This window comes from Sulfitobacter sp. (genome assembly GCF_039977885.1).
GTDB lineage: Bacteria > Pseudomonadota > Alphaproteobacteria > Rhodobacterales > Rhodobacteraceae > Sulfitobacter.
Window position 1 is genome coordinate 56409 of sequence record NZ_JBDWCI010000016.1, and the last position, 57671, is coordinate 114079.

General features: G+C 58.4%; 55 protein-coding genes (2 of these 55 cut by a window edge). 29 read left to right on the plus strand and 26 right to left on the minus strand.

Annotated elements, in window-relative coordinates:
* From dprA to ABJM03_RS11825, 5 genes are all read left to right on the plus strand, one after another.
* Positions 1 to 295 carry the final stretch of a DNA-processing protein DprA gene (dprA, locus tag ABJM03_RS11805; RefSeq protein ID WP_348417727.1) on the plus strand. 860 nt of this gene lie to the left of the window's left edge, so only the last 295 of its 1155 coding nucleotides appear in the window; its start codon lies beyond the left edge, outside the window; it ends in the stop codon at positions 293 to 295.
* A gap of 168 nt (positions 296 to 463) precedes the next feature.
* Entirely contained in the window at positions 464 to 3280 is a 2817-nt protein-coding gene (gene topA, locus ABJM03_RS11810) for a type I DNA topoisomerase (protein WP_348417729.1), read from the plus strand.
* A 148-nt stretch (positions 3281 to 3428) separates the two neighbouring features.
* Positions 3429 to 3998, plus strand: a complete 570-nt coding sequence (locus tag ABJM03_RS11815; protein ID WP_348417730.1) for a L,D-transpeptidase — start codon at positions 3429 to 3431, stop codon at positions 3996 to 3998.
* A gap of 92 nt (positions 3999 to 4090) precedes the next feature.
* The gene (locus ABJM03_RS11820) at positions 4091 to 4795 is read left to right on the plus strand and encodes a CoA transferase subunit A (RefSeq protein WP_348417732.1); all 705 of its coding nucleotides are present in this window, start codon (positions 4091 to 4093) and stop codon (positions 4793 to 4795) included.
* 1 nt (position 4796) lies between these two features.
* Complete coding sequence (locus tag ABJM03_RS11825; protein WP_348417733.1) at positions 4797 to 5417, plus strand: CoA transferase subunit B; 621 nt, start codon at positions 4797 to 4799, stop codon at positions 5415 to 5417.
* A 49-nt stretch (positions 5418 to 5466) separates the two neighbouring features.
* On the opposite strand, the gene ABJM03_RS11830 is transcribed toward ABJM03_RS11825, so the two are convergent.
* The gene (locus ABJM03_RS11830) at positions 5467 to 6261 is read right to left on the minus strand and encodes a lytic transglycosylase domain-containing protein (RefSeq protein WP_348417838.1); all 795 of its coding nucleotides are present in this window, start codon (positions 6259 to 6261) and stop codon (positions 5467 to 5469) included.
* A gap of 389 nt (positions 6262 to 6650) precedes the next feature.
* Between ABJM03_RS11830 and ABJM03_RS11835 the strand changes: the two genes are divergently transcribed.
* From ABJM03_RS11835 to pdeM, 16 genes are all read left to right on the plus strand, one after another.
* Complete coding sequence (locus ABJM03_RS11835; protein ID WP_348417735.1) at positions 6651 to 6854, plus strand: hypothetical protein; 204 nt, start codon at positions 6651 to 6653, stop codon at positions 6852 to 6854.
* 105 nt (positions 6855 to 6959) lie between these two features.
* Positions 6960 to 7166 carry a hypothetical protein gene (locus tag ABJM03_RS11840; RefSeq protein WP_348417736.1) on the plus strand — a complete coding sequence of 69 codons (207 nt, stop codon included), beginning with the start codon at positions 6960 to 6962 and terminating at the stop codon, positions 7164 to 7166.
* A 105-nt stretch (positions 7167 to 7271) separates the two neighbouring features.
* Positions 7272 to 8123: a Flp pilus assembly protein CpaB gene (gene cpaB / locus ABJM03_RS11845; protein WP_348417738.1), complete on the plus strand. Its 852-nt coding sequence runs from the start codon at positions 7272 to 7274 to the stop codon at positions 8121 to 8123.
* Positions 8124 to 8336: 213 nt separating this feature from the next.
* Positions 8337 to 9779: a type II and III secretion system protein family protein gene (locus ABJM03_RS11850; protein WP_348417739.1), complete on the plus strand. Its 1443-nt coding sequence runs from the start codon at positions 8337 to 8339 to the stop codon at positions 9777 to 9779.
* Between the two features lie 58 nt (positions 9780 to 9837).
* Positions 9838 to 10464, plus strand: coding sequence for an OmpA family protein (locus tag ABJM03_RS11855; RefSeq protein WP_348417840.1), 627 nt, complete (start codon positions 9838 to 9840; stop codon positions 10462 to 10464).
* Positions 10465 to 10714: 250 nt separating this feature from the next.
* Positions 10715 to 11950, plus strand: coding sequence for an AAA family ATPase (locus tag ABJM03_RS11860; protein WP_348417741.1), 1236 nt, complete (start codon positions 10715 to 10717; stop codon positions 11948 to 11950).
* A gap of 25 nt (positions 11951 to 11975) precedes the next feature.
* Entirely contained in the window at positions 11976 to 13403 is a 1428-nt protein-coding gene (locus tag ABJM03_RS11865; RefSeq protein WP_348417742.1) for a CpaF family protein, read from the plus strand.
* Between the two features lie 12 nt (positions 13404 to 13415).
* Positions 13416 to 14378 carry a type II secretion system F family protein gene (locus tag ABJM03_RS11870; RefSeq protein WP_348417744.1) on the plus strand — a complete coding sequence of 321 codons (963 nt, stop codon included), beginning with the start codon at positions 13416 to 13418 and terminating at the stop codon, positions 14376 to 14378.
* Between the two features lie 9 nt (positions 14379 to 14387).
* Positions 14388 to 15368 carry a type II secretion system F family protein gene (locus tag ABJM03_RS11875; protein ID WP_348417746.1) on the plus strand — a complete coding sequence of 327 codons (981 nt, stop codon included), beginning with the start codon at positions 14388 to 14390 and terminating at the stop codon, positions 15366 to 15368.
* A gap of 1 nt (position 15369) precedes the next feature.
* The gene (locus ABJM03_RS11880) at positions 15370 to 15960 is read left to right on the plus strand and encodes a tetratricopeptide repeat protein (RefSeq protein WP_348417748.1); all 591 of its coding nucleotides are present in this window, start codon (positions 15370 to 15372) and stop codon (positions 15958 to 15960) included.
* A gap of 75 nt (positions 15961 to 16035) precedes the next feature.
* The gene (locus ABJM03_RS11885) at positions 16036 to 16884 is read left to right on the plus strand and encodes a tetratricopeptide repeat protein (RefSeq protein WP_348417750.1); all 849 of its coding nucleotides are present in this window, start codon (positions 16036 to 16038) and stop codon (positions 16882 to 16884) included.
* 3 nt (positions 16885 to 16887) lie between these two features.
* Positions 16888 to 17382: a prepilin peptidase gene (locus tag ABJM03_RS11890; protein ID WP_348417752.1), complete on the plus strand. Its 495-nt coding sequence runs from the start codon at positions 16888 to 16890 to the stop codon at positions 17380 to 17382.
* A gap of 61 nt (positions 17383 to 17443) precedes the next feature.
* Entirely contained in the window at positions 17444 to 18751 is a 1308-nt protein-coding gene (locus ABJM03_RS11895) for an ATPase (protein ID WP_348417753.1), read from the plus strand.
* Between the two features lie 49 nt (positions 18752 to 18800).
* Positions 18801 to 19547: an NAD(P)-binding domain-containing protein gene (locus ABJM03_RS11900; protein ID WP_348417755.1), complete on the plus strand. Its 747-nt coding sequence runs from the start codon at positions 18801 to 18803 to the stop codon at positions 19545 to 19547.
* Between the two features lie 92 nt (positions 19548 to 19639).
* Positions 19640 to 22093, plus strand: a complete 2454-nt coding sequence (locus tag ABJM03_RS11905; protein ID WP_348417756.1) for a ligase-associated DNA damage response DEXH box helicase — start codon at positions 19640 to 19642, stop codon at positions 22091 to 22093.
* A gap of 42 nt (positions 22094 to 22135) precedes the next feature.
* Positions 22136 to 22798: a ligase-associated DNA damage response endonuclease PdeM gene (pdeM, locus tag ABJM03_RS11910; RefSeq protein ID WP_348417758.1), complete on the plus strand. Its 663-nt coding sequence runs from the start codon at positions 22136 to 22138 to the stop codon at positions 22796 to 22798.
* Positions 22799 to 22884: 86 nt separating this feature from the next.
* On the opposite strand, the gene folD is transcribed toward pdeM, so the two are convergent.
* The 15 genes from folD to ruvC form a co-directional block, all read right to left on the minus strand.
* Complete coding sequence (folD, locus tag ABJM03_RS11915) at positions 22885 to 23784, minus strand: bifunctional methylenetetrahydrofolate dehydrogenase/methenyltetrahydrofolate cyclohydrolase FolD (protein ID WP_348417760.1); 900 nt, start codon at positions 23782 to 23784, stop codon at positions 22885 to 22887.
* Positions 23785 to 24027: 243 nt separating this feature from the next.
* A complete protein-coding gene (locus tag ABJM03_RS11920) occupies positions 24028 to 24606 on the minus strand; it encodes a sulfurase (RefSeq protein ID WP_348417762.1) in 579 nt (192 codons plus the stop codon).
* A gap of 111 nt (positions 24607 to 24717) precedes the next feature.
* Complete coding sequence (ftsH, locus tag ABJM03_RS11925; RefSeq protein WP_348417764.1) at positions 24718 to 26643, minus strand: ATP-dependent zinc metalloprotease FtsH; 1926 nt, start codon at positions 26641 to 26643, stop codon at positions 24718 to 24720.
* Positions 26644 to 26721: 78 nt separating this feature from the next.
* On the minus strand, positions 26722 to 27990 hold the full coding sequence (tilS, locus tag ABJM03_RS11930) for a tRNA lysidine(34) synthetase TilS (RefSeq protein ID WP_348417766.1): 1269 nt from the start codon (positions 27988 to 27990) through the stop codon (positions 26722 to 26724).
* Positions 27981 to 28802, minus strand: coding sequence for a tetratricopeptide repeat protein (locus tag ABJM03_RS11935; protein ID WP_348417767.1), 822 nt, complete (start codon positions 28800 to 28802; stop codon positions 27981 to 27983). Before ABJM03_RS11935 ends, tilS begins: the two co-directional genes overlap by 10 nt.
* A gap of 15 nt (positions 28803 to 28817) precedes the next feature.
* On the minus strand, positions 28818 to 29342 hold the full coding sequence (pal, locus tag ABJM03_RS11940; protein WP_348417769.1) for a peptidoglycan-associated lipoprotein Pal: 525 nt from the start codon (positions 29340 to 29342) through the stop codon (positions 28818 to 28820).
* 71 nt (positions 29343 to 29413) lie between these two features.
* Positions 29414 to 30724: a Tol-Pal system beta propeller repeat protein TolB gene (gene tolB / locus ABJM03_RS11945; RefSeq protein WP_348417842.1), complete on the minus strand. Its 1311-nt coding sequence runs from the start codon at positions 30722 to 30724 to the stop codon at positions 29414 to 29416.
* 175 nt (positions 30725 to 30899) lie between these two features.
* Entirely contained in the window at positions 30900 to 32054 is a 1155-nt protein-coding gene (locus ABJM03_RS11950) for an energy transducer TonB (RefSeq protein WP_348417770.1), read from the minus strand.
* A 3-nt stretch (positions 32055 to 32057) separates the two neighbouring features.
* On the minus strand, positions 32058 to 32531 hold the full coding sequence (gene tolR, locus ABJM03_RS11955) for a protein TolR (protein WP_348417772.1): 474 nt from the start codon (positions 32529 to 32531) through the stop codon (positions 32058 to 32060).
* 2 nt (positions 32532 to 32533) lie between these two features.
* Positions 32534 to 33229, minus strand: a complete 696-nt coding sequence (gene tolQ / locus ABJM03_RS11960) for a protein TolQ (RefSeq protein WP_348417774.1) — start codon at positions 33227 to 33229, stop codon at positions 32534 to 32536.
* A 109-nt stretch (positions 33230 to 33338) separates the two neighbouring features.
* The gene (gene ybgC, locus ABJM03_RS11965; protein ID WP_348417775.1) at positions 33339 to 33725 is read right to left on the minus strand and encodes a tol-pal system-associated acyl-CoA thioesterase; all 387 of its coding nucleotides are present in this window, start codon (positions 33723 to 33725) and stop codon (positions 33339 to 33341) included.
* Positions 33722 to 34351, minus strand: coding sequence for a hypothetical protein (locus tag ABJM03_RS11970; protein WP_348417777.1), 630 nt, complete (start codon positions 34349 to 34351; stop codon positions 33722 to 33724). Before ABJM03_RS11970 ends, ybgC begins: the two co-directional genes overlap by 4 nt.
* Before the next feature lie 45 nt (positions 34352 to 34396).
* Complete coding sequence (gene ruvB / locus ABJM03_RS11975) at positions 34397 to 35416, minus strand: Holliday junction branch migration DNA helicase RuvB (protein WP_348417778.1); 1020 nt, start codon at positions 35414 to 35416, stop codon at positions 34397 to 34399.
* A 45-nt stretch (positions 35417 to 35461) separates the two neighbouring features.
* Positions 35462 to 36127, minus strand: a complete 666-nt coding sequence (ruvA, locus tag ABJM03_RS11980; protein WP_348417780.1) for a Holliday junction branch migration protein RuvA — start codon at positions 36125 to 36127, stop codon at positions 35462 to 35464.
* Positions 36124 to 36630 (minus strand): crossover junction endodeoxyribonuclease RuvC, encoded by a 507-nt coding sequence (gene ruvC, locus ABJM03_RS11985; protein ID WP_348417844.1) that lies wholly within the window; start codon positions 36628 to 36630, stop codon positions 36124 to 36126. Before ruvC ends, ruvA begins: the two co-directional genes overlap by 4 nt.
* A gap of 342 nt (positions 36631 to 36972) precedes the next feature.
* On the opposite strand from ruvC, the gene ABJM03_RS11990 reads away from it, so the two are divergent.
* Positions 36973 to 37185: a DUF1127 domain-containing protein gene (locus tag ABJM03_RS11990; protein ID WP_348417782.1), complete on the plus strand. Its 213-nt coding sequence runs from the start codon at positions 36973 to 36975 to the stop codon at positions 37183 to 37185.
* Between the two features lie 198 nt (positions 37186 to 37383).
* On the opposite strand, the gene ABJM03_RS11995 is transcribed toward ABJM03_RS11990, so the two are convergent.
* The 4 genes from ABJM03_RS11995 to ABJM03_RS12010 form a co-directional block, all read right to left on the minus strand.
* Positions 37384 to 37731, minus strand: a complete 348-nt coding sequence (locus ABJM03_RS11995; RefSeq protein WP_348417784.1) for a hypothetical protein — start codon at positions 37729 to 37731, stop codon at positions 37384 to 37386.
* A gap of 111 nt (positions 37732 to 37842) precedes the next feature.
* Positions 37843 to 38715, minus strand: a complete 873-nt coding sequence (locus ABJM03_RS12000; protein WP_348417785.1) for a 50S ribosomal protein L11 methyltransferase — start codon at positions 38713 to 38715, stop codon at positions 37843 to 37845.
* A gap of 71 nt (positions 38716 to 38786) precedes the next feature.
* Positions 38787 to 40019 (minus strand): MFS transporter, encoded by a 1233-nt coding sequence (locus ABJM03_RS12005; RefSeq protein ID WP_348417787.1) that lies wholly within the window; start codon positions 40017 to 40019, stop codon positions 38787 to 38789.
* Positions 40020 to 40128: 109 nt separating this feature from the next.
* Positions 40129 to 42312 carry a primosomal protein N' gene (locus ABJM03_RS12010; protein WP_348417846.1) on the minus strand — a complete coding sequence of 728 codons (2184 nt, stop codon included), beginning with the start codon at positions 42310 to 42312 and terminating at the stop codon, positions 40129 to 40131.
* 128 nt (positions 42313 to 42440) lie between these two features.
* On the opposite strand from ABJM03_RS12010, the gene fsa reads away from it, so the two are divergent.
* From fsa to ABJM03_RS12030, 4 genes are all read left to right on the plus strand, one after another.
* Positions 42441 to 43094: a fructose-6-phosphate aldolase gene (gene fsa / locus ABJM03_RS12015; protein ID WP_348417789.1), complete on the plus strand. Its 654-nt coding sequence runs from the start codon at positions 42441 to 42443 to the stop codon at positions 43092 to 43094.
* Between the two features lie 258 nt (positions 43095 to 43352).
* On the plus strand, positions 43353 to 44060 hold the full coding sequence (locus ABJM03_RS12020; RefSeq protein ID WP_348417790.1) for a DUF484 family protein: 708 nt from the start codon (positions 43353 to 43355) through the stop codon (positions 44058 to 44060).
* Positions 44057 to 44989, plus strand: coding sequence for a tyrosine recombinase XerC (locus ABJM03_RS12025; RefSeq protein WP_348417791.1), 933 nt, complete (start codon positions 44057 to 44059; stop codon positions 44987 to 44989). The genes ABJM03_RS12020 and ABJM03_RS12025 overlap by 4 nt, the downstream gene beginning before the upstream one ends.
* A 45-nt stretch (positions 44990 to 45034) precedes the next feature.
* The gene (locus ABJM03_RS12030) at positions 45035 to 45733 is read left to right on the plus strand and encodes a CDP-alcohol phosphatidyltransferase family protein (RefSeq protein WP_348417793.1); all 699 of its coding nucleotides are present in this window, start codon (positions 45035 to 45037) and stop codon (positions 45731 to 45733) included.
* A 2-nt stretch (positions 45734 to 45735) separates the two neighbouring features.
* Here ABJM03_RS12030 and ABJM03_RS12035 read toward each other — a convergent pair whose 3' ends face one another.
* The 6 genes from ABJM03_RS12035 to ABJM03_RS12060 form a co-directional block, all read right to left on the minus strand.
* On the minus strand, positions 45736 to 46191 hold the full coding sequence (locus tag ABJM03_RS12035) for a methylated-DNA--[protein]-cysteine S-methyltransferase (protein ID WP_348417794.1): 456 nt from the start codon (positions 46189 to 46191) through the stop codon (positions 45736 to 45738).
* Positions 46192 to 46282: 91 nt separating this feature from the next.
* Positions 46283 to 49177, minus strand: a complete 2895-nt coding sequence (ileS, locus tag ABJM03_RS12040; RefSeq protein ID WP_348417796.1) for an isoleucine--tRNA ligase — start codon at positions 49175 to 49177, stop codon at positions 46283 to 46285.
* 187 nt (positions 49178 to 49364) lie between these two features.
* Positions 49365 to 52187, minus strand: coding sequence for a DUF2339 domain-containing protein (locus ABJM03_RS12045; RefSeq protein WP_348417797.1), 2823 nt, complete (start codon positions 52185 to 52187; stop codon positions 49365 to 49367).
* 72 nt (positions 52188 to 52259) lie between these two features.
* Positions 52260 to 53276 (minus strand): TIGR01620 family protein, encoded by a 1017-nt coding sequence (locus tag ABJM03_RS12050; RefSeq protein ID WP_348417799.1) that lies wholly within the window; start codon positions 53274 to 53276, stop codon positions 52260 to 52262.
* Complete coding sequence (locus ABJM03_RS12055; RefSeq protein ID WP_348417801.1) at positions 53276 to 53725, minus strand: GNAT family N-acetyltransferase; 450 nt, start codon at positions 53723 to 53725, stop codon at positions 53276 to 53278. Before ABJM03_RS12055 ends, ABJM03_RS12050 begins: the two co-directional genes overlap by 1 nt.
* Positions 53722 to 55137: a YcjX family protein gene (locus ABJM03_RS12060; RefSeq protein ID WP_348417803.1), complete on the minus strand. Its 1416-nt coding sequence runs from the start codon at positions 55135 to 55137 to the stop codon at positions 53722 to 53724. The genes ABJM03_RS12055 and ABJM03_RS12060 overlap by 4 nt, the downstream gene beginning before the upstream one ends.
* Before the next feature lie 86 nt (positions 55138 to 55223).
* On the opposite strand from ABJM03_RS12060, the gene truA reads away from it, so the two are divergent.
* The 3 genes from truA to ABJM03_RS12075 form a co-directional block, all read left to right on the plus strand.
* Positions 55224 to 55991 carry a tRNA pseudouridine(38-40) synthase TruA gene (gene truA / locus ABJM03_RS12065; RefSeq protein ID WP_348417805.1) on the plus strand — a complete coding sequence of 256 codons (768 nt, stop codon included), beginning with the start codon at positions 55224 to 55226 and terminating at the stop codon, positions 55989 to 55991.
* 151 nt (positions 55992 to 56142) lie between these two features.
* On the plus strand, positions 56143 to 57330 hold the full coding sequence (locus tag ABJM03_RS12070) for an FAD-binding oxidoreductase (RefSeq protein WP_348417807.1): 1188 nt from the start codon (positions 56143 to 56145) through the stop codon (positions 57328 to 57330).
* Positions 57331 to 57349: 19 nt separating this feature from the next.
* Positions 57350 to 57671, plus strand: partial view of a GNAT family N-acetyltransferase gene (locus ABJM03_RS12075; RefSeq protein ID WP_348417809.1) — the 5' portion only. 122 nt of this gene lie beyond the right edge of the window; 322 of the gene's 444 nt are visible here — the first part of the coding sequence; it begins with the start codon at positions 57350 to 57352; its stop codon lies beyond the right edge, outside the window.

Here is a 57671-nt window from a genome sequence, read left to right on the forward strand (position 1 = left end):
CCGCAATGCTGCCGACATTATCGAGGCCCTCGACCCGATGGACGGCACCCCAAAGCAGCCTGCCCTTCCCCATACCGCGCCGCCCCAATCCGCAAAGCCGCGCCGCACCCTGCGCGAAACAGCCGGCCTGCATATGACAATTCTCAAGCGCCTTGGCCCCTCTCCCGTGGCCGAAGACCAACTGATCCGCGATCTGGCCGTGCCATCGTCCACGGTCACCCCTGCGCTGGTCGAACTCGAGATGGACGGTAAGGTATTGCGCAGCCCCGGCGGTTTGCTGTCCCGGCCCGTTTAATTCTCTTCCCCAACGTCACCTTGCATTGCGTGCCGGCATTCTTCGGACAGAAATTCCCCCCTGCTTTTGGGCCTCCATCACCGGTGCCGCATTGACAAAGCCCCCTTGCATCCCACATGTCAAAGGCCGTAGACGCCGCAAAAGACCCCTCCGAAGGACCAGAATTATATGCCTGTAGTCGTTGTCGAATCGCCCGCCAAGGCCAAGACGATCAATAAATACCTTGGGGATAATTTTACGGTTCTCGCCTCTTATGGTCACGTTCGGGATTTGCCGCCCAAGAACGGATCGGTTGATACTGACAATGATTTCGAGATGCTTTGGGAGGTCGACAGCGGCTCGAAAAAGCACATGAAGGCGATTGCCGATGCGTTGAAAGAAGACAACGAACTGATCCTCGCGACCGACCCCGACCGCGAAGGCGAAGCGATCAGCTGGCACCTGCAAGAAGCGCTCACTGCGCGCAAATCCATTAAGAAAGACACGCCCGTCAGCCGCGTGGTGTTCAACGCGATCACCAAGACGGCCGTAACCGAAGCGATGCAAAACCCCCGTCAGGTCGATATGCCCTTGGTCGAGGCCTATCTGGCCCGCCGCGCATTGGATTATCTGGTTGGTTTTAACCTTAGCCCCGTATTATGGCGCAAACTGCCCGGTGCAAAATCCGCAGGCCGCGTGCAGTCGGTGACGCTGCGCCTGATTTGCGAACGCGAGATCGAGATCGAAGCCTTCCGCCCCCGTGAATTCTGGAGCGTGAAGGCCATTCTCACGACTCCGTCGGGTCAGGAATTCGAAGCCCGCCTGACCGAACTGGCAGGAAACAAGCTGGATAAATTCGACCTTGGCGATGCGACGAAGGCGGAAATGGCTGTGCAAGCCGTCTCGAGCCGTGATTTGACGGTCTCCAGCGTTGAGGCAAAGCCTGCATCGCGCAATCCTTCTGCACCATTCATGACCTCGACCCTCCAGCAAGAGGCAAGCCGCAAATTCGGCATGGGCGCGCGCCAGACCATGAGCACCGCCCAGCGTCTGTATGAGGCAGGTCACATTACCTATATGCGGACCGACGGCATCGACATGGCCCCCGAGGCGGTCACCATGGCACGCGACGCGATCAGTGACCGTTACGGCGCGAAATACGTGCCGGACAAGCCACGCGTCTATAAAAACAAGGCGAAAAACGCGCAAGAGGCGCACGAATGCGTGCGCCCGACGGATATGACCAAAGACGCCGATGCGCTAAAGCTGATGGATGCGGATCAACGCAAACTTTATGATCTGATCTGGAAACGCACATTGGCCTGCCAGATGGAAACCGCCCGATTTGAGCGGACCACGGTCGAAATCGGCTCTGCCGACGGTCAGGTCGCCCTGCGCGCCAGCGGTCAGGTGATGATCTTTGACGGCTTCCTCAAGGTCTATGAAGAAGGCCGCGATGATGTCGCTGCCGATGATGATGACAAGCGCCTGCCGCAGATCGACAAAGGGGCCAAGCTAGGCAAGGCGTCAGCCGCGAAATATCAGGCTGATTTTGACAAAGCCGAAGGCGTGGTTGACGGTGATGTTCTGGATGACGGCGACAAATCCGGTGCAACCGGCGGCATGAAGCGCAAATCCGGTGCCCTTTTGGCGGACACTGCCGCAGTTCTGGGCAGCCAGCACCACACGCAACCACCTCCCCGCTATACCGAGGCCACATTGGTCAAGCGCATGGAAGAACTCGGCATCGGTCGTCCGTCGACCTATGCCAGTATCGTCACCACCATTCAGGATCGCGGATACGTCCGCCGCGAGGGCCAGCGCCTGATCCCCGAAGACAAAGGCCGTCTGGTGACTGCCTTCCTCGAAAACTACTTTAACCGCTATATCGGCTATGATTTCACGGCCGACCTTGAGGACCAGCTTGATAAAGTTTCTGCTGGGGATGCGGAATACAAGAAGGTGCTCGACCGGTTCTGGCGCGATTTCTCTGCCGCCATTGCCGAGACATCCGAGCTGCGCATTACCGAGGTGCTCGAGAAAATCAACGATGTGCTGGCACCGCACCTGTTCCCACCAACCGAAGACGGCAGCGATCCGCGCCTATGCCCCAACTGCGGCGTTGGTCGCCTCAGCATGCGCACTGCGCGCTCTGGCGGGGCCTTCATCGGTTGCTCGGCCTACCCCGAGTGCCGCTATACCCGTCCCTTCGGCCCACCGAACCCAGAGGCCGAAGCCTCTGCCATTCCACCCGAAGGCAAGCTGTTGGGCGAGGATGCAGGCGATGACATCCGTGTGTTTAAAGGGCGCTTTGGCCCCTATGTACAGCGCGGCGAAGTCACCGAAGAGAATAAAAAGCCGCCACGCCAGTCGATTCCCAAAGAGTGGCCCCCCGAAGAGCTGGATCTGACACGTGCGCTGATGCTGTTGTCTCTGCCACGCGAAATCGGGCCACACCCCGAAGACGGCATTACCGTTTGGTCCAATATCGGGCGCTATGGCCCGTATCTCAAACACGCGCCTTCCACATCGGATCGTGGTGGCACAAACGCCAACCTCGAAGACATTGATGAAGTGTTCACCGTCGGTATGAACCGTGCCGTGCAATTGCTGGCCGAAAAGGTCGCGTCACGCGGCGCGCGTGGCAAGGCTGCGGCACCGCTGCGCGAGCTGGGTGAACACCCCGAAGCCGGCGGCGCAGTCAACATCATGAAAGGGAAATACGGCCCCTACGTGAAATGGGAAAAGATCAACGCCACCATCCCTGATACGATTGAGCCTGATGAAATCACCATGGCTCAGGCTGTTCATCTGATTGACGAACGCGCGGAAAAAGCAGGCAAGAAAAAGCCCGCCGCGAAGAAGAAAGCAGCCCCCAAGAAAAAGCCGGCCGCCAAGAAACCGGCTACGAAAGCCGCTGCGGCGAAAAAACCGGCGGCCAGCAAAAAGGCCCCCGCTAAAAAACCCGCAGCCAAAAAGACTGCGGCAAGTAAGCCTGCCGAATAATCAAATCTGCGCGCAGGGGGCCTTATTTCCCCTGACGCGCAGATGTCGCACTGCTGGACAAAACGCGCGCCAAAACGCCTAAAATTCTAGTAAACGCGCCACCTCTATGTTTGTTTTGACGAAAAACGAGCAGATATTGAGGGCAAACATGACAGATATACGACTCTCTCGCCGGCGACTGCTTGGCGCAACAGGCTTGGCGCTTGCAGCTCCTTCGCTGGTCTTGGCAGAACAAAAACCAGCCCCGATTGTGGTCAACCGCCACAACATCGCAGGGTTTCGGACCCACCGCTGGCAGGACCATTTTGACGACCTGGGCAAAGGCGTGATCGTCGCCGACACCGAAGCACGCGCGCTACATTTCTGGGCCGGTAACGGCAAGGTCGAGCGGATTTTTCCGACTTCGGTCCCCCGTACGGATGAGCTGACCAAGCGCGGTTACACTAAAATTGTCCGCAAGAAAGTCGGCCCCGACTGGACCCCGACACCATCCATGCTCAAGGAAAATCCTGATCTTGAATACATGCCGCCCGGTCCACACAATCCGCTGGGCACCCATGCGATGTATCTCAGCTGGCCAGCCTATCTTATCCACGGCACACATGATCCGCGCAAAATCGGGCGCCAATCCTCAAGCGGTTGTATCGGCCTGTATAACAATATGGTTGAGCAATTGTTTGCAATGGCCCCTGTCGGTACTCAGGTGCATGTCATCTAGTTAAATCCCAATGCTGCACTGCAACATTGACAGGGATTGCGCCGCCCGTCACACAGTTACACAAAGGTGTAACGGCAGGGAGGCCCAATCTGATGAACAAAATATATGCAAGCGCTGCCGAGGCGCTGGACGGTGTGATCGAGGATGGCATGCTGATCGCAGCGGGCGGTTTTGGCCTTTGTGGCATCCCTGAATTGTTGCTCGGTGCCATCCGCGACAGCGGCGTCAAGGATTTGACCTTTGCCTCCAATAACGCGGGCGTGGATGATTTTGGCATCGGTATCCTGCTGCAAACGCGTCAGGTGAAAAAGATGATCTCGTCCTATGTGGGCGAAAATGCCGAATTCATGCGCCAGTATTTGTCAGGTGAGCTTGAGCTGGAATTCACCCCCCAAGGCACTTTGGCCGAACGTATGCGCGCAGGCGGTGCCGGCATCCCCGGCTTTTACACCAAGACCGGCGTGGGCACTGTCATTGCCGAAGGCAAGGATGTGAAATCATGGAACGGTCAGGACTATATCCTCGAAGAAGGGCTGTTTGCCGATCTCTCCATCGTCAAAGCCTGGAAAGCCGATGAGACAGGTAACCTGATTTTCCGCAAAGCGGCCCGCAACTTTAATCCCCCTGCCGCGACCTGCGGCAAGATCTGCATCGTTGAAGTCGAAGAGATTGTCCCCACAGGCAGCCTCGACCCTGATCACATCCACCTGCCGGGCATCTATGTGCACCGGATCATTCAGGGGGATCATGAAAAACGGATCGAACAACGGACAACCAGAAAGCGGGAGGAAGCATAAGATGTGGGATCGCAACCAAATGGCGGCACGCGCCGCACAAGAGCTTGAAGACGGCATGTATGTGAACCTCGGCATCGGCATCCCGACGCTGGTGGCGAACTATGTGGGCGACAAAGACATCACCCTACAATCCGAGAACGGCATGTTGGGCATGGGCCCCTTCCCCTTTGAGGGAGAGGAGGACCCCGACCTGATCAACGCAGGTAAGCAAACCATCACCGAGATGGACCGCACAGCGTATTTTGACAGCGCCACCTCTTTTGCCATGATCCGCGGTGGTAAAATTGCTGCGGCGATTCTGGGGGCTATGGAAGTCGCCGAGAATGGCGATCTGGCCAATTGGATGATTCCCGGCAAGCTGGTCAAAGGCATGGGCGGTGCGATGGATCTGGTCGCAGGCGTGGGCCGTGTGATCGTGGTCATGGATCACGCCAACAAACACGGCGAGAGCAAGCTGCTCAAGGAATGCACCCTGCCGCTGACCGGTAAAGGTGTTGTGGACCGTATCATCACCAATATGGGCGTGCTCGATGTGGTTGAGGGCGGTTTGCGCATTGTTGAATGTGCCGAAGGCGTCACCGAAGAAGAGCTGCGCGCAGCAACAGAGGCCACGTTGGTCTAGCGTTTCGCACGTCAGCGGGGTCAGGCAATTTCTCTTTGCCTGATCCGCTTTACTTCATCGAGGCAAAAACACAGCCGTCCGAGATCAACTCGGGCGGCGTTTTACATAGCCCTTTGGCAACCTGAAATGCGGCCAACACTTTTGGCACGTAATCGCGGGTTTCGGGGAATGGTGGCACGCCATTGTGTTTACGCACGGATCCCTCACCGGCATTATATCCCGCCAGTACTAGAATAGGGTCATCGCTGAAATGCCCCATCAACCAGTCCAGATATTTGATCCCGCCCGCGATGTTTTGTGCAGGAGCAAGGCTATCTTCGACGCCAAAGCGGTTTGCTGTGTCAGGCATCAATTGCATTAATCCTTGTGCGCCCGCCCCGCTGACCGCCTCGACCTTCCCGCCGGATTCGACCGAAATCACCGCAAGCGCCAGCGCCGGAGACACCCGTGTGCCGATGGTTGAGCGCAAAATATCTACGCCATACTGCTTTGCTATATCCTGTAGATGCTGCAAGCGCGGTGCCGCCACACGGTTATTCGACGCTGACAGCGCGTTCATCGCCAGCTCAAGCCGCCCTGGCCCCGATTGCGCCGCGTCAGGCGATACCTTTGCCCAGAACCAGTCATATGCCCCCGCACGGGGTTTCGGTGTGGCAGCGGCCGCCGGCACCGTTGGCACCTCTGCCGGAGCAATCGGCAAAACCGCAGGTCTGTTGATCTTTACATTCCCCCGTTTTCGCGCACCTGCCTTCGGCGGCGTTACAAATTTGGGTTTAAAATCGGGAAATGGCTGAGGCTCTTGCGCGTGAATCACTGACGCCAAAGGCAAAACAGCCAAAAGCATGCCCAGCCCGAGCAACTTTGATCTACTATTCATGCGTCCTGCTCTCTTTGATTAGTATTTTTTTAACCAACATTACCCGAAAGAGCCTCTCAAACCAGCAAATGAGGCAGCCAAACATGGCGAATTTGACACAATTGGGGTGTTTTGGCCGCAGACGATTAATGACTTACGGATAAAATTCTAGAAAAATCATTATATTTCAATTTGTTGGAAGTAAATTGTAGCCAAAATACAGTTAAGGTGCAAATGCCATAATTGCCGTCAAATTCATGCCCCATTCATAAAGCTATATAGCGTCATACCAAGTCAAGCAGGCCTGAATGAGAGCGGGCCGGGACGCAAGGCAGGGTTGGAACTTAAAACTTAAAATCCTTTGGAGGGATACTACCATGATGAAATTCGTAAAAAACTTCCGCAACGACGAAGACGGCGCAGTAACAGTTGACTGGGTTGTTCTGACAGCAGCAGTTGTTGGCCTGGCGATCGCAGCCTACGGCTCCATCCAGACCGGTGCCACCAACATGACAAGCAACACAACCTCCTTCCTGGACGGCCAAAGCACCAACATCGGTAGCGGCTTGACCACTAACTAAGCTTAACAGCTGAAGTTTTGCAAACGACGGGGCTGCATTTGTCTGCAAATGCAGCCCCGTTTCTATCAAGCCTTCCGGTCTACAACTTTAAGAGGCACAGTATACATGAAGAGATATCTAAAATTTCTTTCCAGCGAAGACGGTGCTGTGACTGTAGATTGGGTCGTCTTGACTGCGGCAGTTGTTTCCTTGGCGATCCTGGCGATGTTTGCGATTTTTGATGGCAGCACCAATATGGGTGACACTGTACGTGACTACCTGACAGATACCGGCATCGAAGAAATTTGGGATCCTGAAACAGCGGACAGCTGACCTCAATCCGACCGCCTTTGACCTCAAAAATGACAAATTCATCCGACATATTGTGCCAACAAATGGTACCCGGCATGTCCGGCTTATGTATCTAGGAGTGCGAACATGCGTTTAGTATTCAGCTTAGTTCTGTTGGTCGGAATCGCCCTCGCTGGTGGTGCGGTTATGCTAGCAAAAGATCAGATCGGCCAATATAAAACGGCCATTGCCCGCGCTGAAGCGGCCAAAAAAGAAAATATCGAGACCAAGAAAATCTTCGTAGTCAATCGCGCCCTGAAATATGGTGAGAAGCTACAAGAAGAGGACGTCCGCCTCGTGGACTTCCCCGTGGCCGCCCTCCCCGAAGGGCATTTTGACGATCTTGCGTCGATCTTTCCAGAAAACACCGACAAGCCACGCGTTGTGCTGCGTCCTATCGAAAAAGACGAGGCACTACTGGCGATCAAGGTCACCCTCCCTGGCGAGGATGCCGGCCTGACATCGCGGCTTGACCGGGGGATGCGCGCCTTTGCGATTAAAGTCGACGTGTCATCAGGCGTATCGGGCTTTCTCCGCCCCGGCGACCACATAGATGTCTATTGGACCGGCAGCGTCGGCTCGAGCTCAGCACGCGGTGAAGTGACCAAACTCATCGAGCGGTCGGTCTCGCTGATTGCGGTTGACCAAAGCTCGGGCAATGTTGAGGGCGCACAGATCGCGCGGACTGTGACGGTTGCTGTCACACCCAAACAGGTCGCCAGCCTTGCACAGGCCCAGTCGACCGGTCGCCTTTCGCTTTCATTGGTTGGCGCAGGAGATGACGTTGTTGTCGCCTCCAACATCGAAGTGAACCAGAAAGACCTCCTTGGCATACAGGAACAAGAAGCTGCGCCAGCGATTGCGGAAGAGAAAGTTTGCACGATCCGGACGCGCCGCGGTGCCGAGGTTGTCAGCATTCCGATCCCCTGCACAAACTAGGGGATCGCCCTTGGCTCCTTGCGAAAAATGCTAAAAATCGACGCCGTCCTTTTCAGGGGCGGCGTTTTGCGTTCAACACCTATGTTGCCAATTCCCCACAGCCTACACTGCCCAACGTATTGTTTATTGCAAAAAATTTGGAACTGGCGCAGTGTTCTCCAAACGACGGGCAATAAGACCCTATTTTGAGGCGTGATCAAAAAGGCAGGTCACATGAAAATCGATAGATTTCTGAAAGCAGCCCTTCTGGGGTTGACCCTGAGTGTATCCGCATATGCGGTAACGGCCCCTAACGTGGCTGTCGCTGACAATTTGCGCGTTGTAAAAAGCGGCACCAGTTCCACTCTGCAAGTTCCGCTCAACCGCGCGATTGTTGTCGAAAGCGACACGCCTTTCGCCGAGCTGAGCATTGCCAACCCCGGCATCGCAGATTTGTCCTCTCTCTCGGACCGCACAATCTATGTACTGGGCAAATCACCCGGCACAACAACGCTCACGTTGTTTGACGGTGCCGGCCGGTTGATCACAAACGTCGAAGTTCAGGTCACCCCTGACCTGTCGGAATTCAAACAGCGCCTACGCCAAATTCTCCCCGGTGAGAAAATCGAAGTCCGCTCTGCCAATGACGGGATTGTCCTGTCCGGCGTTGTGACCTCGGCGCAAAAGCTGCAGCGCGCACTGGAACTGGCCGAGCGTTACGCACCCGAACGGGTGTCCAACCTGATGAGCGTCGGCGGCATCCAACAAGTGATGCTCAAAGTGCGTTTTGCCGAAATGCAGCGCTCTGTTTCCAAATCACTCAGCTCCTCCTTGTCTCTTAGCGGCGGGTTGTTCGGTAATGACATCGGCGTCAGCGCGGGCTCGGGAACGTTGACCACGGCCGCTACAAACACGGCCGCCCTCACCGGTGGTTTGCCGGATACAAACACCAACACCGGCGCGATTTTGTTCGGTTTCAACGCGGGCAGCACGCAGGTTGGCATCCTTCTCGAAGCGCTTGAGCAAAAAGGCGTTGTGCGCTTTCTGGCAGAGCCGAACCTCGTGGCACTTTCCGGCCAAGAAGCCAAATTTCTTGCCGGCGGGGAATTCCCCGTCCCCGTGGCACAAGACAACGACACAACCTCCATCGAATTCAAACCTTTCGGTGTCGAACTTGCCTTTATCCCCCGCGTTGTGGACAAGGACCTGATCAACCTCGAGCTGAACGCAGCCGTATCGGCACTTGACCCAAGCAACGGCATCACATTGGATGGTGGCTTTACGGTTTCGGCATTTACTCGCCGCGAAACATCGACCACCGTTGAAATGCGTGATGGCGAAAGCTTTGCCATTGCCGGCCTTCTACAAGACGATTTCACAGACAACTCTTCGCAATTGCCGTGGATTGGCGATGTACCGGTGCTGGGTGCTCTGTTCCGCTCGGCCGATTACCAACGCTCGCAGACCGAACTCGTCATCATCATCAGCGCACACTTGGTCACACCCACACGCGGCGAGGCGCTTGCCCTGCCGACTGACCGCATCAAACCTCCGACAGAAAAGGACCTTTTCTTGTTCGGTCGTACAGCGGCAGGCACCCGTACACCTCAAAAAGGTGCTGCTGGTGAGGTTGCCAAGCAGGACTTTACCGGATCATATGGCTACGTACTGGATTAAGGCGATGAACGGCATGACCTATCAGAAACTGGTAACAGCCAGCGCGCTTTCAGCCGCTATGGTGCTTGGCGCTTGCGCCCCAAGCTCCGATCCGGTGTACACACAGTTTTACTCCGAAGCCGGGTCATTAGTGGATACCGGTGATTTTGGTGAGGCAACATTGCACAACCGCCTCGTGATGACCGGTGAGCGTCAGTATACCTTTGATCTGGCGAAACGTTTCGCCACAGAAGTCGAGAGCACCGTGAACTTCGCGTTCAACTCTGCCCAACTCGATGCCAAGTCCCAGGCCATCCTGCGCCAACAGGCCGGATGGATCCGCCAGTTCCCCGAAATTCGTTTCCGTGTATATGGTCATACCGACGCGGTCGGCTCTAACAGCTCGAATAAAAAGCTCGGCCTGCGCCGTGCCAATGCTGTTGTCGCATATCTGACAACCCAGGGCATCAGCCGCTCCCGCCTTGAGGCTGTCGTCTCCTTCGGCGAAACCCAGCCGTTGGTCGTCACTCAGGGGCGCGAACGCCGCAACCGCCGTACAGTTACTGAGGTAAACGGTTTCGTCAAACGCCATCCCACAGTACTGGATGGGAAATATGCGCAGATTGTTTACCGCGACTATGTCGCCAGCGCGACGGCTCCATCAACACTGTCAAGCGGCAGCACAGCTGGCCTGGATAGCAATTAAATCCCTTAAAAATGAACAAAACCGCCTCTACCGGGGCGGTTTTATCATGTTTGATCACACATGGGGCCCTTGGGCTAATCCCCACCGAAACACATTATCGTTTCAAGATATCAAACAATCGTAGCTTTTCAGCCCCAATCTCGCCCCAGTTCACTGTCATTTATTCCTCAACGAGAAAACTCTGTCCGGACCAAAGTCCGGCAGGGGGCGTAGGCTCCGGCCCCGCCCTTTGACAAAAGGAACAAAGGCAATGAGCAGCGTAATGCCACAACCTCAACAAGACGCCATTCTTGCTTGCACGGTGAGTCGGGATGTTCAAAATTTCGATCTTCTGATCGAGGATATGGAATCTTCACTTGGCGAAAGCTGGGGTGATCTGGGCTTTGCCGAGGCATTGGCCTTCTTCAACCAGCCCGAAGCCAAAGGCATGGAGTTCATCGCCCTCGCCATGGATGAGGCTGACGAAGACAACCTGCCGATGATGACCGAAATCATCACTCAGGCTAAATCACAAGGCATCAAAGTCATCCTGATCGCAGAAGATGTCACACCTGCGGCATTGCATTCCCTGCTACGTCAGGGCGCGGATGAATTTGTCCCCTACCCCCTTCCCGAAGGTGAGTTGGCCGAGGCGATCGAGCGTATCCGCACGCCTGCCCCCACGCCCGAGGCTGCCGCATCAACCAGCAACCTGCGCGCAGGGCTGGAAAAAGACGGTGCTGTCATCGTTGTACACGGTCTGGCCGGTGGCACCGGTGCCACCACAATGGCTGTGAACCTCGCGTGGGAATTGGCCTGCATAAATCCTGGCACGACCCCCTCGGTCTGTCTGATTGATCTGGATCTGCAATACGGTTCGGTATCGACATTCCTCGACTTGCCCCGCCGTGAGGCAGTTTATGAAATGCTGTCGGACACCGAAGCAATGGACGAAGAAATCTTTGGTCAGGCGCTACTGACCTATGAAGACAAACTGTCAGTCCTTACCGCGCCAACCGATATGCTGCCTTTGGATCTGATCAGCGCCGAAGACCTTGAGCGTGTGTTGAATATTGCGCGTAACCAGTTCGATTTTGTCATCATCGACATGCCCTCAACACTGGTCCAATGGTCCGAGACCGTGCTGACCTCTGCGCATATCTATTTCGCCATGCTTGAGCTCGACATGCGTTCAGCCCAGAATACCCTGCGTTTCAAACGGGCGCTGCAATCCGAAGAACTGCCGGTTGAAAAGCTGCGCTATGTGCTGAACCGCGCGCCGAAATTTACCGATCTCAATGCCAAAAGCCGTGTCAAACGCCTGGCGGAAAGCCTCGACATCAGTATCGACTTGCAACTGCCTGACGGCGGAAAGCCGATCACTCAGGCGAATGATCACGGAATGCCGCTGGCCGCGTCCGCGCCCAAAAGCCCCCTGCGCAAAGAGATCACCAAACTGGCCACCTCGATCCACACCCTGCGCGACAGTGACGTCGAAGCAGCCTGAGCGCTGGATATAGAAAGCACACACCATGTTCTCCAAGTATAAAAAACCACAAGCCGCCCCCGCCCCACAGGCCACGGTCACTCCGCTTGAGACACCAAAGGACAAGCCTGCTCCCGGCGCGAGCATGCGCAAAGCAGCACCTGTCGCCGCCGCTGCACCAGTAGATAAAGAGGTCAAGCGCAAGCAGCGTATGGGCGAGATCAAACTCGACCTGCACCGCGTATTGCTGGACAACCTAAACCTTGCTGCGCTTGAGCACGCCTCCGAAGCCGACCTGCGACAGGAAATCAACGCGATTTCCTCTGAACATCTGGCCGAGAAATCCATCGTGCTGGGCCGCGAAGACCGCATGACCCTCAACTCCGAACTTTATGACGAGGTGACCGGCCTTGGCCCGCTTGAAACACTGCTTCAAGACGAGACCGTGAACGATATTCTGGTCAACGGCCCGCAACAGATTTTTGTGGAACGCGCCGGTAAGCTTGAATTGACGGACATCACCTTCAAAGATGAGCGTCACCTTCTACGTATCATTGATAAAATTGTATCTGCTGTTGGCCGCCGCGTTGACGAATCAAACCCCTACGTGGATGCGCGCCTCAAAGACGGTTCGCGCTTTAACGCTATGGTCCCACCCGTTGCCGTTGACGGCAGCCTTGTGTCCATTCGGAAATTCAAAAAGGACAAGCTGGGCATCGACGACCTGGTAAACTTCGGTGCATTTACCGAAGAAATGGCCGCCTATCTGCAAGCCGCCGTTGCGACACGTCTGAACGTCATCGTGTCAGGCGGTACCGGTTCGGGTAAAACAACCACGCTCAACGCTTTGTCGTCCTTCATCGACAATGCCGAACGCATCCTGACCATCGAGGATACGGCGGAACTTCAACTGCAACAGACCCATGTTGGCCGGATGGAATCCCGTCCGCCGAACGTCGAGGGCAAGGGCGAAGTATCCCCCCGCGACTGCCTGAAAAACGCCCTGCGGATGCGCCCTGACCGCATCATCGTGGGGGAAACACGTGGCGAAGAAGTTATCGACATGCTTCAAGCCATGAACACCGGCCATGACGGCTCCATGACGACGATCCACGCGAACTCTGCTCGGGACGGTGTATCGCGTCTGGAAAATATGATCGCCATGGCCGGTATTGAAATGCCTCTCAAAGCGGTGCGCAGCCAGATTTCATCTGCTGTGAACCTGATTGTGCAGGCCTCGCGTCTTCAGGACGGCAGCCGCCGCATGACCTCCATCACCGAAATCACCGGGATGGAGGGGGATGTGATCTCTATGCAAGAGATCTTCCGCTACCAGCGCGTGGGCCTCACGCCCGATAACAAGATCATCGGCCACTTCACCGCGACCGGCGTGCGTAGCCACTATGCCGAACGCTTCCGCATGTGGGGCTATGACCTGCCATCCTCCATCTACGAACCCGTGGCAGCAGAATAAGGATCTGGAAAGATGAGTGCAGAACCAATCATCTACGGCCTGATTTTCGTTGCCGTTCTTGTCCTCGTCGAAGGCCTGTATCTGGTCGCCTTCGGTAAATCCATCTCGCTGAACAGCCGCGTAAACCGCCGCCTCGAGATGCTCGAGAAAGGCCAGCGCCGCGAAGAGGTGCTCGACAAGCTGCGCAAGGAAATGCAGCAGCACATGAAAGCGCGCTCGATCCCGCTTTACTCTTTGCTGTCCGACAAAGCACAAAAGGCTGCCATCGCCTTTACGCCACAACAGTTGATCATGATCATGGCAGGCATTTCAGCCGTTATTTTTATGGCGCTCACCGTTGGCACAGGGTCCGAAGTACCCGTCCGCCTGATCATGTCCTTAGGTATGGGCATGGGCGGCGTGTTTTTATGGATCTCCATGAAGGCCGGCAAACGGATGGCCATGATCGAAGAGCAGCTACCCGATGCGGTCGAACTAATGGTGCGCTCCTTGCGCGTCGGCCACCCGTTCAGCAATGCGATTTCCATCGTTGCCAAAGAGATTCAGGACCCGCTCGCCTCTGAATTTGGCGTGATCGCGGATGAAGCTGCCTATGGCCGTGATGTCGGCGAGGCGCTCAAAGACATGGCCGAGCGTTTGGACATGCAGGATTTGCGCTTTCTCGCGGTTGCCGTGACCATCCAGCAGCAATCGGGTGGTAACCTCGCCGAAATTCTGGCCGGTCTGGCCAAGGTAATCCGCGCGCGCTTTCGCCTGTTCCGCCGGGTCAAAGCCATCACCGCCGAGGCAAAATGGTCCGGAAAATTCCTGTCGGCCTTCCCCATCATGGCGCTGATCGTGATCAACATCGGCGATCCGCATTACTATGACGAAGTAAAAGAAACGCCTTACTTCATTCCCGGCTGCTTTTTTGTCGGCATCTTTCTTGGCGTAAACCTTCTTGTGATGCGCGTGCTCACAAACATCAAAGTCTAGGGGGGCATCATGCTCAACAGCATCAACACCGCAATCAGTGAGGTCATGGGACCTTTTGGCCTGATTATTATTCTCGGGGTGCTCGGCGCAATTCTGGTCATGGCCACGGTTGTAATGATGATCAACCAACCCGAAGACCCTCTTGATAAACTCAAGCGCACGCAAAGCGCACGCCACAGCGCGTCGGGCAACACCGCCACCCTGCGGCAAAAGGACGGCAACGCCCAACTTGAAAAGTTTGCAACCTTTCTAGAGCCAACCGACGACAAAGAGCTCAGCCAGAAACAGCTCGAACTGCGGCAGGCCGGCTATCAGTCCCGCGATGCGGTGCGTATGTTCTATTTTGCCCAGATGGCGCTTGGCCTGATTGGGCTCGTGATCGGCGTGGTCTATACCAACTTCATCGTCGAAGTTGAGATGAGCACGCAAAAAACAATCATGTGGACCTTGGGCCCCGGTGCCATCGGCTATTACCTCCCCAAATACTGGATCACCCGCCGCGTGGCCGCCCGCAAGGAAGAGATCGAAGGCGGCTTTCCCGATGCTCTTGATATGATGCTTGTTTGCGTAGAAGCGGGCCAATCGCTGGATCAATGTATCGTGCGCGTTGCCCGTGAACTGCGTGCCTCCTATGCCGCTCTGGCCGACGAATTCGAAGTCGTCGCCCAAGAGATGAAAGCCGGTAAGGACAAAGTAAACGTGCTCAATGACATGGGCACACGCTGCGGGGTGCAGGATGTTTCCTCATTTGTGACGGTATTGGTGCAATCCGCCGCTTTCGGTACATCGATTGCCGACGCCCTGCGTGTCTATGCTGCCGAAATGCGTGACAAACGCGTTATGCGCGCCGAAGAAGCCGCAAACAAGTTGCCAACCAAGATGACACTTGCCACAATGATGTTCACAGTTCCCCCGTTGTTGATCATCCTTGTTGGTCCCTCGGTTTTGGGCATTCAGAAAATGGGCGAAATAGCTGGCCCCGGCGGATAAAATGAAAACACCCACGAGACCGTTCACGGTTCTCTTGATACTTAACTTTGCTTTAGCCGCCTGTTCTTCGGGCGGCTTTGGCGCGCTCGGACTTGGCACTAGCGGCAGCGACACGATCGATGCGCCGGGCGTAGACCTACGTGCAGACGGGGCCGACAATCTTGAAACCGGACATCGGTTGGTCGCAGCAGGCCAGTATGAGCTCGCCATCCGGTCGTTCAACCGCGCGGCCATCGACCGCGGCACTGTTGACGCCGAAATCCTGTCGGGCCTGGGCACGGCCAATCTCGGCCTGGGCCGCTTGGGCCAAGCAGAAACCCAGCTTCGCCGCGCGGTGCAACGCGACGCCACACAACCCGAAATCTGGAATAATCTGGGCGTAGTCTTGATGGAGCGTGGCAAAAATGCCGACGCGATACAGATATTCCGCAAGGCTTTCGCGCTCGATAATGGCGAAAGTGTCTCTATTCGAGATAATCTGCGCCTAGCGCTAGAAAAAAGCGAGAATTTCGACACGTCATCGGATAGTGTTAACGAGTACAAATTGGTGCGCCGTGGATCGGCTGATTATCTGATCCGCTCGGGGCTGTGACCTAAACATAGGCATAGCATGCAAAATCCCGCGCCGGGGCACCGCATGAGGCAGAAGCAGTAAAGGGACGCAAACATGCGCCACACATCCGTTTTAGGCGCCCTGCTGGTCGGGGCTACATTTCTTTCCGCATGCGGTGAGAAAGATGCAGATGAAACCGTGCAACGCGCGTTTCAGGACGTAAATGTCATTGATGACGCCAACCTGAATGACGTCATGCTGACCGTCAGCGACCCGAACGAGGCCGTAAGCTATTTCCAGCGCGTTGTCGGCGAGCAGCCCCAGAACATCGAATTCAACCGCGGTCTTGCGCTCTCGCTGGTGCGGGCCAAACGCTATGATGAGGGTGCCGTCGCATGGCAACGCACCACGGCCCTCCCCGATGCGACTGATGCCGACAGGGTCGAACATGCCGATGCGCTGATCCGCGCAGGCGATTGGGCCAAGGCCGAAAAGACCCTGACCGCCATTCCGCCCACCCATGAAACCTTCAAACGTTACCGCCTCGAAGCCATTATTGCGGACAGCAAACAACAGTGGAAAAAAGCCGACAGCTTTTACGAAATCGCAGTGGGCCTGACCACCTCCCCCGCCCCTGTGCTCAACAACTGGGGCTATTCCAAGCTTACCCGAGGCGACTATAAAGACGCCGAGCGCCTGTTCACCTCTGCTGTCTCTCAGGACAGCGGGCTGTTCACAGCCAAGAACAACCTCGTTCTGGCCCGTGGCGCACAGCGTAATTATAACCTGCCCGTCGTCCCGATGGACCAGACAGAGCGTGCACAACTGCTGCACACAATGGCCCTCTCTGCGATCAAGCAAGGCGATGTGGAAACAGGCAAAGGCCTGCTGCGCGAAGCCATCGACACGCACCCACAGCATTTCGAAGCTGCAGCACGCTCGCTTGCCGCTCTCGAAGCCTGATCCATGTCGATCACAACTTATGCCGCCGCGTGGTTCTTCCCCTTTGTCCTGCCGATCTGCTTTTATGTAGTCTATACGGATATCTCGCGGATGAAGATCACCAACAAAGCGAACCTCGCCTTGGCGGGCGTGTTCGTTGTGATTGGCCTGATCGCCCTTCCGTTTGACGCCTACCTGTGGAGGCTGGCCGCAATGGTCCTCGTCCTGATCGCAGGCATCGTCTTGAATGCGGTAGGCGCAATGGGCGCCGGCGACAGCAAATTCATCGCCGCCGCGGCTCCGTTTATCGCGGTTGGCGACCTCAATATGCTCTTGTGGCTGTTCATGGCCACCCTGCTGGCGGCTTTTGTGACCCACCGCGCGATCAAATACTCCCCCCTGCGCCGTCTGGCCCCTGAATGGACCAGCTGGGATCAGGGCAAGAAATTCCCCATGGGCCTCGCGCTTGGCACCACCCTAAGCATCTATCTAGGCTTGGGGCTTTTATACGGGGCCTGAAAAAGGCCATTTTTACCCCTTAGGGTTTCGCAACCCGATCAACGTAAAGGGACACACGCAAATGAACGCTCCTACGACCTCCGTTATGGCTCCTCCGCCACCAAAAACTGTTGGCGATATGAAGTTGCCCATCGTGATGATGCGCGACATCCTGATCAAAACCATGTTCCGCAAGAACCTCGATCTGGTCAGCCAGCTAAGCGAGGCCGTCTGCCTGCCCATCCCCGTCACGCAGGAACTGGTCGATATGTGCCGCACCCAGCGGCTGGTCGAAGCCACAGGCACCATCAGCGAAGGCGGCAGCAACGAGATGGGCTACCAACTCACCGACAATGGTAAGGCCCGCGCGCTCGACGCGCTGGCACAGTCGGAATATTTTGGCCATATGCCCGTGCCGCTTGAGGTCTACAAGGAACAGGTAAAACGTCAGTCCGTGCGCAACATGCAGATCACCCGCAGCCAGCTTCTGGGCGCGATGGGCCATCTGGTTCTGCCCGATGACCTTGTCGATAACCTTGGCCCTGCTGTCTCTGCTGGCCGCTCGATCCTGATGTACGGCCCACCCGGCAACGGTAAGTCCTCTATCTCTAACGGGATCCGCGACGCGCTTGGCGATGTGGTCTATGTGCCGCGCGCCATTGAATACGCCAGTCAGGTCATCACCATGTTTGACCCGATCGTACACACCGAAGTCGCACAAGAGGCCCAAGACCCCAATTCCCTGCGCCGCGTCACCCGCTTTGATGCGCGCTATGTCATGTGTGAGCGCCCGACCGTGATCACCGGCGGTGAGCTATCGCTCGACATGCTTGATCTCGTCTACAGCCCGAATGCAAAAACCTATCAGGCCCCGCTCCAGCTCAAATCAACCGGCGGCATCTTCATCGTGGATGACCTTGGCCGCCAAAAAGAACCCCCACAAAGCATCGTCAACCGCTGGATCGTTCCACTTGAGGAAAGCAAAGACATCCTTGCCCTGCAATCAGGTGAGAAATTCGAAGTCCCCTTCGACACGCTGGTCATTTTCTCCACCAACTTCCACCCGAATGAAATCTTCGACCAAGCGGCCCTGCGCCGTATCTTCTTTAAGATCAAAATCGACGGTCCAAATCAGGCAAACTTCCTGAAAATCTTTGCCATGGTCGCCAAAAAGCGGAAAATGCCGCTGGACGAAGCCACTCTGGTGCACCTGCTGAAAACGAAATATCCCACAATTGATAACATCTACGCCAACTACCAACCGATCTTCCTGATCGACCAAATCATCGCGATCTGCGAATTCGAAGGCGTCCCCTACCATATGACCCCAGAGCTCATGGACCGCGCATGGGCCAACATGTTCGTCAAAGACGAACACATCGTGAAATAACCATGCGCTCACGCACAGGTATCGCGGGCTGCGGCCGCATGGGGCCCCAATGCTCGCTGCCTTGCGCGCCGCAGGGCTTCCCGCGCGCGGCTATGATGTTGTTCCTATGGACACCGCCCATATCACCGATGACATTGCCGTCTTCTGCGAAGACCTCGACACGCTCATCACCGTGGTCCGCGACATCGACCAGACCGAAGCACTCCTGTTCGGCGACCAAAACCTCTCCGCCATCCCGAGCCTGATCCGCATCATTATCTGCTCCACCCTCTCGCCCCGCTACGTCCGCGACCTGCGCACCCGCATCCCCTCCCATATCGCCCTCATCGACGCCCCGATGTCGGGAGCTCAGATCGCCGCTCAGGAAGCACGGCTCAGCTTCATGCTCGGCGGTGATGATGCGGATATCGACGCGGCCCTCCCCCTGTTTCAGGCCATGGGGAAACACCTGCACCGCATGGGCCCCTACGGCGCAGGGATGCAGGCCAAAGTCCTCAACAACCTGCTTGCCGCCTCGAATACCGCCATGACACGGCTCGTCCTTGACTGGGCCGATCAAACCGATCTCGACCGTAGCGCCCTGCTCGATCTCATTCACACTTCCTCCGGCCAGAACTGGTTCGCCTCCGGCTTCAACAGCATCGAATTCGCCCGCGACGGCTTTGCCGCGGACAACACCATCGCCATTCTCGTAAAAGACATCGCCAGCGCCCTCGATGCCGCCCCCCGGAACGCCGATACCTCCCTGCCCGAAGCCGTGCAAAACACCATCCGCCACCTCACACCCCGCAACTAACCCCATTTCTTCTAGCTAAAAATACTCCGGGGGAATCGGCCAAAGGCCGATGGGGGCTGGCCCCCATACCCCCGCGCGCTATCTTACGCCCCATGCGTGCACTTCCCCCCCAATTCCGGAACTGGTTCACCTCCAAAGGCTGGTCCATCCACCCGCACCAGCAACATATGCTGGATCGCGCCTGCTCCCCCGCATTGCTGCTCATTGCCCCCACAGGTGGCGGCAAAACCCTTTCAGGCTTTCTCCCCACGCTGGTTGATCTGGCGTGCCACGACCACAAGGGTATACACACGCTCTACATCTCCCCGCTCAAAGCACTGGCTGCTGACATCAAACGCAATCTGCGCACGCCGGTAGAGGAAATGGGCCTCAACGTCCGCATAGAAGAGCGCACAGGCGATACCAGCACCACATTGCGCAAACGCCAGCGTGTTGATCCACCGCATATCTTGCTCACCACACCGGAAAGCCTTGCGCTGCTGCTGAGCTATGAAGACGCCCCGCGGATGTTTGGCAGCCTCAAACGGGTGGTGATCGACGAAATCCACGCCTTGGCGGAATCCAAACGCGGCGACCAGATGATGCTGGCACTGGCGCGCCTCAACGCCATTTGTCCCGAGCTCAAGCGCGTGGGCCTCAGCGCCACGGTCGAAAACCCCGCCGCCATCGCCCATCTGATGGCGCGCCACCCTGATCCTTGTGAAATCCTCACCGCCGATCCCGGCCCCGCACCCGATATTGCGATGCTGCACACAGATGAAGCCCCCCCATGGTCCGGAGGCGGCGCAGCCTATGCCATCCCCGCCGTGCTGGAGCAGATCAAACAGCACAACACCACGCTCATCTTCCATAACACCCGCGCACAGGCCGAGATTTTCTTTCATAAACTATGGCTTGCCAATACAGACAGCCTGCCTATCGGCATCCATCACGGCAGCCTTGACCGCGAACAGCGCGCGCGCGTCGAGGGCGCTATGGTACGCGGCGCGCTGCGGGCAATTGTCTGCACAGGAAGCTTGGACCTTGGCATTGACTGGGGCGATGTGGATCTTGTCATCCAGATCGGCGCGCCCAAAAACGTCAAACGGCTGGTGCAACGGATCGGCCGCGCCAACCACCGCTACAATGCCCCCTCCAAGGCGCTGCTGGTGCCTGCCAACCGCTTTGAAGTGGTCGAGTGTGTCGCAGCGCTCGAAGCCGTGCTGGAAGGAGAGCTGGACGGTGATCCGCGCGGCGCAGGCCCCCGCGATGTATTGTGCCAGCATATCCTGATTGCCGCCTGCGCAGGCCCGTTCGACGAAAACACTCTATACAACGAGATCACATCCGCCGGTGCCTACAGTGACCTCACCCGCACAGATTTTGACGCCTGCCTCGATTTTTGCGCCACGGGCGGCTATGCACTGCGCGCCTATGACAAATGGAAACGTCTGGTCCGGCGTCCAGACGGGTTGTGGCAGCTACGCGATCCCCGCGCCGCCCGCAATATCCGTATGAACATCGGCACCATTCAGGACACAGACACGCTCAAAGTCCGCATGCAGCGCAGCCGCGGGGGAAAACCCCTAGGCGAGATCGAGGAAGGCTTTGCCGCCACGCTGACCAAAGGCGACACCTTCCTGATCGGCGGCCAGATCGTGCGCTATGAGGGCCTGCGCGAAATGACCGTCGAGGTCTCGCGCAACAGCGCCAAAAAGCCCAAAGTCGCGACCTTTGGCGGTACCAAATTCGCCACCTCTACCCAGCTTAGCGCGCGGGTGCAGCGCATGTTCACCCAAGACAGCTGGCCCGGTTTACCCGCGCACACAGCCGAATGGCTCATGCTGCAGCGCAACCGCAGCCAGCTACCACAGCCGGGTCGCTTGTTGATCGAAAGCTTCCCCCATGAGGGCCGTGCCCAAACGGTGGTCTACGGCTTTGCCGGTCGCAATGGCCAACAGACGCTGGGCCTGCTGCTCACCAAGCGGATGGAGGAGCTGGGCCTCAACCCGCTGGGTTTTGTTGCAACCGATTATGCCACGTTGATCTGGGGGCTTGATCCTGTGATCGCCCCTGAACCACTGCTTGACCCCGATGCGTTACACAACGGGATGGAGACATGGCTGGCCGGTAACGCCGTGATGAAGCGGACCTTTCGCGCCTGCGCCACTATCGCGGGTCTGATTGAGCGGAACGCGCCATCGGCGCGCAAATCGGGGCGGCAGGCCACCTTCAGCTCGGATATTCTCTATGACACGCTCAGCAAATACGACCCTGATCACCTGCTGCTTGATATCACCCGCGAAGAAGCCCTGCGCGGCTTGGTGGATTTTGGCCGCATCGAAGAAATGCTGACCCGCACCCGTGGCCGGATCGACCATCTAACGCTCGACCGCGTGACGCCGCTCGCTGCGCCCTTGTTTATGGAAATGGGCCGCGTACCCGTCAAAGGCAATGCCGAAGAACGTCTACTGGCCGAAGAAGCGCGCCGTCTGATGGAGAATTCCGGCCTCGCACAGATCACGCCACCCCCGTTGCATAAACCGCCCCCGCGCATCGGGTCGTGACGCCCCTTGCAGCCTGCCCTTTTCTGGTAGAGATTCGCCGTCATGAACGGTTATAACTTTACCCTTTCGGGCGCTCCGCTTGTGGCGATGAGCTCGGGCGCGCTGTGGTGGCCAGAGCAGGACCTGCTTGTGGTGAGCGATCTGCATCTGGGCAAGTCCGAACGGATCGCACGCCGCGGCGGCGCATCTCTGCCCCCCTATGACACCCGCGACACGCTTACCCGTCTGGCCGCGGATCTGGCCCTAAGCCATGCGCGTACGGTAATCTGTCTGGGCGACAGCTTTGACGATCTGGACGCGGCGCACGCCCTGCCCTCAGAAGAGCGCCAGTGGATTTTTCGCCTGCAAGCAGGCCGTCGCTGGGTCTGGATCGAAGGCAACCATGACCCCGGCCCCATCGGATTTGACGGTGCTCATCTGGCCGAGCTCCCTCTCGCCCCGCTCACCTTTCGTCACATCGCCCAAGACGGTGCAAGCGGCGAGGTATCGGGCCACTACCACCCCAAAGCAAGCCTATCGCTTGGCGGGCGCAACGTCACCCGCCCCGCTTTCCTGATCGACAGTAACCGCATCATTCTGCCTGCATATGGCACCTATACGGGCGGCCTTCAGACGCAGGCACCTATATTGAGCGCACTCATGCGCCCCGAGGCGATCGCCGTCCTCACAGGGGGCACACCCACGGCAATCCCCATGCCGAGGTGAAAAACAGATTGGTCCCTGAAACAAGAAAACGCACCATGCAGAACATGATGCGTTTTGAATTTTGAGCGTTGCTTCAGCTTGCCGGTTTAGGCCGTCAAACCCTCGGGCGCTGGCAGATCATGCGCACGGCAACAGGCCGTAACCGTATTGGCCAGCAAGCAGGCAATGGTCATCGGCCCAACACCGCCCGGCACCGGGGTTACCGCCTGTGCGACGGTCACCGCCTGCGCGAAATCAACATCGCCCAACAGCCTGCTTTTACCCGGTTTATCGGGATGAGGGATGCGGGTAATGCCCACGTCAATTACCGTGGCACCCGGTTTGATCCACTCGGCCTTGACCATCTCGGCACGGCCAACAGCCGCCACAAGGATATCCGCACGGCGGCACACCTCGGCCAGATCCTTGGTCCGCGAATGCGCGATTGTCACCGTGCAGTTCTCGCGCAGCAACAGCTGCCCCATCGGCTTGCCGAACAGGTTAGAGCGCCCAATCACCACGGCCTCCATCCCCGACATATTGCCAAGCTGGTCACGCAGCAGCATCAAACAACCCAAAGGCGTACAAGACACCAGCCCTTCCTCACCACTGGCCAGCAACCCCGCATTGGTCACGCTCAGCCCATCCACATCCTTTGCCGGATCAATACGCGCCACAACCGCGCGCTCATCCAGATGATCAGGCACGGGGAACTGGCACAAAATACCATGCACGCTCGGGTCGGCGTTCAATCGGTCGATCAGCGCAAACAGGTCTTCCTCTGAAACATCCGCAGGCAGCTTATGCTCGAACGACGCCATCCCGACTTCGACGGTCTGCTTGTGCTTGGCGGCGACATAGACCTCGCTTGCAGGGTCCTCACCAACCAGAACAACTGCCAGACCGGGTGTGATCCCATGATCATTTTTCAGGCGCGCCACATATTCCGCGATCTGCGCCCGCAGATGCGATGCAAACTCTTTTCCGTCGATGGTCTTGGCCGTCATTCTGGTTTTCCTTTGCTCAAACTTAAATTCATCCAACACGCCGCCGATGCCCCTGCGCATATTCAGAACGCATGAATAAGCCACCCTGCCGCCTTCACAAGACCGGTTTACGACCTTTTTTCGCCGCCATACGGTGGCGCGCGAATCCAGCGTTTCGTTTAAGAAACCGGCGTCGTGCTTAGATGCCACAGGCAAAAGCCATTGCCCAACATGAACAGCTTGTCACCTAAGGCACAGCCAGCCTCAGGGAGCCCATGCCCGTTGATCAGGCACATGCAGGCGCAGCTTGTCCCCAACGGTGAGTTTTCCTTCCCTCTCGATCCATGCAGTTACGCCGCGCTTGCCACGGGCCGCTGCGATGAATGCTTTGCCATGACCTTCTGCTTCCGTCTCGATCTGACGGGCAGGAAATTGGCATGGGCCGTTTTCCACATCAATCACAATGGTGGTGCCATTTTCTGCCTGCAATCTCGACGTTGGCGGCACAAAGGTGAAATCCGGAATGCCTTCAATTAAAATCGACACGCCAAGTAGTGCGGGATCAAGGGTATCCAATCCGATGGTCTGTGCAATCTGTGTCATTTCCTCAACCGACAGGATCGACAGCTGGCGCGTGTTACGTATCTGCGTGCCCTTTGGATGGCGGCTGGTGACGCGCCCACAGGACTCCCGTGTTTCGCCGCCATGAAAGTCACCCTCAAAACCGCCATAAGAAGCCTGCACCGACTCTATCGGTTCCGAGCGTATATTCGCGCGCTCAAGCGGCACACGGCCAAGCCAGGTGATCGTTGCGTAGTAATCGGTGGGTTTATGCTCTGCCATGCTGGCCTCCTTCGGGTATGCCCGCAACCTGAGCCAGCGGAATGAAAAAGAAAAGGCCCCGCATCACGCAGGGCCAATCAAATTTTGTCTTTTGCGTTTCACAATTTGTGATCAGGCAGAAGGTTCAGCCTCCATACCGCCGTTCGGCGGGGATTTCTTGCCCTTGGCCTTTGGAATTGCCGTAACGCTAGGAGCAGATCCACTGTCGGGCTTGTCGGCGTCATCATCGGGTTCTGTAGGGGGATTACCCGCCATCACGCGTTTGATCTCGTCGCCGGTCAGTGTCTCATATTCCAACAGACCTTGGGCCAGACGCTCGAACTCTTCCGCGTTATCATCGATCATTTTGTAAGCGCGGTCATAACCTTCGTCGATGATGCGTTTTACTTCACTCTCGATCAGCTCTTTTGTCGCTGCAGATACGCTGAACCCGCCCGCGCCGCCGTTGGCCTGATAGCCGGCTGCCGCTTCTTGGTAGTCGATGTTGCCGACTTTGTCGGACATGCCGTACCGCATGACCATCGCACGGGCCAGCGCGCTGGCCTGCATGATGTCGCCTACCGGACCCGAGGAAACCGAGTCAGCCCCGTATTTCCAGATCTCCGCCGCTTTACCTGCCATGGTCATGGCAATCCGCTCTTCGGCCTCGTCCTTGAACATCTGCAGCTTGTCCATTTCAGGCAAGCTCATCACCATGCCCAAGGCACCGCCGCGCGGAATGATCGTGGCTTTATAGACCGGATCACACTTCGGCAGCTTGATGCCGACAATGGCGTGACCTGCTTCGTGATAGGCTGTCTTTTCCTTCTGATCCGCAGTCAAAACCATCGAACGGCGCTCCGCACCCATCATGATCTTGTCTTTGGCAGATTCGAAATCGAGCATTGCAACAAAACGGCGGCCCACACGCGCAGCAGTCAGCGCAGCCTCATTCACAAGATTCGCAAGGTCCGCACCAGAGAAGCCGGGCGTACCGCGGGCGATGATGCGCAGATCAACGTCAGGACCAAGAGGTGTCTTGCGGGCGTGAACGCCCAAAATCTTCTCGCGGCCCTTGATGTCGGGATTGCCCACTGTCACCTGACGGTCAAAACGACCAGGGCGCAGCAGTGCAGGGTCCAACACATCTTTACGGTTGGTCGCCGCGATGATGATCACACCTTCATTGGCTTCAAAACCGTCCATCTCGACCAGCAATTGGTTGAGCGTCTGCTCGCGCTCATCATTGCCGCCGCCATAGCCCGCACCACGGTGCCGGCCTACAGCGTCTATTTCGTCGATAAATACGATGCACGGCGCATTCTTTTTGGCTTGCTCGAACATGTCACGGACACGGCTTGCGCCAACACCCACAAACATCTCGACAAAGTCGGAGCCGGAGATCGTGAAGAACGGCACACCGGCCTCGCCCGCAATCGCGCGCGCCAGCAGTGTCTTACCTGTCCCCGGAGGGCCCTCAAGCAACGCGCCCTTTGGAATCTTGCCGCCCAAGCGCGAGAACTTCTGCGGATTGCGCAGGAATTCTACGATTTCTTCAAGCTCTTCCTTGGCCTCGTCAATGCCCGCAACATCATCAAATGTAACGCGGCCATGCTTTTCGGTCAGCATCTTGGCTTTGGATTTGCCAAACCCCATAGCGCCGCCTTTGCCGCCGCCCTGCATCCGGTTCATGAAATAGATCCACACACCGATCAGCAACAAAATCGGAAGCAGCGAGACAAGGAATGTCTGCAAACCGCTTTCCTGCTGGCTTTCCGCGCGGAAAGGCACGTTATTGTCGGTCAGCAGCTTGGTGACTTCGGCATCACTTGGCTTGATGGTGACGGAATCACTGCCGTCACTTTGACGGAAACGCACCTGCTCCCCATCCAGTGTGACGTTGGTGACATTGCCGTTTTCAACGGATGTCACAAAATCTGAATAGCTTATCTCGCGATTTTGCAGCGAACCGCCTGTACCGCCGTTGAACAAATTGAACAACGAAAACACAAGGATCAGCAACACAGCCCAGAATGCGAGATTGCGAAAATTGCCCAAGGAAACTCTCCTGAATACCAACCGGCGCACAGAGACTCCCCGCGCCACTCCCCTAAGATAGAGATTGTGGCGCTTTGTTCAATGCGAAAGCAGGAATGAGGCAAAGTCTGCGACGATCTGCACCGTCCATTCGGGATTGTATTCCGCCAATGGGGCAGCGATCAGGCATTCGCCCCGCCAAACAGCCGGAGAGGCCATCAATGTGCGGCGCGGCAGGCCCGTTGCGCGCCAGTCAGGCAATCGCGCCACCCCCTCGCCCAAGGCGCGCACCTGTAGATCCGGCGCATTGGGCCCCTGCAGTCGCCAGCGCGAATCCCAAATTTGATCTGTCGGGCTGCAGATATCCCTGACCGCATTATATTCCCGCGTGATACGAAAATAACCTTTTCGCTTCATGATGATACAGCCTGCCACAGTCAGCCGGTCCTGCGCGCCCATTTCTTGCCCCAGAATGCCGGAAAATTGCCGGCGCGGCGCATAGGCGCTGCCCCCCACCCATTGCAACGCCGCAACCGTCAGCCGCCGCTCGATCTCGGCAGGGATGGGCGGCTCGATGCGTTGTGGGAGCAACAAATCGCCATCCGCCTGCGTCACATGCCTGCGCGCCTCAAGGCGGGTGTAATGGGCCAGCGCGCTTTGTGCCTGTCTTAACGCCATCGCAGAATGGCGAACGCTTTGCGCATCCACGCCGATATCCGCCAACACAGGCAGCGCTTGGCGAACCCTTGTGCGCAGATAGGCAGGGTCATCATTGCTGGGATCCTCGACCCATGCGACCCCGTGACGTTGCAGATAGCGACGCAAACTCGATCGGTTGTGCTGCCACAGGGGTCTGCACCATTGAACGCCGTCGCGCTCGAACAGATGGTGCATCTGCGACAGCCCCTCGATCCCCGCCGCACGGCCCAGACGCATCAGAAAATTCTCGGCCCCGTCATCTGCGGTATGGCCCAAAGCGATGCACTCAACCCCGCGTGCCTGCGCCCATTGCGCCATCAACCCGTAACGCCCCGCACGCGCCTCGGCTGGCAAATTTCCGGTGCCGGTAGGACGTGACCAAGTCAGAATATCATGCGCAATATCATTGGCCTCGCAATAGGCCGCTACGCCTTCTGCCTCTGCGCGGCTTTGCGCCCGCAGGCCATGATCCACAGTCACCGCCGCAATAGAGCGCCCCGTTTGTGCCGCCCAGCGGGAAAACAGATGCAACAACGCCATGCTGTCGCCCCCGCCAGAAACAGCAATGCCGACCCGCTGCGGCAGCGGATCGGCAAAAACTGTATCAATCGCGGCCAGCAGCGCGGTATCTTCGCCCTGCTGCGCCAGCCAATCAGGATCTAGCCGCATCCGAGTTTGGCCTGCTCTCCTTGTGCTTGTCCGGCAAAGGCACTGTCAGGGAAACGGCCCGAAACCTCACCCAAGGTCACACAGGCCTCATTGGTCTGGCCAAGCGTTCCCAAAGACGCGCCCAGCTTGAACAATGCCTCAGGCGCGGTTGTCCCCGTGGGCGTCGCGCCAAAGCTCGCAAGATAGGCGCGCGCCGCTTCTCGCGTGTCGCCAAGGCCCTGCAACGCATCACCGCGCAACAAATCTACCTGGGACGCTATTGGAGACCCCGGGTAGGTCTCATTGAAGGTCGCAAGCTGGTCTGCGGCGGTGCGAAAGTCACCGGATGCGAGCGCCTCCTGCGCCCGCTCAAAGTCTAACTGTTCGCCAACGGCGAGTTGTCCTGAAGTGGTTTGCGGCGCTGGGGCCGGCGCCGGTTCGGGCGCTACAGGCTGATCCGCACCGCCCAATGTTGTGGTCTCGCCCAGCGTGGTAATATCCCCGCCTTCCAGCTCGACCAGACGGAATTCAAGATCCGCAATGCGCCGCGTGCCATCGGTGACAATACGGTTGATGCGGAACTCCAACTCTTCCGTCTTCGCCGTCATACGCGCCAGCTCGCTCTCCATCGCGCTTACCCGCTCCAACACAGATGCAGGCAATGTCGATACACCGCCCGTACCCGTCGTCGACAGCTCACGGGTCAGCCGCGACATCTCGGTGTTGAGCGTACCCAACTCCTGCCGGATGTCCGCCAGTGTTTGCGCGTCCTGCGCTGCGGCACCCATCGGCACCGCGCCCAGAACACAGGCAAAGATGAAAGCAAAGCGCATCATGCCGCTCCTTGTTTAGCTGGTTTGACCACCGGCCAGCACGGTCACCGCGCGGCGGTTTTTGGCATAGCAGGCCTCGGACGAGCAAATCTCGATCGGGCGCTCTTTACCGTAGCTGACAACCCGCAAACGCGAGGCAGGCACGCCTTTGGACAGCAGATATTCGCGGGCCGAATTTGCCCGCCGTGCACCCAATGCAAGGTTGTATTCCCGTGTGCCCTGCTCGTCTGCATGGCCTTCGATCACGGCCTGATAGTCAGAGTTTGTCAGCAACCAGTTCGCCTGCCCGTCAAGTGTGGCACGGCCCGCAGCGGTCAATGTGGATTGATCCACCTGAAACAGAACGCGGTCCCCAACGGTCTGGTTGAAATAGGCGGTCGATGTAGGATCGTTAGGCCCACCAAGGCCTGCACCGTTGATCGGTTGGCCCGGCACCGGATTGACCGGATTGCTCAGCGCATCATCGCCAAAACGGTTGGGGTTTGTACATGCCGCCAGCGCAACCGCTGCGACCAGTAGGCTCATGGGGATAAGTTTCATCTGTTCGACCTCATATCGAATATTAATTTATTAACGGCACGCTACCACACTGCGGCGCAGTGGGGAAAGGGTTACTGCTGTAGCGGTGACCAGCTCGGATCTGATCCACCCTGAGGCGTATTTACCTTGCGCAACACACGCCCGGTAATATCCACCGAATAGATCGAGGACGCGCCGCCCTCGCCTTGGGTTTCACGCGTAAACATGATCACGCGGCCATTGGGCGCCCATGTGGGGCCTTCGTCCAGAAACGATGCCGTGAGCAAACGCTCCTCAGAGCCATCCGTGCGCATCACACCGATGTGGAACCGCCCCGCATGCTGCTTGGTAAACGCCACCAGATCGCCACGCGGCGACCAGACCGGCGTGCCATAACGCCCCTCACCAAAGGAAATGCGCCGCGCCTCACCGCCACCCGCAGACATGATATACAACTGCGGCGATCCCGAGCGGTCGCTCTCGAATACAATCTGGCTTCCATCGGGGCTATAGCTTGGAGCGGTTTCAATTGAGGGCGTATTGGTCAGACGCACAGATTGGCCTGAATTGACGTCCATCGTGTAAATATCGGTATTCCCCCCCTGCGTGAGCGAGAAAACAACCGTCTGGCCAGAAGGCGAGAACCGCGGCGCAAAGCTCATCGTGCCCTGACCACTCTCCAACACCCGCTGCTGCACAGTGCCCACATCCAGAACATTAATCCGTGGGAAACCCGTGCTATAGCTTGTGTACAAAATGCGGTCGCCTGTTGGCGAGAACCGCGGTGCAAGCACCAAGGCGCTGCTATCGGTCAGAAAGCTGACGTTGGCACCGTCATAATCCATAATCGCCAGGCGTTTCTGACGGTTATCCTTTGGACCAGTCTCAGAGACGAACACAACGCGGCTGTCGAAATAGCCACCCTCGCCCGTGATGCGGGAATAGACTTCATCGGCGACCTTATGGGCCATGCGGCGCCAGCCATCCACCGTACCGGAAAATTGCAGCCCATCGCCCAGATTGGTACCCGACACCACGTCAAAGACACGGAATTTCACGTTCACAGAATTGCCGGTGACCGAAACTGCACCAGTTACCAGCGCCTGCGCATTGATGGCTTTCCAATCGGCAAACTGAACAGGCGCGTTGAAATCATTATATTGCGAAATAAACGCCGCACTCGGTATCTCGCGGAAGACGCCAGTGCCTTCCAGATCGGCGGCGACAACCCGCGCCAGATCACCCGCCAATTGCCCTGCCTCGCCTGTTTCGGCTTGAAAATTCGGGACGGCAAAAGGCAGCGGCTGAATGATGCCCTCTTCAATCGTAATACGCAGCGGGCCTTGCTGGGCCATCGCCGCAGGAGCGGTCAGGGTCGCGCCAAGCAATGCTGCGCAAATCATCAAAAACTTCATCTCGAATTCGTCCTTTCAGGGTCGAACATCCACTCAATATCTCGCCATTGGCCGGATTTCTCAACGGGGAGAGTGTAGCGATATCTCCCACAGCGTAAAACCGCCCGTTTCGCGGCAAAAAACACCGCATCCTCTGGCCCTATCGGGCCTTTGACTGTCTTCGTCATCTGATCCGCATCTGGTCGGGGTTAAACGTCATCTCGATCTGCTGCCATTGGCCGTATTTCTCGGCAGGCAACGGGTAACCATCCTTCTGGCATAGCAAAATCGCACGGCGCGCCGCCCCAAAGGCCGCATTCGCGGTTGAGCTATCGCCCCCTTCGCTGGCAATCATGCGCAGCGAGGATTGCACCACCTTACCGTCCTGCGTCATATCCATCGCCACAGTCACTGTCGTCTGTGCCCAACGCGCCCCCGGATCAACATTCCAGCAGCTCTGCACGGCAATTCGCAACGCATCCTTTTCGCCCGACGACAACGGCGGCCCTGTCGGCACCGTGTTCTGGGCCGAACTTGCCAACGCATCAAGAGCAGCCTGCGTGGCCGCATCGGCAATTGCCGTATCCTCTGGCGCGGGTGCGACCGGTGTTTCATTCGCCGGTTCAGTAGCGGGTGCAGGCGCCGGGGTCTCAGGTGCTTGCGCTGTTCGTGTTGGCACAGGCGGCGTCGGCCTGCGGGCGGGCGGGCGCAACGACTCGTTCGGCGACGCCGCCGGCGGCTGGGCCGCTTCGGTGATAATCCTATCCGCCGCTTCCGGAGCTTGTGTCGCGTCTCGGGGTTGCTCGACGGTTTCGCCTGCCTCCTCCGGAATAACCGCCTCTTGCGGTTCGGGCTCTTGTACGGCCTCGGGTGTCGGCTCCGGCGCAGGGGTCGGTGCAATGACTTCAGCTTGACGTTCTACAGGGGTATCATCCACCGGCGCATCCTCAACAGTCACCTCTGCGGGCGGCTCGGGACGCTCTGGCGCGGCTTCAGACACCTCTGGGGCCAAATCCGGCACTGGCTGCTCGACCGGCTCCGCTGCCGGTTCAGGCACATTCACAGGCTCAGGTGCCGCAGCCTCCTGCGGTCCGGTATCAATCTCGGGCGCATCCGCTGTGACTTCAGGTGCTGCGGGCACTGGCTCTGGCGCGATCTCCTGCGGCTGGCGCGCGGCATCCACCAATGCCTGATACTCTGCCCCCGAAATCACAGCAGCTTCCTGCACCTCGACCGGATCGGGCCGCGAGGTGAACAACCCGCCAAATAGAATCCAGAAGATAAAGCCCGCATGCCCTACCCCCGATACAATATTCCCTGTTTTGCGCGCAGGCGACATGACTTAGTTCCCAGCGCCGTCCAGCGTCGGGCCGCCAATATCCGTCACCAGCCCAATATTGGAAAACCCACCCGCATTAAGCGCGCCCATGATCTCCATCACCGCAGAATAGGGCACAGCCCCATCCGCGCGCAGGAACACACGGTCGCCCTCACGCTCTGCCGCAACCGCACGCAGCTTTGGCACCAGCTCTTCACGGGCAGTCTCGGTTGTCATGATCTGCACGCCGCCATCCGCCGTCAGCGTCACCGTCAGCGGCTCTTCCTGCTCAGCAGGCAGCGCCGAGGCCGCCGTCTTGGGCAGCTCCACAGGCACACCAACCGTGAGCAACGGGGCCGCAACCATAAAGATAATCAGCAACACCAGCATCACATCCACAAAAGGCGTGATGTTGATCTCGGACATCTGTGCAGCGCCACCACGCCGCCTGCGCCGCCCGCCTCCGCCACCGCTTTTCTGCATCACACCACCGGCCATGATCAGCTATCCAACTGACGGCTGAGAATGGTCGCAAATTCATCGGCAAAAGCCTCATAACCACCCAGAATCTGGTCACTGTCCGAATTCAGCTTGTTATAAAACACAACCGCAGGGATCGCCGCCATCAATCCCAATCCCGTCGCCAACAAGGCCTCCGCAATACCGGGGGCCACAACGGCAAGGTTGGTATTTTGCTGCTCTGCAATCTCGACAAAAGCATTCATAATCCCGAACACAGTCCCGAACAGCCCGACAAACGGCGCGGTTGAGCCCGTCGTGGCCAGCACGGGCAAACCTTTTTGCAACCGCTCGGCCTCTTTCGAGATCGCCACATTCATCGACCGGTCAATCCGCGCTGTCGCCCCGGGGATGAGTCCGCCATCCTCGCGGTGCGAACGCCGCCATTCGGTCATGCCAGCGGCAAAAATCTTTTGCGCAGCACCCGTGGGCTCCGGCCCGATCTGGTCATACAACGCGTCCAACGGCTCACCGGACCAGAACGCGCGGTCGAACGCCTCCGCCTCGCGTTTGGCCGCGCGGTACTGGATTGTCTTTTGCACGACAATCGACCACGTCCAAAAACTTGCAAAAACAAGGGATAACATCACCAACTTTACGGTGATTGTCGCTTGGGCAAACATGCCCCATACGGTAATGCTGCCGCCAATTTCGGCCGCGATTAATGCTGTCTGCATGTATATTGCTCTACTCTGTCGCCTCTGCGGGCCTGTTGTCAGGCTCCATTTGGGGCGAATCTAGCGCAGCGCAAGACAAAAAGCGAGACCCAAGCAGAATTGCCCGAATTCACCCTCCAAGCAGGCGACATTCCGCTGGCAGACGCACGGGTTTCCCCCCAGCGCCAATACATACAATCAGCACTTTTGCGGTGAAAAGCTGCTGCTCACCGCACCACACCTCCTGCAGCATGACCATCTTTGCCGCGCTCAGACTCTCCAGCGTGGTGCGCACGTCCAAAACATCACCATAATGCGCCGGCGCAATATAATCCGCCTCGACCCTGCGCACCGCAAACACCACACCCGCCTCTTTCAAGGCAAGCTGGTCAATCCCGACCTCACGCACCCAATCGCTGCGCGCCCGCTCGATAAACCGCAGGTAATTGGCGTAATACACGATCCCCGCCATATCCGTGTCTTCATAATAAACGCGGATTTCCTTGCGGTGGATCACTGCACCTCTCCCGCCACCATACGCGCATAAAGCCGCAAGGCATGGCTTGCATCCCCCGCCGCCGCAGGCAGCACAGGATCATAGGCCGCACGGATCAGCCCCGCCACCTCGGGGCGCAAAATCACAGTCTCCCCTGCCACAGCCAAAGGCGACTGTTCCTTAAAGGCCTCATCGGACCACAACAGATAGGACTGCACCACCTGACTCAACGCAAGCGTCTGCGCCGGTACCGCATTCAATTGCGCATCCATCCGCAAAAAGACAAAACACGCCTTGATCGCCCCCGCCTCATCAAAACGGAAAAACCGGTACTGATTGGCATCCACGGCCGACAATTTCTCAACCAAAGGCCCCAAATCCGGCACCAACTGATCCATGCCCGGCACCTCAAGCAGCTCAGCCCATTCCGAGAAGAAAAACACCATCAGATTAGAGCCAAGCTCCATATCCGTCTCGGCCATCTTATGCCCCGCCAAAGCCGTCACCGCCTCCAGCGCGCCCTTGACCACCTCCAAGGTTTCTTCCTGCACCCCGAATACCACAGGCGCAATGGGCCGCCCCCAACGCGCAAACACAAACTGCCCGCCGCCCCGCGTGAACAATGCCTCAATGTCTGCAGGTTCCATCACCGACCCTCTATTTTCTCTAGCCAAAAATACTCAAGCACCACATCAACCAAACAGATCAACGTCGCGTTTAGGCGGCTGCATTCCCAAATGCACCCATGCCTTCTGCGCCAACATCCGCCCGCGCGGCGTGCGCTGGATCAATCCCTGCTGCAACAAGAACGGCTCGATCACCTCTTCCAAAGCATCGCGCGATTCCGACAATGCCGCCGACATGGTCTCGATCCCCACAGGACCACCCTGATAATTCTCTGCAATCAGCCGCAAATACCGCCGGTCAGCCCCATCAAGGCCCAGATGGTCCACGCCTAACCGCGTCAACGCCATATCCGCCAATTCGCGTGTGACACGGCCATCGCCCTCCACCAGCGCAAAATCCACAACCCGACGCAGCAGACGCCCCGCAATCCGCGGCGTGCCGCGGGCGCGTTTGGCAATCTCGCGCGCACCGCCTTCATCCGCAGGCGCGCCCAGTTTGCGGGCGTTGCGGTCCACGATGATATAGAGCTCGTCCTCGGTGTAGAACTGCAACCGCGTGGGAATCCCGAACCGGTCGCGCAACGGGGTCGTCAACAAACCCATCCGCGTCGTCGCCCCTACCAGAGTGAAAGGCTGCAATTCGATCCGAACCGTCCGCGCCGCAGGCCCCTCGCCAATCACCAAATCCAGCTCGAAATCCTCCAACGCGGGGTAAAGCACCTCCTCCACCGCCGGATTAAGACGGTGAATTTCGTCGATAAACAACACATCTCGGGCTTCCAGATTGGTCAGGATCGCCGCCAGATCACCGGCCTTGGCCAGCACCGGACCAGAAGTCATGCGAAACCCGACCCCCAGCTCACGCGCCATAATCTGCGCCAATGTCGTCTTACCCAAACCGGGTGGGCCGTGAAACAACGTGTGGTCCATCGCCTCTTCGCGCTGCTTGGCGCTCTGGATGAAAACCTTGAGGTTCGCCCGCGCCTCCGCCTGCCCCACAAATTCATCAAGCATCTGCGGCCGCAATGCGCGGTCATAATCTTCCGGCATGCCCTCGGGCCGCACAATCGGATCACTATCTCTCATGCCGTCCCCCAGCGAAGAAGGGTCAAAGACCCCGATGAACGCACCTTACTCTTTCGGTGCAAGCAGTTTCAACGCCGCACGGATCAATGCAGGCGTCTGCGCCTGCGGATCATCCCCCGCCGCCTGCGCCACAGCGCCCGCCGCATCGCTCGGGCTATAGCCAAGGTTGGACAAGGCCGACAAGGCCTCTGATTGCGCATTGGCATTCGCCGCCGGTTCGGGCGCTTTGCGTTTGGGCGCGGGGCTCTCGATCACCTCCGCCTCCTCATCCCCCATGGCCTGGGCCACCGTGCCGCCCATCGCCATCATCGCAGGGGCCTTATCCTTGAGGTCCAGCACCACGCGCTGCGCGATCTTCGGCCCGATCCCTTTGGCCACTTTCACCGCATTCCAGTCGCCCAGCGCAATCGCGCGGCTCACCCCATCAGCGCCCAAAGCGCCCATGATTGCCAACGCCGCCTTCGCCCCAACCCCCTGAACCGAGATCAGCAGCTTGTGCCATTCTTTCTCGGCCAGCGTGGTAAACCCGAACAACTGCAAATTGGTCTCTTGCACCAACATATCCGTATAAACCGCAGCCACTTCCCCCACCCCGGGCAAAGCGGCCAGCGTGCGCTCGGAGCAGAACACCAAATACCCCACACCGCGCACATCAATCAGCACATGATCCGCCGCGCGGTACTCAATCCGTCCTGTCAGTTTACCAATCATGCGCTGGCCTTTGCCACAGCCGCCGCAAAGCTTGACGCCCCGCCGTGATGCGCATGGGTGATCGCGATCGCCAAAGCATCCGCCGCATCAGGTCCCTCAAACTCAACACCGGGCAATTGCATCCGCACCATATGCGCAATCTGCCCTTTATCCGCATGACCTACGCCCACAACCGTCTTCTTGACGTTATTGGGCGCATATTCTCCAACGGCCAGCCCCATCTGCGCGGGCACCAACAGGGCAATCCCCCGCGCCTGCCCCAGCTTGAGCGTCGCCACACCGTCTTTGTTCACAAACGTATGCTCCACTGCTGCGGTCTGGGGGCGATAGGTCGCAAACACCCGCGTCAATTGCGCATGCAAGGACAACAACCGCTCGGCAAGCTCTACACCCGTGGCGGAGTGGCAAATACCATTGGCCACATGGCTGATCTTGCTGCCCGCCACATCAATGATTCCCCAGCCCATGTTCCGCAATCCCGGATCAATGCCGATCACCCGTATCATCTGCTCAAAACCCTCGTCTTTGTTGCTTTTCCGCCGAAGTAGCACGAAACGCGAACATTGCCTACGGTTTTCCGCCTATCACGAAAAAGCGATATTTCCGCAACCACCGGCACCACACCCGCCAAAGACGTCGAAATTACAGCATTTCCTCAACAAAATAAGCCATAAACGCGACCCGCCCCCTGCATTCAAGAACGCTGCCCATGCGCCCCGATGCCGCCATGCAGAAAACGCATATCAGCTACGCGGCCACACGCCTTGCGGGATGTTCTCATTCTGCCTATCTGGCAGGCACAACGATACAGAATTCGGCAATACGGCCAAAAAGGACAAAGAAAAATGACAAGCTTCGACACAACCCGTACACATTACGGCACATCTGCATCCCGCTCCGGCGGTCTTTTCGCACAACTGACCGCTGCGTTCGTTTCGTGGAACGAAACACGCAAGACGGCACAGGCGCTCAGCAACCTGACCGACCGCGAACTGGCAGACATCGGCCTGAACCGCGGCGACATCATGAACGTTGCCCAAAACGACTTCATCCGCTAAGCGCTCGCTTTCGGAAACGAGCACTCCAGCACGGAGTTCTCAAAAGACAGGCTGTGGCGCCAGACGCCACCGCAGACCTAAAAAGGCCGCGCCGGTTCATCCGGGCGCGGCCTTTTCGTTTTAGCTGCACATCCGGTGCAATCTCCCCTGCGGCTGCCCCTCCCCCCCGGAAGGTCAAACCACAAGGGAAAACCGGATTTAGCGGAACAATGGTCCCATCTTGTCAGCAAAAAACTGGGTTACAGGGTCAATGGACAGTGCTTTAGCGCCCATGGCTTCGATCGCATTCCCGTTCTGCAACGTGGCCAAACGGTCATTATAGGTATCCGGGCCAGCCGAAGATAACATCAGCGCCTTGAAGCCAAAGAAACCAAGAACCAGCAACACAAGCCCCTTGAAGGGAAAATGGAACCGGCGTGCTTTCGGCTTGGCAATGATGATGCCATTTTTATCAACGCGTGAAGTATAGCCGCGGCGCACCAGCTTGTTGCGCGCCTTATCGACCTTCCCCACCCGCGAGTGGAAATCTTCTCTTGTGTAAACCATAGCAGCGGTCTTTCTCAACAACAGCCCCCACCGTTGTTGAGTCAATTTTTAGCCAAAGAATGTGACAAAACCAAGGCAAATGAGGCAAAATAACCTTAAATGAGGTTAAATCTAGGTCATTTTCCGAAGTGTTATCGTCGTCCAGTCACCAATGCTTTCGCGGTGATGTAGATTGATGCCAGAGCGTGCATAAACCTCGATCACCTCATCCGCCTGTTCATTCAAAATCCCCGAGAGAATCGCATAGCCCTCCGGCACCATCGCCGCCGCCATATCAGAGGCCAATGCCACCAAGGGCCCTTTGAGGATATTGGCAAACACCAGATCAAAGGGGGCTGCATCTGCCAGCGTCGGGTGATCAAACCCCGCTGCCTCAACACAGGTCACACGCCCGTCCAGCCCGTTGGCCACAACATTGGCCTGCGCCACATCCACGGCAACCTCGTCAATATCAGAGGCCAGCACCGCATCGGGCCAGATCCGCGCAGCGCCCATCGCCAACACAGCCGTGCCACAGCCCACGTCAATAACATTGCGCCCCACAAACCCGTCCTGCGCCAGCCGGTCCAGCGCGCGCAAACAGCCCAGTGTGGTGCCATGGTGCCCCGTACCAAAAGCCATGGCCGCTTCAATCAACAGCGGCTCGCAATCCTCGGGCACCTTATCCGCATCATGGCTGCCATACACAAAAAACCGCCCCGCCTCGACGGGGGCAAGCTCACGGCGCACATGAGCAACCCAATCAGTCTCGGGCAATTCAGAGACAACAAATTCCTTCGCCCCCATCGCCGTGGCCAAAACCGCCAGCGCGGCCGTATCAGGCGCTTCCTCGAAATAGCCGCCCACTTCCCACAGGCCCGATCCGTCTTCGACCTCAAATACCCCCACGCCGGTAGGTTCAGGCGTCAGCCCTTCCATCGCTTCGCCCAGCGCGTAAGCGGGCGTGCGCCCCATCAAAGTGGTCAGTGCGGTGAAGGTCGGCATTGGCGGCTCCTATATCTATCACCGCTGCGGTAGGGCGCAGCGGCCTGCGCGTCAAGCCCACGCGCGGATGCTCATTCAGCAGCCTGCAACCTGCGGGCCATAAAAACCGTCTCATTGCCCGCCTCCGGATGGCGCGGGATCATCAGCGCCAGCGTCAGCGACACCCCCGCCATACCCGCTGCCAGTAGGAAAACCGCCGCAGGCGATCCGATCCACAACAGCCCCAACAAAACGGGCAAGCCGACAGCGGCGATATGGTTGATGGTGAAGGCCACAGCCGCCGTAGGCGCCATATCCTCGGGTGCGCCGATTTTCTGGAAATAGGTCTTCAGCGCAAGCGCGAGGCCAAAAAACATGTGGTCCAGCACATAAAGTACTGCCGCAACTTCAAACCCCCAGTCAAAGAAATACACGCCGCCGTAGGCCAGAAACACCAACACAAGGCCGGTATATTCAAACACCAGCGCATTGCGTTCCCCGAAACGGGCCACAACTTTGCCCAGCAGCGGCGCAATCAGCATGTTCAGCACCAGATTGACCAGATACAGCCCCGCAACCTCATGCACCTCAAAGCCGAATTTTTCGACCATCATGAAACCGGCGAAAACCATGAAAATCTGCCGCCGTGCACCAGACATGAATTGCAGCGCATAATACAGCCAATAGCGGCGGCGCAGCACAATCTTTTTGATCTGCGGATGCGGGCTCTCGTATTGCGGAAAGGCCAGCAGCGCGAATAGCGCAACGGCCATTGTGATCCCACCGCTCACCATGAAGACGATATTGAACGACAGGTTCGAAGGCTCCCACAGCAGCATGATCACCACATAGACCCCAGAGGTCGCCGCCGATCCCATGGCCATCAACCAGCCCAATATCTGCGGCGCGCGATCCTTGGGCAGCCATTGCAACTGCAACGACTGGTTCACCGCCTCGTAATAATGAAACCCGACCGAGCTGATAAAGGTCAGCATCAAAATGCCCGTCAGTTGCGGATACCACGCGGTGATCCCCGTCGCGGCCCCCAGCAGCACCAGCGAGACGAGCCCCAACACCTGCTCGCGCACCACGATAATCAGATAGATAACAAGGAACGCCAGAAAGCCCGGTACCTCACGCACCGTGTGCAGCAACCCAATGTCGGCCCCGTCAAAATCCGCCACTTCTTTTACAAAATTATTCAGCAGCACGTACCACGTGAAAAATGCAATCGGCATGGCCAGCGCCATCACAAACAGCAACGTCAAGGGGCGGCGCCAAACGGGTTGGTTTTTGGCATCATCAAGGGTCAGGAAATCTATCATGCGCCAGCCTTACGCCTGCGCCGCGCCAAATGCCACGCAAATTCCCGTGCACCGGGTTCTGCACGCGCGGTGTACGCTTGGTGCACATCGTGTGACTCGCCTGTAATCCTTAGTAAAAACTCTGCGGGTCGATATCCACCGCCAGCCGCAAATCGCCCTTTAACCTGATCTGACTGACCCATTTGCGCAGCGCCGGTTGCAACGCCACGCCTTTTTCCGCCTTCACCAACAAACGCACACGGTGCCGCCCCCGCACCCGCGCAATCGGCGCTGGCGCAGGCCCGTAAACCTGCGCGCCAATGGCCCGTAAAACACCATCATTGCGCGCCAATTGATTACCCGCCTCAAAGACTGCCGCCACATCCGGCCCGCTTAGGATAATCCCCGCAAGCCGCCCATAGGGCGGCATCCCCGCGCCGCGACGCTCATCGGATTCCGCCTGCCAGAACCCCTCTTCATCCCCAGCCAGAATGCCACGGATCACAGGGTGATCCGGTTGATAGGTCTGCAATAAAGCCGTGCCGGGGGCCTCTGCACGGCCTGCCCGTCCCGCGACCTGCCGCATCAGCTGAAACGTCCGCTCCGCAGCGCGCAAGTCACTGCCCATTAGCCCCAGATCCGCATCAATCACTCCCACCAACGTCAGCTTGGGAAAATTGTGACCCTTGGCAACCAATTGAGTACCAATGATAATATCGGCTGACCCTTCTGCAATCCCCGCGATCTCAGCCTTGAGCGCGCGCGCCGATCCATACATGTCCGAACTCAACGTGGCGATCCGCGCATCAGGCCAAAGCGCATGAGCTTCCTCGCCCAGCCGCTCTACTCCGGGGCCTACGGGGGCCAGCTTGTCTTCGGCTTCGCAGCTTGGGCAGGCGGTGGGCATCGGCTTGCTCTCCCCGCATTGGTGGCACACCAGACGTTTGAGAAACCGGTGTTCAACCATGCGCGCATCGCAATCATCACAAGCGATCTGATGCCCGCAAGCACGGCACAGCGTCACAGGCGCATAGCCACGGCGGTTAATGAACAACATCGCCTGCTCACCGCGCGCAAGGCGGACGTTCACCTCGGCCTGTAGAGTGGGTGAAACCCACCGATCCGAGGGCAATCCCTCGGATCGCATATCAATCGTCCCCATCGTCGGCATCACCGCAGGCCCGAACCGTGATTTCAGTTCCAACCGCGTGTATTTGCCCGCCTGCGCATTGGCCCAGCTCTCAAGGCTTGGCGTGGCCGAGGCCAGCACCACATGCGCCCCGCAAATCGACGCCCGCAGCACCGCCATATCGCGGGCATTATAAAGCACGCCTTCCTCTTGTTTATATGAGGTATCGTGCTCTTCATCGACGACAATCAAACCAAGGTTCTGATAGGGTAAAAACAGCGCCGACCGCGCCCCGATCACCAATTGCGCCTGCCCTTGGCCCACCATGCGCCAAATCCGTCGCCGCTCGGTCATGGTCGCGCCTGAGTGCCACTCGGCTGGTTTGGCCCCGAACCGTGCCTCAACCCGCGTCAGGAACTCGGAGGTCAAGGCGATCTCGGGCAGCAACACCAGCGCTTGTCGCCCCGCGCGCAGCGCAGCCGCCACAGCCTCCAGGTAGACTTCGGTCTTGCCCGAACCGGTCACCCCGCGCAGCAAAGTTGTTCCATAATCGCCCGACGTCACCCCCTCCGCCAAAACCTGCGCCCCAGCAGCCTGATCCGCCGTCAGCTCCTTGCTGGGCAGCTCCGGATCAAGCCGCGGAAACGGCAAATCGCGCGGGCTGTCTTCTTCAAAGACCACATTCTGCTTCACCAGCCCTTTGATCACAGAGGAGGTCACCCCCGACATCTCGGCCAGTTCCTTGAGCGTGAAAGACAGATCGCCATATTCGGCCAAAGTCTCGATCACTTTAGTCCGCGCCGCTGTCACGCGGTCCGGCTCTCCTGTGCCGCGCCGGTAGATTTTGCGCATGGAGGGCGGATCGCCCAAGCCCGGCGCACGTGTGGTCAGGCGCAACATCGCGCTAAGCGGGGTCAGCGTATAAGCGGCTGATTTCTCGAGAAAGCTCATCATTTCAGCCCGCATCGGGGCCGCATCCAACACCCGAATGACCGAACGGGTTTTGTTATAGTCAAAATCCCCCGCGCCTTTGCCCCAAACCACGCCAATCACTTTGCGCGGCCCCAGCGGTACCTCGACAAAAGCCCCCAGAAAACAGCCGCCCTCCGGCGCCTTATAGTCCAGCGCGCGGTCCAGCGGTTGCGTGGTCAGCACAGCCACCAATGCGCCGCTCTCAAAGAACATCTGTTGGGACACGCGGGGCTTCCTTTAGGGACAAGTCGGGATCAAGGCTTTCAGCATCGCAGATCATGCGCTAAAGCAAAGGCAGATATAACTGTTCGCCACGCCAATCCAATGAGGTAACACCCGATATGAAATTTTTTGTAGATACAGCCGAAATCAAAGACATCGCTGAGCTGAACGATCTGGGCATGGTGGACGGGGTTACAACCAACCCTTCACTGATCCTGAAATCGGGCCGTGACATCATGGAGGTCACCAAGGAAATCTGTGACATCGTCTCTGGCCCCGTTTCGGCCGAGGTGGTCGCGCTCGAAGCGGATGCGATGATCGCCGAGGGCCGCAAACTGGCCGAGATCGCCGAAAACATCACCGTAAAGCTGCCCCTGACATGGGACGGGCTGAAGGCCTGTAAAGTCCTGTCCAGCGAGGGAAAAATGGTCAATGTGACCCTGTGTTTCTCGGCCAATCAGGCGCTTTTGGCGGCCAAAGCAGGGGCCACGTTCATCTCGCCCTTCATTGGCCGTTTGGATGACATCGACCTCGACGGCATGGACCTGATTGAGGACATCCGCACCATCTATGACAACTACGGTTTTGACACTCAAATTCTGGCGGCTTCCATCCGCAGCGTAGGCCACGTGCGCGAATGTGCGCTGGTCGGTGCCGATGTGATGACAGCGCCACCAGAAGTCATCCGCAAGCTGGCCACACACCCGCTGACCGACAAAGGTCTGGACCAGTTCATGAAAGACTGGGCCAAGACCGGTCAATCCATCGGCTAAAACCGAAACCCTAGCTGTGCGCGCTCAAGAGCGTGCGCAGCTGCTGCGGGCTAAGCGGAAAAAGGCGTGCATCGGCATTTGTGCTTTTTTGTTCCATGCGACATCCTTACGGATGAAACCCGGACAAAATCAGGGGAAGATGTCGCATTCCACGTCACATTGGTGTGTTCTTCCCGCATCTGCCCGTCTGTTAAGCGAAAAAAAATCGCGAACCCAGCGCCGCGCGTGATATAGAACCGAAAACAAAATGAGAGCAGCATGAGCAGCAGCCCCAAAATTGAAGATACTCTGCGCGAAGCCATCATTGCGCAGCCGGATGTGATTCTAGATGACAGCGACGTTATGCAGGCGCTGATCGCTGCCAATGAAAAGGCAATGGGCGGCAATATCGTCGACCTGCGCGGCATCGCGATGGAGCGTCTGGAAACGCGGCTGGACCGATTGGAAGACACGCACCGCAGCGTGATTGCCGCAGCTTATGAGAATCTTGCCGGCACCAACCAGATTCATCGCGCTGTTCTGCGGATGCTGGACCCCGTGGAATTTGAAAGCTTCCTGCGCGATCTTGGCGGCGAAGTGGCCGAGATCTTGCGTGTGGATACGGTGAAGCTGGTGCTTGAATCAGTCCAGAATGATAGTGACCCCGCCGTGCAGCGTTTGGGCGATGTGCTTAGCGTGGCAGAGCCCGGCTTCATTGACGACTATCTCACTCAAGGGCGCGGTGGCACTGTGCGGCAGGTCACTCTGCGGTCAGTGCAGGACGCAGCGGAGCATATCTACGGACCAAACGCCGAGTGGATCCGCTCTGAGGCCTGCCTCAAACTTGACTTCGGTGCGGGCCGCCTGCCCGGCATGCTGGTCATGGGTGCCGAGGACCCGCATATGTTCGGCCCCCAGCAAGGCACTGACCTGCTAGCGTTTTTCACCGGTGTCTTCGAGCGCGCCATGCGCCGCTGGCTGTCTTGAGCGTCGATGGCCTAGCAATTTCACCAGCAGCGCGTGATGCGCTGCAAACATGGCTGGAGCAACAGCGTGCCCTGAAGGGGGCTGCTGAAAACACCCTCACTGCCTACCGCGGCGATGTGGTCGAGTTTCTGGCCTTTATCACCCAGTACAATGGCGAATCTCAGGGACTGCGTGCCTTGTCCGACATATCCATCCGTGACATGCGCGCATGGATGGCCCAGACCCGCAATACCAGTGTCGGCCCGCGCAGCCTTGCGCGTAAATTATCCGCTGTAAAAGCCTTCTACCGCTGGCTGGCCGAGCGGGAGGGGTTCGAGCCCACTGCCGTGCTGTCCACCCGCGCACCGAAATTCACCAAAAAGCTGCCCCGCCCCTTGGCTGTCGATGCCGCGCGTGACCTTATTGACTGCGTCGAGCTACAGGGCCGTGATCCATGGGTAGCAGCCCGCGATGTCGCTGTCCTTACGCTGTTATGGGGCTGCGGATTACGGATATCAGAGGCGTTGGGCCTATCCGGAGCCGATGCCCCCCTGCCGGATACGCTTCGTATTGTGGGTAAGGGCGGCAAGGAACGTGTCGTGCCTGTTCTGCCCGCCGCCCGTGAGGCAGTCGCGGCCTATCTGCGCGCCTGCCCTCACCCGCTTGAAGCCAAAGGCCCCTTGTTTCGCGGCGTGCGCGGTGGTGCGTTATCGCCCGGTGCAATCCAGAAAGTCATGGCCAGCGCCCGCATGCAACTGGGCCTGCCCGCCAGTGCCACACCCCATGCCATGCGCCACAGCTTTGCCACCCACCTGCTGGATGCGGGCGGCGATTTACGTGCCATTCAGGAATTGCTGGGCCACGCATCGCTTTCGACCACGCAAGCCTATACGGCCGTGGATACCCAGCGCCTGATGGACGTCTATAACCGCGCGCACCCGAAAGCATGAGCGCTTTCCTTTTGCATCTCGCGCCCCGATTTGCGACACACTGATATGACCCCAAAAAACAAAGCTCTTGCCGTCCATTTGTTCACTGCCACAGGTGCTGTATTTGCCATGCTGGCCATGCTTGCCGCAGTGCAAAGCAAATATGACATGATGTTTCTATGGCTTGTGATTGCCTTCTTCGTGGATGGCATCGACGGGCCGCTCGCGCGTAAATACGATGTCAAAACCAATGCGCCCGAGTTTGACGGCGTGTTGCTGGATTTGGTCATCGACTATCTTACCTATGTGTTCATCCCCGCCTTTGCCCTGTTTACTTCGGGCCTCATGGACGGGTGGAGCGGTTGGTTGATGATCATCATCGTCACTTTCGCCAGCGCGCTTTATTTCGCCGATACGCGCATGAAGACCAAGGACAACTCATTTTCCGGCTTCCCGGGCTGTTGGAACATGCTGGTGCTGGTGATTTTTGCCTTAGGGATCCCGTGGTACATCAGCCTTGTGTTGGTGACATTCCTGTCGATCACAATGTTCATACCGCTCAAATTCGTGCACCCCGTGCGGACCGAGCGGTGGCGCGTGGTGACGCTGCCGATGGCGCTGGCATGGACGATCTTTGGCGGCTGGGCCGCTTGGGTGAACTTTCACCCCGACAGCTGGGCGGCATGGGGATTGGTTGTGACCTCGGTCTATTTGCTGTTTGCGGGCATCGCGCAGCAAATCCTGTATGATGGTCGCGACATCTAAAACTAGATCAGGAAACCGCCCGCACCTTCATGGCGCAGCAGGGCGACTTTGGTCTCGACACCACCAGCGCCCGAGAATCCGGTCAGCCCCTTGGCCCCCATTACGCGGTGGCATGGGATAATGATCGGGATCGGATTGCCTCCACAAGCCCCACCAACCGCCTGAGCAGGCGCGCCGAGCTGTTTGGCGATATCGCCATAAGTGCAAGTGTCGCCAAAAGGGATCGCGGACATCGCCGCACAAACCGCACGCTGGAAGTCCGATCCCCCAACCAGCAGTGGCAAATCAAACACCTCTAGCGCGCCGGCATCATAGGCCAGAAGCTGCCTGCGGGCCTCCTCCAGCACAGTCGTGCTATCCTCGGAAGGCGCGCGGCCCCAGTCAAGCTTTGTGATGTGATCGCCCGATTGGGTCAGGATCAGCTCGCCGAATTGTGTGTGAACGGTGCATGTTTTCATGGGACCAACTATGCGGCCTTGGCGCCGCTGGCTCAATCCAAATCATGTGAAAAGCGGTGGGGCAAAGCATTCAGCCCGCCCCACCTTATCGTTAAAGTGCCGCGTCGCAGCGTCCGCAGACGCCGTCATGGGCATGGGTGCCCACATCGGGCAGGACTTTCCAGCAGCGCGCGCATTTCGCGCCATCCGCCTTGGCAAACACCACGCCCACACCAGCCACATCCGCAAGGGTAAAGGCCCCTTCGGGCGCGTCACCCTCAGCAATGATGATCTGGCTTGTGATGCACAGATCGGCAAAAGTTTCAGCATTGGTGATGACCGCGGCCAGCTCTGGCGACAGGTAGACTGTTGGCCCTGCCTCCAATGATGAGCCGATGACCTTGGCGGTGCGCTGTTCTTCCAACGCGCCGGTGACCACGCGGCGCACGGCGCGCACTGTCTCGGAGCGCGCGGCTAATGCGTCATCGCGCCATGCGGCAGGCGTGTCAGGGAAGTCCACGAGGTGCACCGAAGTCTCCGCCCCATTACGCTCCAGCCAGATTTCTTCCATTGTGAAGGGCAGGATCGGGGCCAGCCATGTGGTCAGGCGGCTATAGAGGTGGTCCAGTACAGTCAGCGCAGCCAAGCGGCGTGGTGTGTCCCCGTCACAATACAGCGCATCCTTGCGGATATCGAAGTAGAAGGACGACAGGTCCAGCGTGGCAAAGTCAAAGATCGCGCGGAACACGCCTTGGAAATCAAACCGCGCATAGCCTTCGCGTACCACACCGTCCAGCACCGCCAGCTTGTGCAGGATCAGCTGCTCCAGCTCGGGCATATCGTCCCGCGCCACGGCTTTGGAGGCGTCAAAGTCCGGCAGTGACCCCAGCATATAGCGCATTGTGTTGCGCAGGCGGCGGTAGCTATCGGCGGTGCCTTTGAGGATCTCATCCCCGATCCGTTGGTCTTGGGTATAATCCGTCTGCGCCACCCAAAGACGCAGGATATCCGCGCCATATTGCTGGATGATTTTCTCGGGCACGATCGTGTTGCCGATGGATTTGGACATCTTCATGCCCTTGGCATCCAGCGTGAACCCATGGGTCACAACCTGACGGTAAGGCGCATGACCTGTGGTGCCAACCGATTGCAGCAACGACGAGTGGAACCAGCCGCGGTGTTGGTCGGTGCCTTCCATGTAAACATCCGCGATCCCGTCCTCAGAGCCGTCTTCGCGGTCACGCAGGGTAAAGGCGTGGGTCGAGCCAGAGTCGAACCACACATCCAGGATATCTGTGACCAGATCATAGTCATCGGGGTTCACGATACCGCCAAGGAAGCGCTCTTTCGCGCCCTCGGCATACCATGCATCCGCGCCCTCGGCCTCAAAGGCCTCAGCGATACGGGCGTTCACATCGGCGTTGCGCAGCAGGAAGTCAGGGTCCGTCGGCAGCACGCCCTTGCGGGTAAAGCAGGTCAACGGCACACCCCAAGCGCGTTGACGCGACAGCACCCAGTCAGGGCGGGCCTCCATCATCGCGTGCAGGCGGTTGCGGCCTGATTTTGGTGTCCATTTGACGTTGTCGATCTCGGTCAGGGCGCGTTCACGGATGGTGGTGCCGTGCATGTCCTGCCCGTCGCCGACGGTTTTGTCGATCGCAGCAAACCACTGTGGCGTGTTGCGGTAGATCACCGGCGCTTTGGAGCGCCAGCTGTGCGGGTAGCTGTGTTTGATCTTGCCGCGCGCCAACAGGCCGCCAACCTCAACCAGTTTGTCGATGACAGCCGCGTTGGCGTTGCCTTCCTTGCCGTTGGGTTTCAGGATCGCCTTGCCGCCAAAGAACGGCAGATCAGCGCGGTAACGCCCATCAGGGTTCACGTTATAGGTGATGACCTGATCCAACATGCCCAGCTCGCGGTAGAGGTCATATTCCTCAAGACCGTGGGAAGGTGCGCAATGCACAAAACCCGTGCCTTCGGTATCGGTGACAAATTCCGCTGCGCGGAAATCACGCAGATCGTCCCATTCGCCCTCAGAGCCTTCGGCACCGTGCAGCGGGTGCTTGAGGCTGATGGTTTCCAGCTCTTCATTGGTCACATCACGCAGACGGGTCCACTGCCCCTCTTCCAGACGCGCACGGCCCAGAACATCCGCAGCAAGATTATCCGCCAACAGATATTTATCGCCAACATTGGCCCAGCATTCATCCGGTGTACCGGTGATTTCATACAGGCCATAAGAAATGCCCGCGCCGTAAACGACGGCTTTGTTCGATGGCATGGTCCACGGCGTGGTGGTCCAGATGACAACCTGTGACCCTTCCAAATCGCCACCGCCCACAACGCGGAACTTCACCCAGATCGTGAAGCTGTCTTTGTCGTGATACTCGACCTCGGCTTCGGCCAATGCGGTCTGCTCAACCGGCGACCACATCACGGGCTTGGAGCCCTGATAAAGCGTGCCGTTCATAAGGAACTTCATGAATTCTTCCGCGATCACGCGCTCGGCGTGGAAATCCATCGTCAGATAGGGTTTTGCCCAATTGCCCTGCACGCCAAGGCGTTTGAATTCCTCGCGCTGGATATCCACCCAGCCCTTGGCGAACTCACGGCACTCACCGCGGAATTCGTTGATCGGCACTTGATCCTTGTCGCGGCCTTTCTTGCGGTATTGCTCTTCGATCTTCCACTCAATCGGCAGACCGTGGCAATCCCAACCGGGGATATAGCGCGCGTCAAATCCCATCATCTGATGTGAGCGCACGATCATGTCTTTGATGGTTTTGTTCAGCGCGTGACCGATGTGCAAATGGCCGTTGGCATAGGGTGGGCCGTCATGCAGTGTGAAAGGCTTACGGCCCTTTTTCTCGCGCAGGCGGTCATAGATGCCGATCTGCTCCCAACGCTCCAGCCAAGCCGGCTCACGTTTGGGCAGGCCCGCACGCATCGGGAAATCGGTGCGAGGCAGATTCAGGGTTTGTTTGTATTCAGGGGTCTCGGCGCACATGAGGGGCGTCCTTTTGTCGTCATCAATGTCAGGGAAATAGGGGCGGTGCGAGCGGCTCAAACACCTTTGCCCGGCGGCTCAGAACTGGCTGAGCGCCGGGGAAGTAATTCGCTGTATGATCAGGTGTGCTGTCATCTTGGCATGGCTTATAGGCACCTCCCCCCAAGGGGGCAAGCCTGTCTTGGTCCTAGTGGGGCGGTACAGGGGGCGGCGCGGCCTGTTCGGCGCGGTCACGGTCTTGGGCCCAGCGGTTAAGCCAAGCAAGCGCCGCCAGCCCCAGCCCCAGTGCCAGAAGCGAGAAAACCCGCGTCAGCCCGTCCAGATCGCTGATGTCCACAAGGAAGACTTTGGCCACTGCCAACCCGATCCCTGCAAGCCCCGCCTTGCGCAACATGGCTGCGCGGCGCCGCAGTGATTGGTAAAACAGCCCCGCCCCCGCAACCAGCAGAAGAATGGTATAGGTGTATTGTTCGGGCTGCGATATCCCGAAAGAAAGCGGCATCTGCATCCCGCCCTGCCAGAAATGCCGGACCGCCATAAACAGCCAAAAGGCCGTCAATGCGCCCCCTAACATGCCCAACCCTGCGCGCAGCCGCTGATCTATGGCCTTCAAGCGCCACGCGCCCGCCAGCAAGACAAGCGCCGGCACCAGATAGGCTGCGGCCAAAGTATTAAAGAAGACTGGTCCAAAGACATGCCACGCCTGCGGCATCTGACCGCCCCCTTGCACGCTGGTGGCCAACAGTGGGTTTGCGGCCGTAAACGCCGCCACCATCGCACCTGTGGCGAACACAGCAAAAACCGCAGCAAGCGCCCAGCGCAGCTTGCTCAGCAGGCCCTTAAATTGCCCCTCCGTCCGCTGGATCTGCGCCAAGGCAAGCCCAATCCAGATCGCCGCATTCAGGCCCAGCGCCCAGTGACTTCCGACGTAGCTCCCCCCGACTTCGGCCTCGATCCAGCGCAGCAACAAAATGCTCGCCGTGAGCCCTGCGGTGGACCACGCGGCGGAATCCAACATCATCTTTGACCGAGGCCGCGCAAGGGGCCGCAACAGCCAAAGCGCCGCGATAAACGCCGCCAGAGTTCCGACATAGGCCAGCAACACGCCCGCCAAGGGCCCCGTGCCTGCAAATTCAAGCCCCGGATCCGCAACCAACCGGTAGCCCAGCGTGATCACCCCCACCGCAATGAAAATTCCGAGCTGCGGCAGGTTCCACATCCGGTCCAACACCGCCGCCACCAGCACCGTCACCGCCAAAGCCACCGTCAAAGCCGTCGCGCTAAATACAATCACAAAGGCAAACGCCATACAGGCCAGCGCGGACATCATCGCAAAGCTCACGCGCAGGCGCTCCTCTTTGTCCACCCGCGCCAAACGTTCGGCAAACAGAACCATCAGCGTCGCCAAACCCGCAGCATGTAACGCCCACGGGTAAGACCCGATCACGGCTGCAGGCTGCCAGCCCATTTCGAGCACAATCGCCATCGCAGGCGCATAAACGGCCGCAACCGCCGCCCAAATCACGCCAAACGCCCCGCCCCGCAGCGCCCGCCACAGCGCAAAGATCGATATTACGGCCCCGATCGCAACCAGCACAGTGATCACCCAAGGAAAGCCAGCCTCAGCGTTTATGCTGTAGGTTTTTGAAAAGGTCTCATAGGTGATCCGCCGGTTCTCGGCCTGTGCAAAGATGGACAGCAGCAGTGCCACAGGGGCAATCAACGCCGCATCCTGCAAGGCAGGCGCACGGTGCGACCACGCGATGAGGGTGACGCTCAGAGCCGTGAACAAACCGACGCTCAGCCAAATCTCTGCTGCCCCCGGTTTCCAGACGATCAGGAGGATAACACAGCTTGCCGCCACGCTAGAGAAGGCCAAGAGCGTGGGGAAAGACGGCCATGTCAGCCCCTGCTCTTTTGCGCCAAAGGTCATGCGGCCCAATGCACCGATCATGACGGGCGGGCCTGCATGATCCGGCACCAGCGCGCGCGCAGGGATCAAGATCGCAAATAGCGGCAGAACGGCAAAATAGATCTGCCCCGTCCACGCGGTTGATCCGCCTGACCCAAGCAAAACAAACCCCATAAAATAGGCCAACACCAGCGTCAGCGCAGAAATCCAGCCCCAGCGCCGGATGGTATCCACGCCCAACCCCAGCACGGCGATCACGGCGAAATAACCGTATAGAGGGCTTGCATCCGCCGCCGAGATTTCCAACACCAGCGGCGCGCCATAAGCGCCGATCACGCCGACCGCCACCAACAGCGGGCCGTAGATCCAACCCAACACCATCGCCAAAAGCGCCACGCAGGTCATGCCAATCATTGCCGCACCGCCGCCGATCAAATCATACAACATGCGTGCCGACAGGATGCCGCCAAACAACGTCACAATCCCCGCCCCTGAAAAAACCGAGGGCAAATAAGCCGTGGATGCCTGCTCCCCATCGCCATATCGGCGACGGATGAATTCACCCACAGCGATCAGCGCCCCACCGAAGCCCAGCGCGGCGGCCACGCGCGCGCGCGGCGGCAGCAGGCCGTTCTCCATCCCGTATTGCACAAGGAAAACCCCTGCCAAAGCGAGGGAGGCTGCCGATACAACGTAAAACCAGTTCTGTTGCAGCCATGGGCCGAGCCGGGACAGCGCTTGTCCCACCGGCGAGGGCCGGCGCGGTGTTTCAGGGGCGGCTTGGGCAATGGGCGAATGGGCTTGTTGTGCTGCGGCAAGCGGTGGTGGGGTTTTGGGCTGCGCCGCCTCAGCGTCGGCTTGGGGCGCATCATCTGCGGCATCAAGCGCGGGGTTTTCATCCGCCAGCGGTTTCGCAGCGGCCTCTTGAGTTCGAGGACCCTCCTTGCCCAAGGCAGAAAGCCTGCCCTGCAAATCCTTGATCCTGCTTTCGGCATCCCCAAGCCGCCTGCGCAGCCTGCTTTGCCCGATGACCAAAGCAATCAAGGTGACCGGAATGGCCAATACAACCAAGGCAACCAGTGCAAAAAAAGGCTCCATGACACCAAACTCCGATCAGATCAAAGGTTCATTCAACGGCCCACCCCGCCAACGGCGGAACGCGCTGGCCGCTTAGTCTTTTGCGCTGCCCTTACCAAATAGCCCGCCAAGGCTGTTGGTGATAATGCTGCGCACTTTGGGGCGGCGTGCAGGGGTAAAGGGTAGCGGGCGGCAGACCTCCATCGCGGCCACGCCCACGCGGGCTGTCAGCGCGCCATTCACCAGCCCCTCACCAAAGCGGCGGCTGAGTTTTCCCAGAAGCGACCCGCCAAGGATCGGCTCAAGCATGTCATCCCCCACGGCGACTGCGCCGGTGGCCACCAGATGCGACAGCACTGCACGTGTCAGCCGCCAACTGCCAAAAAAGCCTGACCGCCCGCCGTAGACTTCGGCGATGCGGCGGATCATGCGCAGGTTCGACGTCAACGCCGCAACCACATCCGCCAGCGCCAAGGGCACCAGCGCCGTCACGGTGGCCACTTGCCGCGCCGCGGCCTCGACCTCACGTTGGGCGGCGGTATCCAGCGGGGAGAGCAGCTCGGTCTCGGCCACGGCGAGAAGCCCCGCTGCATCAAGTTGATCTCCGCGCAGCTCCTTCAGACGATCACGGCCCCAACGCGTGTCCTCGCGACCTCTGTAGAGGGCCACCAGCCGGTCCGTGACCCCGCGCGCGCCAGCCAGATCATCCTGCGCCAGTGCTTCGCGCGCGCTGTGGCGCAAGCCGTCCAGACGGCCTAAACGGCCAAAGGCTGCAACCTCGCGCAGGGCCACCAATGCCAACACCAGTAAAAACACCGCCAAAAGCACGCTCATCGCGGTGCCCAAAAGCGGGTATTGCGTCAAAAGATCGGTTACAAAACGCCACGCCGCGAGCGATACAAACGCCCCCATAAGCGCCACCAGCAGCCCCCAGAACAGGCGCGTCAGCCTGGAGGGTTTCGAGGCCGCCAGCCTTGCGGCGATCTGCATCGCCTGCCCTTGAGGCGGGCTTTGTTCAGGCAGGTCCAGCACGGGGGGCGCATCGGCCACAGAAGGGGCCGCTTTAGCCTCTTGTGCCTCAAGGTCGAATAGGACCGGACCTTTGGCCATCAGACTGTTTCCTTGCGCCACTCAAAGCGGATGTCAGGTAGATGTGCATCATTGCCGGCACCATCCGTGCGCTGGATTTCGACAAAACCGGCCTTGCCGTAGAAATCCGTCGCATGATCATTGGCCTGATAGCTCCACAGCCCCAGCTTTTTGGCCAATCGCTGTGCATCGCGCATCAACCCCGCTGCCACGCCTTTGCCCTGCATATCAGGGCGCAAGCACAATGCGTGGATTTCCGTGCCTTTACGGGCGATCCATCCGACCACGACATCATCCACAACGGCAACCTTTACCCAGCCTGACCCGATCATATCATCAATCAAATTCAGCTCTTCGGCAGAAGTATAAAGGTCAGGCAACCAGTCAAACTGCGCATTAGCCGCAGCCAGAATATCGGCAAGCTTGCTAGCATCCAGCACCCGCGCGGGGCGAATTATCACAGCAGTCATAGCCGGTCTCCGATCAAAAATTCTGCTGCACGGTCCAGACGGATGTGCGGCGGCCCGTCACCAGGGCGAAGCGTAAGGGGTGCGGGTGCAAATCGCATAATCTGGTAATCCGCATCAAGCCATTTTTCAACTCCGGCGCGTGCGGGGCTCAGCAGATGCGCCGGATCATCCGGCAAGGCCCCCGGATAAAACGCTGCCTGCTTGCCCGTATCCAGCAATGTTCCCCGCACCACATCCAATGTGCTGCCTTCATGGGTCATGCGGTCTTCGGTTGTGGCGCGCAGCGACGCAATGGCCAACGCTTGGGTCGCGGCACCGGCAAAGCGCGCCTTTTCGCGGGCCTCGCGGGTCAACGCCTCCATAATGGCGGTAAGCTGCGCATGCTGGCTATGATGCAAATGATCCGCCTTGGTCGCGGCAAAAAGGATTTTCTCGACCCGTTTGCCACCTAGAATACCGCTGAGAAAACTGTTCTTGCCCGGACGAAAGGCACCGAGCGTCTCGGACATGGCGGCGCGCAGGTCTTCTACGGCGGGTGGGCCTGCATTGATCGCGCCCAGCGCATCCACCAGTACAACCTGCCGGTCGATGCGGGCGAAATGATCCCGAAAGAAGGGTTTGACGACCTCCCGCTTGTAGGCCTCAAACCGGCGCGCCATCTCACGGCGCAGGGATTTGCGGGCATCGCCCCCAGAGGCCGGCAAAGGCGCGAAGGTCAGCACCGGTGAGCCAGCCAGATCACCGGGCAGCAGGAAACGCCCCGGCGCGCAATCCGAAAACCCATCGGCACGGGCCTGATTGAGGTAGCTTGCAAAGCTATCAGCCAGCGCTTTGGCCTGTGTTTCCTCTAACGGGGCCTGCCCATCCGTGTCCGCCACCAACGCAAGATAGCCCTGCGCCTGCGCGCGCGTCGCGATCCGCGCCAGCGTCATCGCTGACCACGCGTCATAGCTCATCTCGAGCAAGCCCAGATCCAGCAGCCATTCGCCCGGATAATCGACGATGTCCAAATGCACCGTGCGCGGCCCTTGCAACCCTGACAGCAAACCTTTGGGCCGCACGCGTAGGCTCAGCCTCAGCTCGGACACCGCGCGGGTGCTATCGGGCCAATGCGGTATTTTGGCCGTCAGCGCGCCAAGATGGCCCTCATATTCAAAGCGTGGAATAGTGTCATTGGGTTGCGGTTGCAAAAACGCCGCCTCAATCCGCCCTTCTCCCGCAGCCACAAGCCCCGGCATCCGGCCACGGTCCATCAGATTGGCCACAAGCGACGTGATGAATACGGTTTTACCAGAACGGGCAAGCCCCGTGACCCCCAAACGGATCACCGGCTCAAAGAAGGTCTCCGAGACCGTATCCTGTACGGCCTCGACCTGCCGCCAGATGCCATCAGCGATTTGAGAAAGTACCACGTGCGCCCTGCCCTGTTTATTACATCCTACATAGGGCTGTTTTGCAGGGATTGCCACACAGCCCGCCCCGCGATAAAGCCCCTTTTATGCCAAGATACGCCCTAAAAGTTGAATATGACGGTGCGCCGTTCCATGGCTGGCAGCGCCAGACCGATTTACCCTCGGTGCAGGGGGCAATTGAACACGCGCTTACCAAGATCGAAAAAGGCACCCATCAGATCTCTGCCGCAGGGCGTACAGATAAAGGCGTGCACGGCTTGGGACAGGTTGCGCATTGCGACATGCAGCGCGACTGGACGCCGTTCCGCCTTTCAGAAGCACTCAATTATCATCTTAAACCAAATCCTGTGGCTATCGTTGCCTGCGCAAAAGTGCCCGATGATTTCCACGCGCGGTTTTCTGCACAAGAGCGGCGCTATCTGTTTCGCGTGCTGCCCCGCCGCGCGCCGGTGACCCATGCACAGGGGTTTGTCTGGCAGGTTAAGCAACAACTTGATATCGACGCCATGCGCGAAGGGGCTGCCCATTTATTGGGCACCCATGATTTCACCACTTTCCGCTCGACCATCTGTCAGGCCAAAAGCCCCGTAAAGGCGTTGGACCGGCTTGATATCAACCATGTGCAAACCATCCACGGCACTGAGGTGCATTTTGATGTGCGCGCGCGCTCTTTCCTGCACAACCAAGTGCGCAGTTTCATTGGCACGCTTGAGCGGGTGGGCAGCGGATCGCTGCAACCATCTGATGTGAAAACCGCATTGGAGGCCCGTGACCGGCAGGCCTGTGGACCGGTATCACCGCCGCAGGGGCTGTACCTCGCGAGCGTGAGTTATGAGGTCCCGCCTTTCGACTAGACCGCGCGCGCTGCGCGCCAAAGCCTTCAAAAACCACCCCGTCAAAGGCACCACAATCCCGCGCCGCACCATGCCTGTGCTGACACGGCTTGGCATTCACTGACTGCCGTGATTATCGTGAAGCAACCGCAGCGCGAAGGTGAGTCTCCCTATGCAAACCCCCAACAAATCTTCCTATGACGTCGTTATCGTAGGCGGCGCAATTTTTGGATCATCCGTAGCGTGGTGGTTAAGCCAAATGGCTGGATTTGATGGCTCTGTTTTAGTGGTAGAGCGCGACCCCACCTACGAGTTCGCCTCGACCTCCCATACAAACAGCTGCATCCGGCAGCAATTCAGCAGCCCCGCGAATATCAAGGTCAGCCAGTTCGGTGCCGAGTTCATACAGAATTTCCGGCACTTTATGGGTGACGACCCCGATGTGCCCGAGTTGGCACTGCATAATTTCGGCTATCTGTATCTGGCCGACACCGAGGCTTTTGCGCATGACCTCAAACTGGCGCAACAACTGCAATGCGCCCAAGGGGCAAACACACGACACCTGAGCCGCGAAGAAATCGCCCAAGCCTACCCGTTTTACCAGCTCGACGACATCCTTGCCGCCAACCACAATCTGGTGAACGAAGGCTATTTCGACGGCGGCACCATGTTTGACTGGTTCAAACGGCGCGCACGGGCAAATGGCGTTGAATATGTGCACGCCGAGGTCACTGCGATCACCCGCAAAGGCAACGCTGTGCAAAGCGTCACGCTGGGCGATGGTACGGTTGTTACCTGCGGGACAGTCGTCAACGCCTCGGGCCCGCGTGCGGCCGCAACGGCGCGTATGGCGGGGCTCGATATTCCGGTGGTGCCACGCAAACGCTATACTTACGTCTTTGACGCCGCCCAACCGCTTGACCGCGATCTGCCGCTCACCGTTGATCCCTCCGGTGTCCATGTGCGCACTGAAGGGAAATATTACATGGCAGGGTGCCCTCCGGATGAGGACACAGATGTAGAATATGATGATTTCGCTTTTGATCACAGCCTGTGGGAAAGCAAAGTCTGGCCCGCCGTTGCAACGCGCATACCCCAGTTCGAAGCCATCAAGGTGATCAATCAATGGGTCGGGCATTATGCCTACAACACCCTTGATCAAAACGCCCTGCTGGGCCGCGCTGCGGATTGCCCGAATTTCATTTTCGTGAACGGGTTTTCAGGCCATGGCCTGCAACAATCCCCCGCAATGGGCCGCGGCATTGCCGAGCTTATCACATACGGTTCCTACCGCAGCCTTGATCTGGGCGCTTTTGACGTGAACCGCAGCGCGGCCTGCGTTGAGACTGCCGTCATATAACCCCTAAGCGGAGCCTGCTATGACGATCACCATTCGCCCGCTCACACCTGAGGACAAAGCCGGTTGGGAGCTCCTCTATGCCGGATATGCCCGGTTTTATAACGTGACCCAGACAGCGCAGATGCGGCAAACTGTTTGGGACTGGCTACAAGACGACGCCCATGAAGTGAACGGGCTTGTCGCCGAAAGGAACGGCGAGCTGATAGGTCTTGCCCATTTCCGCCCGTTCTACGCACCGCTCGCCGCGCAAAAGCGTGGCTTTCTGGATGATCTATACGTCGATCCCGCAGCGCGTGGATCAGGGGCAGCGGCGGCATTGATCAAAGGCGTAAGCGATGAAG

What these genes read in the sequence shown, in the direction of transcription:
- ABJM03_RS11905 (WP_348417756.1), top strand. Translation starts at nt 19,640, where the DNA reads ATGCGTGCACTTCCCCCCCAATTCCGGAACTGGTTCACCTCCAAAGGC.
- folD (WP_348417760.1), bottom strand. Translation starts at nt 23,784, where the DNA reads ATGACGGCCAAGACCATCGACGGAAAAGAGTTTGCATCGCATCTGCGG.
- ABJM03_RS11825 (WP_348417733.1), top strand. Translation starts at nt 4,797, where the DNA reads ATGTGGGATCGCAACCAAATGGCGGCACGCGCCGCACAAGAGCTTGAA.
- tilS (WP_348417766.1), bottom strand. Translation starts at nt 27,990, where the DNA reads ATGCGGCTAGATCCTGATTGGCTGGCGCAGCAGGGCGAAGATACCGCG.
- ruvB (WP_348417778.1), bottom strand. Translation starts at nt 35,416, where the DNA reads ATGAGAGATAGTGATCCGATTGTGCGGCCCGAGGGCATGCCGGAAGAT.
- ABJM03_RS11880 (WP_348417748.1), top strand. Translation starts at nt 15,370, where the DNA reads ATGAAAACACCCACGAGACCGTTCACGGTTCTCTTGATACTTAACTTT.
- ABJM03_RS11885 (WP_348417750.1), top strand. Translation starts at nt 16,036, where the DNA reads ATGCGCCACACATCCGTTTTAGGCGCCCTGCTGGTCGGGGCTACATTT.
- ABJM03_RS11830 (WP_348417838.1), bottom strand. Translation starts at nt 6,261, where the DNA reads ATGCTTTTGGCTGTTTTGCCTTTGGCGTCAGTGATTCACGCGCAAGAG.
- ABJM03_RS11895 (WP_348417753.1), top strand. Translation starts at nt 17,444, where the DNA reads ATGAACGCTCCTACGACCTCCGTTATGGCTCCTCCGCCACCAAAAACT.
- cpaB (WP_348417738.1), top strand. Translation starts at nt 7,272, where the DNA reads ATGCGTTTAGTATTCAGCTTAGTTCTGTTGGTCGGAATCGCCCTCGCT.
- tolR (WP_348417772.1), bottom strand. Translation starts at nt 32,531, where the DNA reads ATGGCCGGTGGTGTGATGCAGAAAAGCGGTGGCGGAGGCGGGCGGCGC.
- ABJM03_RS11835 (WP_348417735.1), top strand. Translation starts at nt 6,651, where the DNA reads ATGATGAAATTCGTAAAAAACTTCCGCAACGACGAAGACGGCGCAGTA.
- ABJM03_RS11890 (WP_348417752.1), top strand. Translation starts at nt 16,888, where the DNA reads ATGTCGATCACAACTTATGCCGCCGCGTGGTTCTTCCCCTTTGTCCTG.
- tolQ (WP_348417774.1), bottom strand. Translation starts at nt 33,229, where the DNA reads ATGCAGACAGCATTAATCGCGGCCGAAATTGGCGGCAGCATTACCGTA.
- ABJM03_RS11865 (WP_348417742.1), top strand. Translation starts at nt 11,976, where the DNA reads ATGTTCTCCAAGTATAAAAAACCACAAGCCGCCCCCGCCCCACAGGCC.
- ABJM03_RS11860 (WP_348417741.1), top strand. Translation starts at nt 10,715, where the DNA reads ATGAGCAGCGTAATGCCACAACCTCAACAAGACGCCATTCTTGCTTGC.
- ABJM03_RS12000 (WP_348417785.1), bottom strand. Translation starts at nt 38,715, where the DNA reads ATGCCGACCTTCACCGCACTGACCACTTTGATGGGGCGCACGCCCGCT.
- ABJM03_RS11935 (WP_348417767.1), bottom strand. Translation starts at nt 28,802, where the DNA reads ATGCGCTTTGCTTTCATCTTTGCCTGTGTTCTGGGCGCGGTGCCGATG.
- ABJM03_RS11970 (WP_348417777.1), bottom strand. Translation starts at nt 34,351, where the DNA reads ATGGAACCTGCAGACATTGAGGCATTGTTCACGCGGGGCGGCGGGCAG.
- ABJM03_RS12070 (WP_348417807.1), top strand. Translation starts at nt 56,143, where the DNA reads ATGCAAACCCCCAACAAATCTTCCTATGACGTCGTTATCGTAGGCGGC.
- ABJM03_RS12055 (WP_348417801.1), bottom strand. Translation starts at nt 53,725, where the DNA reads ATGACTGCTGTGATAATTCGCCCCGCGCGGGTGCTGGATGCTAGCAAG.
- pdeM (WP_348417758.1), top strand. Translation starts at nt 22,136, where the DNA reads ATGAACGGTTATAACTTTACCCTTTCGGGCGCTCCGCTTGTGGCGATG.
- ABJM03_RS11900 (WP_348417755.1), top strand. Translation starts at nt 18,801, where the DNA reads ATGCTCGCTGCCTTGCGCGCCGCAGGGCTTCCCGCGCGCGGCTATGAT.
- ABJM03_RS11855 (WP_348417840.1), top strand. Translation starts at nt 9,838, where the DNA reads ATGGTGCTTGGCGCTTGCGCCCCAAGCTCCGATCCGGTGTACACACAG.
- topA (WP_348417729.1), top strand. Translation starts at nt 464, where the DNA reads ATGCCTGTAGTCGTTGTCGAATCGCCCGCCAAGGCCAAGACGATCAAT.
- ABJM03_RS11870 (WP_348417744.1), top strand. Translation starts at nt 13,416, where the DNA reads ATGAGTGCAGAACCAATCATCTACGGCCTGATTTTCGTTGCCGTTCTT.
- ABJM03_RS12050 (WP_348417799.1), bottom strand. Translation starts at nt 53,276, where the DNA reads ATGGCCAAAGGTCCGGTCCTATTCGACCTTGAGGCACAAGAGGCTAAA.
- ABJM03_RS11920 (WP_348417762.1), bottom strand. Translation starts at nt 24,606, where the DNA reads ATGGCAGAGCATAAACCCACCGATTACTACGCAACGATCACCTGGCTT.
- pal (WP_348417769.1), bottom strand. Translation starts at nt 29,342, where the DNA reads ATGAAACTTATCCCCATGAGCCTACTGGTCGCAGCGGTTGCGCTGGCG.
- ABJM03_RS12010 (WP_348417846.1), bottom strand. Translation starts at nt 42,312, where the DNA reads ATGTTCTTTGAGAGCGGCGCATTGGTGGCTGTGCTGACCACGCAACCG.
- ABJM03_RS11990 (WP_348417782.1), top strand. Translation starts at nt 36,973, where the DNA reads ATGACAAGCTTCGACACAACCCGTACACATTACGGCACATCTGCATCC.
- ABJM03_RS11995 (WP_348417784.1), bottom strand. Translation starts at nt 37,731, where the DNA reads ATGGTTTACACAAGAGAAGATTTCCACTCGCGGGTGGGGAAGGTCGAT.
- ABJM03_RS12020 (WP_348417790.1), top strand. Translation starts at nt 43,353, where the DNA reads ATGAGCAGCAGCCCCAAAATTGAAGATACTCTGCGCGAAGCCATCATT.
- ruvA (WP_348417780.1), bottom strand. Translation starts at nt 36,127, where the DNA reads ATGATTGGTAAACTGACAGGACGGATTGAGTACCGCGCGGCGGATCAT.
- ABJM03_RS12045 (WP_348417797.1), bottom strand. Translation starts at nt 52,187, where the DNA reads ATGGAGCCTTTTTTTGCACTGGTTGCCTTGGTTGTATTGGCCATTCCG.
- tolB (WP_348417842.1), bottom strand. Translation starts at nt 30,724, where the DNA reads ATGATTTGCGCAGCATTGCTTGGCGCGACCCTGACCGCTCCTGCGGCG.
- ABJM03_RS11850 (WP_348417739.1), top strand. Translation starts at nt 8,337, where the DNA reads ATGAAAATCGATAGATTTCTGAAAGCAGCCCTTCTGGGGTTGACCCTG.
- ABJM03_RS12035 (WP_348417794.1), bottom strand. Translation starts at nt 46,191, where the DNA reads ATGAAAACATGCACCGTTCACACACAATTCGGCGAGCTGATCCTGACC.
- fsa (WP_348417789.1), top strand. Translation starts at nt 42,441, where the DNA reads ATGAAATTTTTTGTAGATACAGCCGAAATCAAAGACATCGCTGAGCTG.
- ABJM03_RS11950 (WP_348417770.1), bottom strand. Translation starts at nt 32,054, where the DNA reads ATGTCGCCTGCGCGCAAAACAGGGAATATTGTATCGGGGGTAGGGCAT.
- ABJM03_RS12030 (WP_348417793.1), top strand. Translation starts at nt 45,035, where the DNA reads ATGACCCCAAAAAACAAAGCTCTTGCCGTCCATTTGTTCACTGCCACA.
- truA (WP_348417805.1), top strand. Translation starts at nt 55,224, where the DNA reads ATGCCAAGATACGCCCTAAAAGTTGAATATGACGGTGCGCCGTTCCAT.
- ABJM03_RS12005 (WP_348417787.1), bottom strand. Translation starts at nt 40,019, where the DNA reads ATGATAGATTTCCTGACCCTTGATGATGCCAAAAACCAACCCGTTTGG.
- ABJM03_RS11820 (WP_348417732.1), top strand. Translation starts at nt 4,091, where the DNA reads ATGAACAAAATATATGCAAGCGCTGCCGAGGCGCTGGACGGTGTGATC.
- ileS (WP_348417796.1), bottom strand. Translation starts at nt 49,177, where the DNA reads ATGTGCGCCGAGACCCCTGAATACAAACAAACCCTGAATCTGCCTCGC.
- ABJM03_RS11875 (WP_348417746.1), top strand. Translation starts at nt 14,388, where the DNA reads ATGCTCAACAGCATCAACACCGCAATCAGTGAGGTCATGGGACCTTTT.
- ABJM03_RS11840 (WP_348417736.1), top strand. Translation starts at nt 6,960, where the DNA reads ATGAAGAGATATCTAAAATTTCTTTCCAGCGAAGACGGTGCTGTGACT.
- ABJM03_RS11815 (WP_348417730.1), top strand. Translation starts at nt 3,429, where the DNA reads ATGACAGATATACGACTCTCTCGCCGGCGACTGCTTGGCGCAACAGGC.